At 56.8% G+C, this 56091-nt stretch carries 58 protein-coding genes, 1 tRNA gene and 1 pseudogene (1 of these 60 only partly in view); 21 read left to right on the top strand and 39 right to left on the bottom strand.

All coding sequences use genetic code 11. The features are described 5' to 3' along the window. From ACMWL8_RS13745 to hpaG, 12 genes are all read right to left on the bottom strand, one after another. Window positions 1-258 carry the beginning of a carbon starvation CstA family protein gene (locus tag ACMWL8_RS13745; RefSeq protein ID WP_045259535.1) on the bottom strand. 1896 nt of this gene lie to the left of the window's left edge, so the window shows 258 of its 2154 coding nt (coding positions 1-258); it begins with the start codon at window positions 256-258; the stop codon falls past the left edge of the window. A 191-nt stretch (window positions 259-449) separates the two neighbouring features. Further along, the gene (locus tag ACMWL8_RS13740) at window positions 450-1367 is read right to left on the bottom strand and encodes a helix-turn-helix transcriptional regulator (RefSeq protein ID WP_045259534.1); all 918 of its coding nucleotides are present in this window, start codon (window positions 1365-1367) and stop codon (window positions 450-452) included. A 176-nt stretch (window positions 1368-1543) separates the two neighbouring features. Further along, entirely contained in the window at window positions 1544-2056 is a 513-nt protein-coding gene (locus ACMWL8_RS13735; RefSeq protein ID WP_045259533.1) for a 4-hydroxyphenylacetate 3-monooxygenase reductase subunit, read from the bottom strand. 17 nt (window positions 2057-2073) lie between these two features. Next, window positions 2074-3636 carry a 4-hydroxyphenylacetate 3-monooxygenase, oxygenase component gene (gene hpaB / locus ACMWL8_RS13730; protein WP_045259532.1) on the bottom strand — a complete coding sequence of 521 codons (1563 nt, stop codon included), beginning with the start codon at window positions 3634-3636 and terminating at the stop codon, window positions 2074-2076. A gap of 195 nt (window positions 3637-3831) precedes the next feature. Further along, window positions 3832-4722, bottom strand: a complete 891-nt coding sequence (gene hpaA, locus ACMWL8_RS13725; RefSeq protein ID WP_028015398.1) for a 4-hydroxyphenylacetate catabolism regulatory protein HpaA — start codon at window positions 4720-4722, stop codon at window positions 3832-3834. Continuing rightward, complete coding sequence (gene hpaX / locus ACMWL8_RS13720) at window positions 4694-6037, bottom strand: 4-hydroxyphenylacetate permease (protein WP_045259531.1); 1344 nt, start codon at window positions 6035-6037, stop codon at window positions 4694-4696. The genes hpaA and hpaX overlap by 29 nt, the downstream gene beginning before the upstream one ends. Window positions 6038-6058: 21 nt before the next feature. Then, on the bottom strand, window positions 6059-6853 hold the full coding sequence (gene hpaI, locus ACMWL8_RS13715; RefSeq protein ID WP_045259530.1) for a 4-hydroxy-2-oxoheptanedioate aldolase: 795 nt from the start codon (window positions 6851-6853) through the stop codon (window positions 6059-6061). 10 nt (window positions 6854-6863) lie between these two features. Next, a complete protein-coding gene (gene hpaH, locus ACMWL8_RS13710; RefSeq protein ID WP_045259529.1) occupies window positions 6864-7667 on the bottom strand; it encodes a 2-oxo-hept-4-ene-1,7-dioate hydratase in 804 nt (267 codons plus the stop codon). Between the two features lie 8 nt (window positions 7668-7675). Continuing rightward, a complete protein-coding gene (locus tag ACMWL8_RS13705) occupies window positions 7676-8056 on the bottom strand; it encodes a 5-carboxymethyl-2-hydroxymuconate Delta-isomerase (RefSeq protein WP_045259528.1) in 381 nt (126 codons plus the stop codon). A 9-nt stretch (window positions 8057-8065) separates the two neighbouring features. Further along, complete coding sequence (gene hpaD, locus ACMWL8_RS13700; protein WP_045259527.1) at window positions 8066-8917, bottom strand: 3,4-dihydroxyphenylacetate 2,3-dioxygenase; 852 nt, start codon at window positions 8915-8917, stop codon at window positions 8066-8068. 2 nt (window positions 8918-8919) lie between these two features. Then, window positions 8920-10386 (bottom strand): 5-carboxymethyl-2-hydroxymuconate semialdehyde dehydrogenase, encoded by a 1467-nt coding sequence (gene hpaE / locus ACMWL8_RS13695; RefSeq protein ID WP_045259526.1) that lies wholly within the window; start codon window positions 10384-10386, stop codon window positions 8920-8922. Then, window positions 10383-11660 carry a 4-hydroxyphenylacetate degradation bifunctional isomerase/decarboxylase gene (hpaG, locus tag ACMWL8_RS13690; protein ID WP_045259525.1) on the bottom strand — a complete coding sequence of 426 codons (1278 nt, stop codon included), beginning with the start codon at window positions 11658-11660 and terminating at the stop codon, window positions 10383-10385. Before hpaG ends, hpaE begins: the two co-directional genes overlap by 4 nt. A gap of 271 nt (window positions 11661-11931) precedes the next feature. Here hpaG and hpaR point away from each other — a divergent pair, with 271 nt between their 5' ends. Then, the gene (gene hpaR / locus ACMWL8_RS13685) at window positions 11932-12372 is read left to right on the top strand and encodes a homoprotocatechuate degradation operon regulator HpaR (RefSeq protein WP_023334396.1); all 441 of its coding nucleotides are present in this window, start codon (window positions 11932-11934) and stop codon (window positions 12370-12372) included. Window positions 12373-12455: 83 nt separating this feature from the next. Further along, window positions 12456-14120 carry a methyl-accepting chemotaxis protein gene (gene tsr / locus ACMWL8_RS13680; protein ID WP_045259638.1) on the top strand — a complete coding sequence of 555 codons (1665 nt, stop codon included), beginning with the start codon at window positions 12456-12458 and terminating at the stop codon, window positions 14118-14120. 92 nt (window positions 14121-14212) lie between these two features. On the opposite strand, the gene ACMWL8_RS13675 is transcribed toward tsr, so the two are convergent. The 17 genes from ACMWL8_RS13675 to ACMWL8_RS13595 all read right to left on the bottom strand — a co-directional run bounded on the left by ACMWL8_RS13675 (window position 14213) and on the right by ACMWL8_RS13595 (window position 29024). Continuing rightward, window positions 14213-14719 (bottom strand): GNAT family N-acetyltransferase, encoded by a 507-nt coding sequence (locus tag ACMWL8_RS13675; protein ID WP_045259524.1) that lies wholly within the window; start codon window positions 14717-14719, stop codon window positions 14213-14215. 29 nt (window positions 14720-14748) lie between these two features. Beyond that, window positions 14749-15222, bottom strand: coding sequence for a hypothetical protein (locus tag ACMWL8_RS13670; protein ID WP_041911308.1), 474 nt, complete (start codon window positions 15220-15222; stop codon window positions 14749-14751). A 1-nt stretch (window position 15223) separates the two neighbouring features. Continuing rightward, window positions 15224-15964 (bottom strand): winged helix-turn-helix domain-containing protein, encoded by a 741-nt coding sequence (locus ACMWL8_RS13665; protein ID WP_041911307.1) that lies wholly within the window; start codon window positions 15962-15964, stop codon window positions 15224-15226. A gap of 123 nt (window positions 15965-16087) precedes the next feature. Beyond that, complete coding sequence (locus tag ACMWL8_RS13660; protein ID WP_045259523.1) at window positions 16088-17044, bottom strand: spore coat U domain-containing protein; 957 nt, start codon at window positions 17042-17044, stop codon at window positions 16088-16090. Continuing rightward, window positions 17035-19323: a fimbria/pilus outer membrane usher protein gene (locus tag ACMWL8_RS13655; protein ID WP_235428234.1), complete on the bottom strand. Its 2289-nt coding sequence runs from the start codon at window positions 19321-19323 to the stop codon at window positions 17035-17037. Before ACMWL8_RS13655 ends, ACMWL8_RS13660 begins: the two co-directional genes overlap by 10 nt. Next, window positions 19244-20020: a molecular chaperone gene (locus tag ACMWL8_RS13650; RefSeq protein WP_045259522.1), complete on the bottom strand. Its 777-nt coding sequence runs from the start codon at window positions 20018-20020 to the stop codon at window positions 19244-19246. The genes ACMWL8_RS13655 and ACMWL8_RS13650 overlap by 80 nt, the downstream gene beginning before the upstream one ends. Before the next feature lie 2 nt (window positions 20021-20022). Continuing rightward, complete coding sequence (locus tag ACMWL8_RS13645; RefSeq protein ID WP_028015413.1) at window positions 20023-20517, bottom strand: spore coat U domain-containing protein; 495 nt, start codon at window positions 20515-20517, stop codon at window positions 20023-20025. 177 nt (window positions 20518-20694) lie between these two features. Further along, complete coding sequence (locus tag ACMWL8_RS13640; protein ID WP_028015414.1) at window positions 20695-21333, bottom strand: EAL domain-containing protein; 639 nt, start codon at window positions 21331-21333, stop codon at window positions 20695-20697. Between the two features lie 180 nt (window positions 21334-21513). Next, entirely contained in the window at window positions 21514-23805 is a 2292-nt protein-coding gene (gene opgB, locus ACMWL8_RS13635) for a phosphatidylglycerol--membrane-oligosaccharide glycerophosphotransferase (protein ID WP_045259637.1), read from the bottom strand. A gap of 268 nt (window positions 23806-24073) precedes the next feature. Next, complete coding sequence (locus ACMWL8_RS13630) at window positions 24074-24556, bottom strand: DUF2501 domain-containing protein (protein WP_028015416.1); 483 nt, start codon at window positions 24554-24556, stop codon at window positions 24074-24076. Window positions 24557-24640: 84 nt separating this feature from the next. Next, complete coding sequence (gene dnaC, locus ACMWL8_RS13625; protein ID WP_045259520.1) at window positions 24641-25378, bottom strand: DNA replication protein DnaC; 738 nt, start codon at window positions 25376-25378, stop codon at window positions 24641-24643. Next, the gene (gene dnaT / locus ACMWL8_RS13620) at window positions 25375-25920 is read right to left on the bottom strand and encodes a primosomal protein DnaT (protein WP_045259519.1); all 546 of its coding nucleotides are present in this window, start codon (window positions 25918-25920) and stop codon (window positions 25375-25377) included. The genes dnaC and dnaT overlap by 4 nt, the downstream gene beginning before the upstream one ends. Before the next feature lie 147 nt (window positions 25921-26067). Beyond that, window positions 26068-26496, bottom strand: coding sequence for an organic hydroperoxide resistance protein (locus tag ACMWL8_RS13615; RefSeq protein ID WP_013095463.1), 429 nt, complete (start codon window positions 26494-26496; stop codon window positions 26068-26070). 84 nt (window positions 26497-26580) lie between these two features. Further along, the gene (locus ACMWL8_RS13610; protein ID WP_028015419.1) at window positions 26581-27033 is read right to left on the bottom strand and encodes a MarR family winged helix-turn-helix transcriptional regulator; all 453 of its coding nucleotides are present in this window, start codon (window positions 27031-27033) and stop codon (window positions 26581-26583) included. A 41-nt stretch (window positions 27034-27074) separates the two neighbouring features. Further along, window positions 27075-27716, bottom strand: a complete 642-nt coding sequence (locus ACMWL8_RS13605; RefSeq protein WP_028015420.1) for a TetR family transcriptional regulator — start codon at window positions 27714-27716, stop codon at window positions 27075-27077. Window positions 27717-27783: 67 nt separating this feature from the next. After that, entirely contained in the window at window positions 27784-28257 is a 474-nt protein-coding gene (locus ACMWL8_RS13600) for a threonine/serine exporter (RefSeq protein ID WP_041911301.1), read from the bottom strand. Beyond that, window positions 28248-29024 (bottom strand): threonine/serine ThrE exporter family protein, encoded by a 777-nt coding sequence (locus tag ACMWL8_RS13595; protein ID WP_028015422.1) that lies wholly within the window; start codon window positions 29022-29024, stop codon window positions 28248-28250. The genes ACMWL8_RS13600 and ACMWL8_RS13595 overlap by 10 nt, the downstream gene beginning before the upstream one ends. A gap of 408 nt (window positions 29025-29432) precedes the next feature. On the opposite strand from ACMWL8_RS13595, the gene ACMWL8_RS13590 reads away from it, so the two are divergent. Both ACMWL8_RS13590 and bglJ read left to right on the top strand, forming a co-directional pair. Further along, window positions 29433-30170, top strand: coding sequence for a helix-turn-helix transcriptional regulator (locus tag ACMWL8_RS13590; RefSeq protein ID WP_045259518.1), 738 nt, complete (start codon window positions 29433-29435; stop codon window positions 30168-30170). Next, window positions 30167-30802: a DNA-binding transcriptional activator BglJ gene (bglJ, locus tag ACMWL8_RS13585; protein ID WP_045259517.1), complete on the top strand. Its 636-nt coding sequence runs from the start codon at window positions 30167-30169 to the stop codon at window positions 30800-30802. The genes ACMWL8_RS13590 and bglJ overlap by 4 nt, the downstream gene beginning before the upstream one ends. Window positions 30803-30842: 40 nt before the next feature. On the opposite strand, the gene ACMWL8_RS13580 is transcribed toward bglJ, so the two are convergent. Beyond that, the gene (locus ACMWL8_RS13580) at window positions 30843-31301 is read right to left on the bottom strand and encodes a YbaK/EbsC family protein (protein WP_023331967.1); all 459 of its coding nucleotides are present in this window, start codon (window positions 31299-31301) and stop codon (window positions 30843-30845) included. Between the two features lie 328 nt (window positions 31302-31629). Here ACMWL8_RS13580 and ACMWL8_RS13575 point away from each other — a divergent pair, with 328 nt between their 5' ends. Beyond that, a complete protein-coding gene (locus tag ACMWL8_RS13575) occupies window positions 31630-32976 on the top strand; it encodes a PTS sugar transporter subunit IIC (protein WP_028015425.1) in 1347 nt (448 codons plus the stop codon). A gap of 96 nt (window positions 32977-33072) precedes the next feature. Here ACMWL8_RS13575 and fhuF read toward each other — a convergent pair whose 3' ends face one another. Continuing rightward, entirely contained in the window at window positions 33073-33861 is a 789-nt protein-coding gene (gene fhuF, locus ACMWL8_RS13570) for a siderophore-iron reductase FhuF (RefSeq protein WP_045259516.1), read from the bottom strand. A 94-nt stretch (window positions 33862-33955) separates the two neighbouring features. After that, entirely contained in the window at window positions 33956-35020 is a 1065-nt protein-coding gene (locus ACMWL8_RS13565; RefSeq protein ID WP_045631112.1) for a GGDEF domain-containing protein, read from the bottom strand. A 216-nt stretch (window positions 35021-35236) separates the two neighbouring features. On the opposite strand from ACMWL8_RS13565, the gene ACMWL8_RS13560 reads away from it, so the two are divergent. Next, window positions 35237-35506 (top strand): DUF1435 domain-containing protein, encoded by a 270-nt coding sequence (locus ACMWL8_RS13560; protein WP_032644970.1) that lies wholly within the window; start codon window positions 35237-35239, stop codon window positions 35504-35506. Between the two features lie 41 nt (window positions 35507-35547). Here ACMWL8_RS13560 and ACMWL8_RS13555 read toward each other — a convergent pair. Both ACMWL8_RS13555 and rsmC read right to left on the bottom strand, forming a co-directional pair. Continuing rightward, window positions 35548-35634: transfer RNA gene (locus ACMWL8_RS13555), tRNA-Leu, on the bottom strand. A gap of 174 nt (window positions 35635-35808) precedes the next feature. Further along, a complete protein-coding gene (gene rsmC, locus ACMWL8_RS13550; protein ID WP_414751596.1) occupies window positions 35809-36837 on the bottom strand; it encodes a 16S rRNA (guanine(1207)-N(2))-methyltransferase RsmC in 1029 nt (342 codons plus the stop codon). A gap of 102 nt (window positions 36838-36939) precedes the next feature. On the opposite strand from rsmC, the gene ACMWL8_RS13545 reads away from it, so the two are divergent. The 8 genes from ACMWL8_RS13545 to ACMWL8_RS13510 all read left to right on the top strand — a co-directional run bounded on the left by ACMWL8_RS13545 (window position 36940) and on the right by ACMWL8_RS13510 (window position 43302). Next, the gene (locus ACMWL8_RS13545) at window positions 36940-37353 is read left to right on the top strand and encodes a DNA polymerase III subunit psi (protein ID WP_045259514.1); all 414 of its coding nucleotides are present in this window, start codon (window positions 36940-36942) and stop codon (window positions 37351-37353) included. Further along, window positions 37322-37765 carry a ribosomal protein S18-alanine N-acetyltransferase gene (gene rimI / locus ACMWL8_RS13540; protein ID WP_028015431.1) on the top strand — a complete coding sequence of 148 codons (444 nt, stop codon included), beginning with the start codon at window positions 37322-37324 and terminating at the stop codon, window positions 37763-37765. Before ACMWL8_RS13545 ends, rimI begins: the two co-directional genes overlap by 32 nt. 19 nt (window positions 37766-37784) lie before the next feature. Then, window positions 37785-38462 carry a pyrimidine 5'-nucleotidase gene (yjjG, locus tag ACMWL8_RS13535; RefSeq protein ID WP_045259513.1) on the top strand — a complete coding sequence of 226 codons (678 nt, stop codon included), beginning with the start codon at window positions 37785-37787 and terminating at the stop codon, window positions 38460-38462. A 91-nt stretch (window positions 38463-38553) separates the two neighbouring features. After that, entirely contained in the window at window positions 38554-40143 is a 1590-nt protein-coding gene (gene prfC / locus ACMWL8_RS13530) for a peptide chain release factor 3 (protein WP_028015433.1), read from the top strand. 300 nt (window positions 40144-40443) lie between these two features. After that, window positions 40444-41061 (top strand): molecular chaperone OsmY, encoded by a 618-nt coding sequence (gene osmY, locus ACMWL8_RS13525; protein ID WP_028015434.1) that lies wholly within the window; start codon window positions 40444-40446, stop codon window positions 41059-41061. A gap of 127 nt (window positions 41062-41188) precedes the next feature. After that, window positions 41189-41350: a DUF1328 domain-containing protein gene (locus ACMWL8_RS13520; protein WP_003856556.1), complete on the top strand. Its 162-nt coding sequence runs from the start codon at window positions 41189-41191 to the stop codon at window positions 41348-41350. A 120-nt stretch (window positions 41351-41470) separates the two neighbouring features. Continuing rightward, the gene (locus tag ACMWL8_RS13515; protein WP_032644971.1) at window positions 41471-42523 is read left to right on the top strand and encodes a patatin family protein; all 1053 of its coding nucleotides are present in this window, start codon (window positions 41471-41473) and stop codon (window positions 42521-42523) included. Next, a complete protein-coding gene (locus tag ACMWL8_RS13510; RefSeq protein WP_045259512.1) occupies window positions 42520-43302 on the top strand; it encodes a TatD family hydrolase in 783 nt (260 codons plus the stop codon). The genes ACMWL8_RS13515 and ACMWL8_RS13510 overlap by 4 nt, the downstream gene beginning before the upstream one ends. Here ACMWL8_RS13510 and ACMWL8_RS13505 read toward each other — a convergent pair. Both ACMWL8_RS13505 and ACMWL8_RS13500 read right to left on the bottom strand, forming a co-directional pair. After that, on the bottom strand, window positions 43297-44157 hold the full coding sequence (locus ACMWL8_RS13505; RefSeq protein ID WP_045259511.1) for a YjjW family glycine radical enzyme activase: 861 nt from the start codon (window positions 44155-44157) through the stop codon (window positions 43297-43299). The two genes, ACMWL8_RS13510 and ACMWL8_RS13505, sit on opposite strands and share 6 nt — an antisense overlap. Then, window positions 44132-45667, bottom strand: a complete 1536-nt coding sequence (locus tag ACMWL8_RS13500; RefSeq protein WP_045259510.1) for a YjjI family glycine radical enzyme — start codon at window positions 45665-45667, stop codon at window positions 44132-44134. Before ACMWL8_RS13500 ends, ACMWL8_RS13505 begins: the two co-directional genes overlap by 26 nt. 262 nt (window positions 45668-45929) lie before the next feature. Between ACMWL8_RS13500 and deoC the strand changes: the two genes are divergently transcribed. The 4 genes from deoC (at window position 45930) to deoD (ending at window position 50257) form a co-directional block, all read left to right on the top strand. After that, entirely contained in the window at window positions 45930-46709 is a 780-nt protein-coding gene (deoC, locus tag ACMWL8_RS13495) for a deoxyribose-phosphate aldolase (protein ID WP_032644972.1), read from the top strand. Window positions 46710-46812: 103 nt separating this feature from the next. Further along, window positions 46813-48135 carry a thymidine phosphorylase gene (gene deoA, locus ACMWL8_RS13490; RefSeq protein WP_045259509.1) on the top strand — a complete coding sequence of 441 codons (1323 nt, stop codon included), beginning with the start codon at window positions 46813-46815 and terminating at the stop codon, window positions 48133-48135. Window positions 48136-48188: 53 nt separating this feature from the next. Further along, a complete protein-coding gene (gene deoB / locus ACMWL8_RS13485; protein WP_025912138.1) occupies window positions 48189-49412 on the top strand; it encodes a phosphopentomutase in 1224 nt (407 codons plus the stop codon). A gap of 125 nt (window positions 49413-49537) precedes the next feature. After that, window positions 49538-50257, top strand: a complete 720-nt coding sequence (gene deoD / locus ACMWL8_RS13480) for a purine-nucleoside phosphorylase (protein WP_003856538.1) — start codon at window positions 49538-49540, stop codon at window positions 50255-50257. 85 nt (window positions 50258-50342) lie between these two features. Here deoD and lplA read toward each other — a convergent pair whose 3' ends face one another. Both lplA and ACMWL8_RS13470 read right to left on the bottom strand, forming a co-directional pair. Beyond that, complete coding sequence (gene lplA / locus ACMWL8_RS13475; RefSeq protein WP_045259508.1) at window positions 50343-51359, bottom strand: lipoate--protein ligase LplA; 1017 nt, start codon at window positions 51357-51359, stop codon at window positions 50343-50345. A 39-nt stretch (window positions 51360-51398) separates the two neighbouring features. After that, window positions 51399-52043 carry a YtjB family periplasmic protein gene (locus tag ACMWL8_RS13470; RefSeq protein WP_028015443.1) on the bottom strand — a complete coding sequence of 215 codons (645 nt, stop codon included), beginning with the start codon at window positions 52041-52043 and terminating at the stop codon, window positions 51399-51401. Window positions 52044-52160: 117 nt separating this feature from the next. On the opposite strand from ACMWL8_RS13470, the gene serB reads away from it, so the two are divergent. From serB to nadR, 3 genes are read left to right on the top strand one after another with little or no spacing between them, the layout of a single operon-like run. Then, a complete protein-coding gene (gene serB, locus ACMWL8_RS13465) occupies window positions 52161-53129 on the top strand; it encodes a phosphoserine phosphatase (protein ID WP_028015444.1) in 969 nt (322 codons plus the stop codon). Between the two features lie 11 nt (window positions 53130-53140). Then, window positions 53141-54526, top strand: a complete 1386-nt coding sequence (gene radA / locus ACMWL8_RS13460) for a DNA repair protein RadA (RefSeq protein WP_003856523.1) — start codon at window positions 53141-53143, stop codon at window positions 54524-54526. Between the two features lie 35 nt (window positions 54527-54561). After that, window positions 54562-55794: a multifunctional transcriptional regulator/nicotinamide-nucleotide adenylyltransferase/ribosylnicotinamide kinase NadR gene (nadR, locus tag ACMWL8_RS13455; protein ID WP_045259507.1), complete on the top strand. Its 1233-nt coding sequence runs from the start codon at window positions 54562-54564 to the stop codon at window positions 55792-55794. Between the two features lie 79 nt (window positions 55795-55873). Here nadR and ACMWL8_RS13450 read toward each other — a convergent pair. Beyond that, window positions 55874-56091 (bottom strand): annotated as a pseudogene (locus ACMWL8_RS13450) (IS481 family transposase); the annotation flags it as partial.

The raw sequence follows: 56091 nt of genomic DNA, 5'->3' as shown, positions 1-56091 counted from the left end.
GTTGGTTGGCACGTAGTTCAGACCGTCATTGTTAATGACCGCCGGGGTGGCGCGCGTCGGGTCGAGCTTCATGACCTTCTGCGCGATGTATAAGCTGTAGTAGCGATAGGCCACAAGGTAGACGGAGACCGACGCGACCACGATCCACAGGGCGCTGACGTGTTCGCCCCGGCGCAATGCGACAACCGCCAGACAGAAAGCACCGAGGATCCCGAGTAAGGCCCAGGGCACGTGCTTAAGTAGTTTTTTAGTATCCATAGTAAGACCTGGTTTTTTATGTAAAGAAAAAAGGGTCAGGGTTCGTTGTGAGGAGGTATTGATTAATGCTGGAGCGATCGTGCCAGATCCGCTCGCGCGTAAAGGACGGTAAATGAGTGAGTGGTTGAAAGTGATGGGTGAGCGGTCAAAGGACGCGGCGAGTGGTTCAGGCTCGCCGCTGGTCGGGGAAATTATGTGATTGAGATCACGTGGTTTTCCGGGCTGCGCTCCATCGACAGGTAGCTTTCCAGCGTCCTGATGAGCTTCTCCTTCAGCCAGCTCGGCTCCAGGATCTGAATATTCGGCAGCCAGTAGAACAGCAGCGGCAGGATCTGGTTTTCGTGTGCCGCCTGGCAGCGCAGCGTGACGCCGCCGCGCCGCTCCTCCAGCAGCTCCTGTTCCGGCAGGAGATCGCGGCGCAGGAAGTAATGTGAAATATTATCCTTAATGAATATTTTCACGGTGAAAGTAGTTTCGGACACCCACGGGTCGAGGCTTTTTTCCAGCAGTTCCCGAACATTTTCATCAGGGGTAAAAAAGGTTTTTTGAACATCAAACCAGCTAATCTGGCTTAATGAAAAGGATTTCAACCGGCTATTTTCGGTAGCTTGTAAATACCATATATTTTTTTTGTTAATGAGTTTATAGGGATTAATCAGACGGGTTTTACCCTTATAAACGATCTGACAGACATTATGGTTCTTAATCGATTTCTCGATTTTCGCTAAATGGCGGCGGATATCACGCTGCACCGTGTGCTCTGCGTCATTACCGAGGATAAGAATATGGTTTTCGTCGACGCGCGCCTCCAGCTTTTGCCAGAAGTCCGTATTTCTTTCAGGGAAAAAGTTATCGGCATTCAGGAAGTTAGCCAGAGCATGATGTAATCCCTGCCCGCCGGGAGATTGGGCGGAGTGGATCAGTCGATATAGCCCGTTACCGGTATGTTCAACAATGGGCGAGAGCGCATTTAAATCCCGGTAGACGGTACGCTCGGTAATTTTAAATTTCTCCATTAGCGCACTGCGGTTTACCACCCCGTGTAAATGTAGCTCAAGGAGAATATCGACCAGACGTTCAGCCGAGCGGCTCCGCGTCGTTTTAGCCATAAGGTCTTCCTGTATATTGGGTATGCGCTGAACAATGCAAAAGCACTGACCGGAGATGTCAGTATTCAGGCACAGAAAATTTCTCTTATGGATATATAACGGCGTGATATAGCGGAAACCTTAGCAATTTTTGTAGAAAGCGGCGCTGGCCCGAAAAAAGGCCCGCGCGAGGGGGATCACACGACGGCTTCCATCTCCATCATCACCGGGTGGAAACGGCGCTTAAAGTAGATCAGGCCGTGTCCCGCGTCACTCAGGATGATGTTTTTTACTTCGACAAGATAAACCAGATGCGTGCCGATGGTTTGCACCTGGGTAATCTCGCCTTCCAGGCTCGCCAGCGCGCCTTTCAGCACCGGCTGCCCCAGCGGGCCTTTCTGCCAGCATGAGATGGCAAAGCGCTCCTCCATTGCCATCCCGGTCATCCCGGCGAAGTGGCGGGCCATGATTTCCTGCTCGTGGTTCAGCACGTTGACGCACAGCCTGCCGTTGCCCTGAAAGACCGGGTTCATGGCGCTGTTGGCGTTAATGCAGACCATGACCGACGGCGGGGTATCCGTCACCGAGCAGACGGCGGTGGCGGTAATGCCGCAGCGTCCGGCGTCGCCCTCGGTGGTGACCACATTGACCGCCGCCGACAGGCTGCTCATTGCGTCGCGAAAACGCAGGCGTTGTTCATCTGAATGCATTGTAACCTCCCGCTGCGCTATTTCAGCAGCTTGTCGAGCATGTTGATATCGCTGTTGTTGTGCAGGTGCGGCACGGTCCAGCCGTGCTGGTCGTACTCGGACATGCAGCGGTCGACCATTGCCATCATCTTGTCCATATTCCCGGAGCTTTGCGCCTGACGCAGGCATTGCAGGCGGATCTCATCCTGGCTGCCGGAGTAGTTGATTTCGTACAACTCGTGACGACCCCCAAACTCGCTGCCGATGGCGTCCCACATCAGTTTCAAAATCTTGATGCGTTCGACGTGATCCATTCCGTTGGAGCCGCGCACGTACTTCGCCAGATACTGGTCGATCTGCGGGTTGTTCAGGTCCCGCGCGCTTGACGGCAGATAAATCAGCCCGGAGGTCACGTTACGTTCGATGATGTTCTTGATCTTCGCGTAGGCCATCGGGGCCATCACGCGGTAGGTTTGCAGCGCCGCGTGGTCCGGCAGGTACGCGCCGTTCACCCACGGCGTGGCTTCGGAGCACATGGAGTCGCTCAGCGCCCAGAACATATTGCGCCAGGCCACCACTTCGCCGAGATCCGCCTGCACGCCGCGGAACTCAAGGGTACCGGTGCACTCCAGGGATTTCTTCAGCAGGGCGGTGATGAAGTCGAGCTTCACCGCCAGACGTACGCAGGCCTGCAGCGGGTACATGCGGGCGAAGCCGCCCTCCATCGTCCAGCGACGGCAGCGGTCGAAATCGCGGTAGATCAGCACGTTTTCCCACGGGATCAGCACGTTATCCATCACCAGGATTGCGTCGTTCTCGTCGAAGCGGCTGGAGAGCGGATAGTCATACGGGGATCCGGTTGCGCCTGCCACCATCTCGTACGAGGCGCGGGAGATCAGCTTCACCCCTTCGGCGTCCATCGGCGCGACGAACATCAGCGCGAAGTCCGGGTTTTCGCCCATCACCTGCGCGGAGCCAAAACCGATCATGTTGTAGTGGGTCAACGCCGAGTTGGTTGCGACGACTTTCGCACCGCTGACGATAATCCCGGCATCGGTCTCTTTCTCCAGCTTGATGTAGACGTCCTTCACCTCGTCCGCCGGCTTGTGGCGGTCGATCGGCGGGTTGACGATGGCGTGGTTGAAGTACAGGCCGGTTTCCTGAATGCGGGTGTACCAGCTGCGGGCGTTCTGCTCGAACTGACCGTAGAAGGCAGGGTTAGCGCCGAGGGCGCAGCCGAACGCCGCTTTGTAGTCCGGCGTGCGGCCCATCCAGCCGTAGCTCAGGCGCGACCACTCGGCGATGGCGTCGCGCTGCTGGCGCAGGTCGTCGGCGCTTTTCGCCACGCGGAAAAATTTGTGGGTGTAGCCGCCGCTGCCGGTGTCGGTGCCCCAGCACAGCGTGTCCTGCATGTCCGGCTTGTGCAGCGCATCGTACATCTGGGCGATAGACGCCGCCGCATTGCGAAACGCCGGGTGGGTGGTGACGTCCTTAACGCGCTCGCCGTAGATATAAATCTCACGGCCATCCTGCAGGCTTTTTAAATACTCTTCGCCGGTTAACGGACGTTTGGCATCAGCGCGGAATTCTTCAGGCTTCATAGGGACCTCGTATCGGAAGATGGTTGTTAAATTTATGTTTTGTTTTTGTTGTTTAATTGAAGCGTGAGAGGGGCGGAACGTGAAGGGACGATTGGGACAACGGCGGGTACTTTTCGGGCGGGATTGGGATTTGTGATCTGTGCGGGTTTTTGGCGGGTGGCGCTGCGCTTACCCGCCCTACGAACCGTGATGCGTTCAGGAAACCGGTACTTTCTGCGCCCGATACGCGCTGGGCGAGCAGCCCGTCAGGCGATTGAAAAACCGGGCGAAATAGGCTGGATCTTTAAATCCCAGCTGCCAGGCAATCTCGCTGACCGCGCTGTCGGAAAACAGCAGCAGGCGCCTGGCCTCGCGCAGCTGCCGGTCGAAGATCAGCCGTTTCGGCGAGCGGTTGGCGAAGCGGCGGCAGATGTCCGTCAGGCGGGATTCGGTCAGGTGCAACTCGCTGGCGTATTCCGGTACCGTCCAGTGCTGGTGATAGTGGGTGTCGATCAGCTGGGTAAAGCGCTGGAACAGCTTCAGCTCGCCGCGCATCCCGCTGGCCGCGTGGTCGTCGAGCTTCGCGTTGCGCAGCAGCAGGGTAAATACCGCCTGCGCCAGCAGGACCAGCGTATGCTCACGGCCCGGCAGCTGCGCCGTGGATTCCCGGGCGATGAGCTGCCAGTAGTGCTTCAGCGCCGTCAGCTCGTCCGGCTTGTCGGCAAGCGACAGGCAGATCCCCGGCAGGCCAAACGCTTCCCGCGTGCCGGGGTAGAGCACTTCTAATAGCGGCCAGATGAGATCCTCGCGCACCGTCAGCACGTGCCCGTCGCTGTCGGATTCGGTGATAAACGCGTGCGGCACCGACGGCGGCGTCAGCACAAATAGCGGCGCCTGCACCGAATAGCGGTGGTCGTCGAGCTGGAGTTCAATCTGTCCGGTATCGAGAAAGTGCATCTGAAAGTACTGGTCGTGACGATGCGCCTGCATGTCGCGGCCAAAAAAGGCCGCCATGCGGGCGAACGACTGATAGTGCACGTCGTCGGTGCCCAGACTTTCGTCGTACTCCTTGCTGATATCAATGTTGGCGATAGGGCTCTGGCACATGATCGTTCCTCTGTTGAACCCGCTGCGTCATCGGGATGCGCGTCAGCACCAGCGCGCCGACCACCAGCAGACCCGCCACAAACCACAGCCCGGAGCTGAAGCTGCCGGTCGCGTCGCGCAGGATCCCAATCAGCAGCGGGCTGACTGCGGATCCGACGTTACCGATGGCGTTGATCACCGCCAACGCCACCGCGCGTGACTGCAGGCTAATAACCTGGTCCGGCGTGGTCCAGAATATCGCCATGGCGGTAAACGATCCGGTTGAGGCCATGATGATGCCAAGCAGCTGGATCAGGCTGTGATCGGTCACGGAGGCCAGCATCCATCCCGCCGCGGCAAACAGGTACGGCAGGATGGTGTGCTTTTTTCGCTCTTTCAGCCTGTCGGAGCGGCGACTCCACCAGATCATCCCGAGGATGGTACAAAACTGCGGGATCGCCGCCAGCAGGCCAATCACGATATTGCTGCTGCCGGTGTTGAAGCTTTGCAGGATCTGCGGCGTCCAGATGTTGATCGCGCTCAGCGTATTGGTCAGACAGAAGTAGGCCAGCGTGTAGAGCAGCACGGCGGGCGTAAGCACCTCGCGCAGCGTCGAGCGCGGCGTGACGGATTGGGCGATGGCGACCTCCTGCTCGCGCGCGATCATCGTTTTCAGCGCCTGCTTTTCGTCCTCATCCAGCCAGGTGGCCTGATCCGGCGTGTCGTTGAGGTAAAACCAGGTCACCACGCCGAGCACCACCGACGGCAACCCCTCCAGCAGAAACAGCCACTGCCAGCCCTTCAGGTTCCACAGCCCGTCCATCGCCAGAATATACCCGGAGAGGATCGAGCCAAGCATCATGGTCACCGGCATGGCGATCATAAACAGCGCGTTGGCGCGGGCGCGGTGATAGGCCGGGAACCACCAGGTGAGATAGACCAAAATCCCTGGCAGGAAACCGGCTTCCGCAATGCCTACCAGCATGCGCAGGACGTAAAGCGTTTCGGGGCTGGTAGCGAACATGGTGCAGGTGGAGGCGATGCCCCACACCACCATGATCCCGGCGATCCAGCGGCGCGCGCCGACCTTCGCCAGCATGATATTGCTGGGGATCCCGCACAGCACGTAGGTGACGTAAAACAGCGTCGCGGCCAGGCCAAACATGGTCGACGTGAGGCCCAGATCTTTGCCCATCGTCAGCCCGGCAAAGCCGATGTTGATGCGATCGAGAAACGAGAAAACAAACAGGATAAAGAGAAACACGATCAAACGACGGAACAGCTTATTTATTGCGCGATGTTCTACATCTTTATTATGCAGGGTTGAGGTCGTCATGTTGCGCTCCACATCGTACGTTTAGTAGACGGATTTATTGTTATCGACTGCTGTGGTGACGTCGGTAAAGCGGGCCGCCAGCGCTTCGGCGCTGCGGGCGAGCAGGGTGGTATCCACACCGACCGCCACAAACAATGCGCCGAGGCCGAGATAGCGTTTCGCCAGCTGTTCATTCGCCATCAGGATGCCGGGCGCTTTGCCCGCCGCACGGATCTGCGCGATCGCCTGCTCAATGGCGGCCTGCACCTCCGGATGCTGCGGGTTACCGGCAAAGCCCATGTCGGCGCTCAGATCTGCCGGGCCGATAAACACGCCGTCCACCCCTTCCACGTCCAGGATCTGCGGCAGGTTTTTCAGCGCCTCGCGGGTTTCGATCTGCACCAGCACGCACATGGCGTCGTTAGCCTGATGCAGGTAATCCGGGATGCGGTTCCAGCGCGACGCGCGCGCCAGGGCGCTGCCGACGCCGCGAATGCCCGCAGGCGGGTAGCGGGTGGCGCTTACCGCCAGCCGCGCCTCGTCAGCGTTTTGCACCATCGGCACCAGCAGGGTTTGCGCCCCCACGTCCAGCAGCTGCTTGATCTGCACCGGGTCGTTCCACGACGGGCGCACCACCGGCTGGCTGGGATAAGGGGCGATGGCCTGGAGCTGAGTCAGGACGGTTTGCACGCTGTTCGGCGCGTGCTCGCCGTCGATCAGCAGCCAGTCAAAACCGGCCCCGGCCAGCAGCTCTGCGCTGTAGCTGCTGGTCAGCCCCAGCCATAAACCGATTTGCGGGCGGCCCGCCTTCAGCGCCGCTTTGAATGCGTTTTGCATGGTCGCCTCCTTATACAAAGCGACAGCTGATGGAGCCCATGTTGCCGTAGTCAACATGGAAGGTGTCGCCTCTGCTGGCGGCAACCGGACGGGTAAACGAGCCGCCGAGGATGATTTGTCCGGGCTCAAGCTGCACGTCGTACGGCGCGAGCTTGTTCGCCAGCCACGCCACGCCGTTCGCCGGGTGGTTAAGCACGCCTGCGGCGACGCCGGTCTCTTCGATCACGCCGTTGCGGTAGAGCAGGGCGGAGATCCAGCGCAGATCCAGCGCGTCGGGCTTAATCGGACGACCGCCGAGGATCACCCCGGCGTTGGCGGCGTTGTCGGAGATGGTGTCGAACACCTTGCGCGGGCGCTGGGTCTCCGGGTCAACGTTGTGGCAGCGGGCGTCGATCAGCTCCAGCGCGGGGATGACGTAGTCCGTGGCGTTGTAGACGTCGAAGATCGTGCAGTTCGGGCCGCGCAGCGGTTTTGCCAGCACGAAGGCCAGTTCCACTTCAATGCGCGGGACGATAAAGCGATCGACGGGGATGTCGCTGCCGTCGTGGAAGAACATGTCGTCCAGCAGCGCGCCGTAGTCCGGCTCGCTAATCTGCGAGCTGGCCTGCATCGCTTTCGAGGTGAGGCCAATCTTGTGGCCTTTCAGCACGCGGCCTTCGGCAATTTTCAGGCTCACCCATTCGCGCTGTACGGCGTAGGCGTCTTCGATGGTGATCTCCGGGTACTCCAGCGAGATCGCGCGGATCTGCTCCCGGGACTGTTCCGCCTGATGCAGGCGATGGGCGATCAGGGTATGGGTGTGTTTATCCAGCATAAAAGACCTCAGCGAAAGAGCGCGTGCACGTTGTTTTGTTTGTAATTGAGCGTCGGATGCAGCTCGTCCAGCTCAAACGACAGCGCCAGATAGCGCTCCGCCATCAGCTCCGCGAAGTGGGTTTTGATCAGCGCAAACAACATCTCCCCCACGGCTTCCCGGCTCTCCAGGCTGCGCCCGGCGCCGATCTTCAGCGTCATATGCACAAAGGCGTAATCATGCTTACCGTCCGCCATCTGCCAGGTGTCCAGCCAGAGGGCGCGGCTGCGGATGCCGCCGAGCGGGAAGATCCCCGTGGCGGCCAGCGCCTCGTTCACTTTGGCGAACAGCCCCGGCAGGTCGGCCTGCGCGCGGATGTTGTCGGTACATTCAGCAATAAAGTGCGGCATAACGACTCCTTATGCGGGCAGCGGGAAAACGGCGTTGACCTGGCCGGTGCCGGAGCTGGCGAACAGCTCAGTGAGGAACTCCACCTTGCCGTCATAGCGGTCCCAGCCGAGCATCCCCAATAGCATCACCGTGTCGTGCATGTTGCCCTCGCCGTAGCAGTAGTCGGCGTACTCCGGCAGCATGCTGCAAAACTCTTTAAACTGGCCTTCGCGCCACAGCTTGACCACCCGCTCGTCCATCTGACGGTCGAACTCGCGGGTGTAGCTGTTCATCCCTTCTTCCGCACGCTGGTCGTCGATAAAGCGGTGCGACAGCGAGCCGCTGGCGAGCACCGCCACGGTGCCGTCGTACTTTTCGATGGCGCTGACGATGGCCTCGCCCAGCCTGCGGCTGTCGGCGAAATCGTGAACCGTGCAGAACGCCGAGATGGAGATCACTTTGAAGTGCTTATCCGCGTTCATGTAGCGCATCGGCACCAGCGTGCCGTACTCCAGCTTGAGGCTCGGGATGTTGTGCGCCTTGGCGCGCACGCCGAGCTTCACCGCTTCGTCGGCGATCAGCTGCCCGAGCTCCGGGTTGCCGTCGTAGTCGTAGGTCATGTCGCGGATAAAGTGAGGCAGCTCGTTGCTGGTGTAGACGCCTGAAAAATGATCCGCACAGTTGATGTGGTACGCGCTGTTTACCAGCCAGTGGGTGTCGAACACGATGATGGTGTCCACGCCCAGCTCGCGGCAGCGCTTGCTGATCTCTTTATGCCCGTCGATGGCCGACTGGCGGCAGCCGTGGTTTTTCCCCGGCAGCTCGGAAAGGTACATCGACGGCACGTGGGTGATTTTTGCCGCTAACGCTAGCTTGCCCATTGTCAGATCCCCCATTTTGGAATCGGATGGTCGCCCATGGAGATGCAGACGTTCTTCATCTCCGCGAACACTTCAAAGCTGTACTCGCCGCCCTCGCGCCCGGTGCCGGAGGCCTTCACGCCGCCAAACGGCTGGCGCAGGTCGCGCACGTTCTGGGTGTTGACGAACACCATGCCCGCTTCAATGCTGCGCGCCAGACGGAGCACCTTGCTGACGTCCTGGGTCCAGATGTATGACGCCAGGCCGTACTCCACGTCGTTGGCCAGCCGCAGCCCTTCCGCTTCGTCCTTAAACGGCAGCAGGCAGGCCACCGGCCCGAAGATCTCCTCCTGCGCCACGCGCATGCGGTTGTCGACGTCCGCCAGCACCGTCGGGCGCAGGAAGTTGCCGCCTTTCAGGTGTGCAGGCAGATCGACCGGTTTGTCCGGGCCGCCCGCCAGCAGGGTGGCGCCTTCCTTGATGCCGAGGCGGATATAGCCGGAGACTTTCTCCCAGTGCTGCTGGCTGATGAGCGCGCCAATCTGGGTGTTCGGATCGGTCGGATCGCCCACGCGCAGGCGATTGGCGCGTTCGGCGAAGCGCTTGACGAACTCCGGGTAGATGCTCTGCTGGATGAAGATGCGCGAGCCCGCAGTGCAGCGCTCGCCGTTGATGGAGAAGATGGTGAACAGGGCGGCGTCCAGCGCGCGCTCGATGTCGGCATCCTCAAAAATCAGCACCGGGGATTTGCCGCCCAGCTCCATGGAATATTTCTTCAGCCCGGCGTTTTTCATAATGTTGCGCCCGGTGGCGGTGCCGCCGGTGAAGGAGACGGCGCGCACGTCGTGGTGGCGCACCAGCGCGTCGCCTGCCGTCGCCCCGTAGCCCTGCACCACGTTCAGCACGCCCGCCGGAATGCCCGCCTCCAGCGCCAGCTCGCCCAGACGGTCGGCGGTCAGCGGCGAGAGTTCAGACATCTTCAGCACCGCGGTGTTGCCCAGCGCCAGGCACGGCGCGACCTTCCAGGTGGCGGTCATAAACGGCACGTTCCACGGCGACACCAGCGCGCAGACGCCCACCGGCTGCACCAGGGTGTAGTTGAGCATCTTGTCGTCGACCGGGTAGGTTTTGCCGTTCATCTGCTGGCACACCTCGGCGAAGAACTCGAAGTTGTGCGAGGCGCGCGGGATGAGCACATTTTTGGTCTGGTGGATCGGCAGGCCGGTGTCGGCGGTTTCCATGGCGGCGATCTCGGGCACGTTCCGGTCGATCAAATCCCCCAGGCGACGCATCAGGCGCGCGCGCTCCTTCATCGGCAGGTTGGCCCATTTCGGGAACGCCTCTTTAGCGGCGGCAACGGCCTGATGAATTTCCGCTTCACCGCCGGAGGCGACTTCCGCTAATACCTCGCCGGAGGCCGGGTTAGTGGTATGGAAGTACTCGCTTCCGGCGACGTTTTTACCGTTGATCCAGTGGTTAATCTTTTTCATTTTGCAGTCTCCTCGCTGACAATCCGGTTCACCAGGCGGCCCACGCCTTCCACTTCCACCACCACTTCATCGCCCGGCACCACGTCGGACAGCCCCTTCGGCGTGCCGGTGGCGATCATGTCGCCCGGCTGTAGGGTCATAAAATCGCTCAGATACGCAATCAGGTAAGGAATGCTGAAAATGAGATCGGCGGTGGTGCCTTCCTGACGCAGTTCGCCGTTGACGAAGGTGCGCAGGGTTAAGTTATGCGGATCAGGAATGGCTTCTTTCGGCACGATGTTCGGGCTGATGGGGGTTAATCCGTCGCGGCTTTTGACCCGCAGGTTCGGGCGGTAGTAATTTTCCAGGTAGTCGCGGATGGCGTAGTCGTTGCAGACCGTGTAGCCCGAGACATACTCCATCGCCTCGGCTTCGCTCACCTTACGCGCGGTTTTACCGATGACCACCACCAGCTCCGCCTCGTAGTGCATGTATTCGATATTATTCGGGCGCACCGAGGTCTGGTTGTCGCCATTGAAGGTGTTCGGCGCTTTGATAAACACCAGCGGCTCGGTGGGCGGCTTGAAGTCCAGCTCGCTGGCATGATCGGCGTAGTTAAGACCGAGGGCGAACAGCGTGGCGTGTTCAGGCGTGCGGTGGGAAAGGGCAACGTCGCGCTCGTTCACCACCGGGTTTTCCAGCGGTGGGAAACCTTCCGCCAGAATCCGCACGCGATCGCCCGGGCGGATCTCCACGCGGCTTTGCGGTGTGCCGAGCAGGATCGCATCGCCGGGATTGAGGGTGGCGAATTCGCTCAGGGCGCTCAGCAGTTCGGCGGCGCTGCGCTGCAGATCGGCGGTGTTCCAGTGGTCCGCTTCGCGGCCGTTGATCTCGGTGATGATGGTTAGGTTGTCGACGTTATCAACGGCGGCCAGCTCGCCAAGCGGGCAAAAGCCGTCCCGGCATTTGGCCTTAATGGCCGGGCGGTAGAAGCTCTCTTCCGGCAGGCTCACCTCGTTGGCCAGCGCGTACCCGGCGATGTACGCCGCGGCGTCCTCTACGCGCACCCTGCTGGCGGTTTTACCCACCACCAGCGCCACCGTCGCGCCGCTTAACACCGTTTCCCCCTGCGGGAAAGGAATGGGCTCGCCCGCGCGAATCACCGTGTTGTGCGGTTTGATAAACCACACCGGCGTTTTTGGCGGCATGTTGTAAGGGGCTTTTTCAAACGCCTCAGCCCAGGCTGCTTGCTGACTCTGGTGGTTCAGCGCGACGGCAAATACGGTACCTTTCATTCACCTACTCCTCACCCCGACGGTCCGGGTTATGATTTCATTAATATGTTAATGATCTGGTTTTATGCTTTTGCTGTTTATTTCGCAATCAGAAGTGAAGAATTTGTGATATGAATAACAATAAATTTACATTATGGATTTTAATCCTATGTAAATCAGTTGATTAATAAAAACGAATGGTTTCTGTTAGACTTTCTGGCAGGAAACGTGTTGTTTATAAAAACATCTTTTATGAATCGTTTACTTGTTAATGATGTGAAGGGGAGAGGCTATGCATGATTCATTAACCATCGCGCTTTTGCAGGCGCGGGAAGCGGCGATGTCGTACTTCCGTCCGATTGTGAAGCGGCATAACCTCACCGAGCAGCAGTGGCGCATCGTGCGCGTGCTGGCTGAACATCCGTCGATGGATTTTCACGATCTGGCGTTTCGCACCTGTATTCTGCGCCCGAGCCTGACCGGCATTCTGACGCGCATGGAGCGCGACGGCCTGGTGCTGCGCTTAAAGCCGGTGAACGACCAGCGCAAGCTGTACGTGTCGCTGACCAAAGAGGGAAATGCGCTGTACGAGCACGCCCAGGCGCAGGTGGAAGAGGCGTATCAGCAGATTGAGGCGGAATACACCCCGGAGAAGATGAAGCAGCTGACGGCGCTGCTGGAAGAGTTTATTGAACTCGGGAACCGGCATAACGCAGCGCGGGAAGAAGAGTAAAAACCACAAATTCCAGGATGATTTTCGTAAAGTTTTCCCTTTCCAGGCCGAAAATTCTGTATCTGTCTGAGGAAAGAGAAAACATGTTAAACCGTATCAAGATTGTCACCAGCTTAATGCTGGTTTTAGCGATATTTGGCCTTTTACAACTCACATCCGGTGGTCTTTTCTTTAATGCTCTGAAGAATGACAAAGAGAATTTCACCGTCCTGCAAACCATTCGTCAGCAACAATCCACCCTTAACGGGAGCTGGGTTGCGCTGCTGCAAACCCGTAATACCCTGAACCGCGCGGGCATCCGCTACATGATGGATCAGAACAATATCGGCAGCGGCGCGACCGTTAACGATCTGATGCAGATTGCGTCTGCCTCGCTGAAACAGGCGGAAAAAAACTGGGCTGACTATGAAGCCCTGCCGCGCGACCCGCGTCAGAGCGACGCCGCTGCGCTGGAAATAAAACGTAACTACGATATCTACCACGGTGCGCTGGCTGAGCTAATTCAGCTGCTGGGGGCGGGCAAAATCAACGCCTTCTTCGACCAGCCGACCCAGAGCTACCAGGATGGATTCGAGAAGCAGTACGTGAGCTACCTGCAGCAGAACGACAAGCTGTACCAGATGGCGGTTGAAGACAGCAACAGCTCTTACACTCAGGCTATCTGGGTGCTGATCAGCGTGCTGGTTGCCGTGCTGGTGGTGATTGTGGCCGTCTGGCTGGGTATCAAGCAGGCGCTGATCTCTCCGCTGACGCGTCTCATTGACAATATCCGCCACATCGCCAGCGGCGACCTGGTGAAGCGCATCGACGTGGAAGGCTCTAACGAGATGGGCGAACTGGCCGACTCGTTGCGTCATATGCAGGGCGAACTGGTGCGTACCGTGGGCGACGTGCGTAACGGCGCGAACGCTATCTATAGCGGCGCGAGCGAAATCGCGATGGGCAATAACGACCTCTCTTCCCGTACTGAACAGCAGGCCGCTTCACTGGAAGAGACCGCTGCCAGCATGGAGCAGCTGACGGCGACCGTTAAGCAGAACGCCGAGAACGCCCGTCAGGCGAGCCACCTGGCGCTAAGCGCGTCTGAAACCGCGCAGAAGGGCGGCAAGGTGGTGGACAACGTGGTGCAAACCATGCGTGACATCGCGGGCAGTTCGCAGAAAATTGCCGATATCATCAGCGTGATCGACGGCATTGCCTTCCAGACCAACATCCTGGCGCTGAACGCGGCGGTAGAAGCGGCGCGTGCGGGCGAACAGGGTCGTGGATTTGCGGTGGTGGCAGGGGAAGTGCGTAACCTGGCCCAGCGCAGCGCTCAGGCAGCACGTGAGATCAAGAGCCTGATTGAAGACTCCGTGGGACGCGTGGAAGTGGGGTCAACACTGGTGGAAAGCGCCGGTGAAACCATGGGTGAGATCGTGAACGCGGTGACCCGCGTGACCGATATCATGGGCGAGATTGCCTCTGCGTCCGACGAGCAGAGCCGCGGTATCGACCAGGTGGGCCTGGCGGTGGCAGAGATGGACCGCGTGACCCAGCAGAACGCCTCGCTGGTAGAAGAGTCAGCCGCAGCGGCGGCGGCGCTGGAAGAGCAGGCGAGCCGTCTGACGCAGGCCGTGGCAGTGTTCCGCATTCAGCAGGAGCAGATGAAGGCGCGTGAATTCGCTTCGGCGAAAGCCGTTGCCGCACCGGTAATGACGCGTAAAACCGCTACTGCCGATGCAGGTGATAACTGGGAAACGTTCTAACGCCGTGCGTTGTGCCGGGTGGCGGCTGCGCCTTACCCGGCCCACTGTTCAGTGTTTTGTAGACCCGGTAAGCGCAGCGCCACCGGGCGATATTACAGAGGCAGGCGCATGGCGCAGCGCGTTTCATACGCTAAACCGTGCGCCGTCTCTTCTTCCCTTTTCTGACGCAATTCAGGCGTCAGCCTCGTCATCATTTCAAACCCCAGCCGCGCATAGAACGGCGCATTCCACGGTACGTCCCTGAACGTCGTCAGCGTCAGCGCGGTCAGACCCCTTTTACGGGCGCAATCTGCCACGCAGGCGATGAGCTGTCTGCCAATCCCTTTTCGCTGCCAGTCCAGATCAACCGAGAGTTCGACAATAAACAGTGATGACGGGTGGGCTTCGGCAAGGACAAACCCGACGGGCTGGTCGTTTGCCAGCGCCAGCCAGCTGAGCCCGCGTTCGGCATAGTTGAGGTGTTGCTCAGCGGGAATGACCTCGCCGTCGGCAAGCCAGGCGAGTTCCGGGATGTCGCGGAATCGCCCGGCCGCCGCGCGTTCAATGGCGGACAGGGCGGCAACGTCGCTGAGGGTGGTGGGGCGAATGCGAATAGTCATGGCGGCAAGTATAGCCTGACCCGTCGACATTATTCCGAGCAGATCAGCACCGGCGAATAAAAATTGCTGATCACCAGCGCGTCTTCCGGCGTGCGCTCTATCGTCAGAAGCCTTTTATTGCCCAGCGTCAGGCCGGCAACGTATTTTTCAAAGACCCCGGGCGGCATCGCGTCATGGCTAAAGCGCTCCACTTTTTGAATGACGATCTCATACAGTTCGTCCTCCACGTGACGCCATTTAAACATCTCCTGGCGAGAAACCTCCCAGCTGCGCGGGGCATTCACCACGTTGCCGTTAACCGTGATGTACCCCGTTTTGTCGGGGTGAAAGCGCATAATGACCTCACCGTCAAAGGTGAAATTGTGGCTGTCGCGCTCGTCGGTAAACGTCAGGTTTCCGTCGCAGGTTACCGACAGCGGAGGCGTGTGAAAATACCACGCCAGCGCGGTGCCCAGCAGCAGCAGGTTGAGGATCAGGATTAGCCAAACTTTTTTCTGTCTCATATCACCACTCGTAATAGTAAAGCGTACGACAGGCGCTGGCTTTACCCCGCGTGAGGGAGCATTGGGAGAGCACCAGCCGCCCTTCGTGGCCGTAGAAAAGCGTTCTCTGAATGTGCATGTAGAAAATCGAATTTTTCAGACACGGAAGGTGACCGTCCTTTTGAAGCGTTTGCGCGAGCGTAATCGCCTTCCCGTGAAACACGTCCGCCAGCGGCGTAAAGGTGTAAACCGGACAGGTGCCGATATGCGTCAGCAGATGGATCTCCCGCTGCGGGGCGTCTGGCTTGATGAGCACGATCCAGATGCTTAGCGCAACGACGACCAGCGTGAGCGCGCCGCAGAACAGCCATTCCGGGCGAACGCGCCATGCAGGTTTCACCGTTTTGGCGATCGGGGGGGCCTCCTCCAGCGGAGTGACGGTGACGTCTGCGCTGAGCATAAAGCCCGTTTTCGGTACGGTAACGATAAACAGCGCGTCGGGAAGCAGGGTCGCCAGCATCTTGCGCAGAATGCTGATGTACTGGTTTAAGGAGTTGTTAGATCCCTGGAGCCCTCGCCGATCCCAGACTTCCTGGAGAAAGGTTTCCCGTTCGACCACGTTCCCATGATGCTGAACCAGCAGCCTCATGATGGTATTGGCTGTGCAGGTGAGGAGCTGCGCATCCTCATCCGGCGCATTGATAAGAGAAACAGAGCCGTCCTCGTCGTTATAGACGATGGCGTCAGCAAGCAGGTATTTCATAAGTTGTTGTAATAAAAACAGAGATAATGAATGAAAAAAGGCTTACGCCCTCAAGGCTGCATTGCTGGCTATTTTAACGCCACTGTTACCGATAACATTGATCCAGACAGGTTTTTGGGTGATTTAATAAGTCAGCGTGATAATCACGTCATCAATAAACTCCCCGGTACCGGTTAGCGGCTGTGCCGGGACCTCGCCGTAAACGGTGTAGTTCTGGGTGCCGCCTGCAGGGTTGGTGACCTGCAGCGCATCGCCGCTGCTTTGATCTCCCCAGCGTTGCGTGGCCGCCTCATCCTGCCAGAGACCGTAGCGCAGGCAATGACCCTCGCTGTTGCAGAGCTGCCGCTGGTTACCGCTGGCATGGTTGCCTTTTCCCATGGCAAGGGTGAACGCGGTTCCGGCCGGACAGCGCGTGGTGAGGGTGGCGGAGGATCGCGTCGGGCTCAGGGTAGCGGTGCTGGTCAGCGTGCCGAAGTTAAGCGGCGTCACGCGCTCGATGTAGCACCCCTGGCTGATTTCGGCCTGAGCGCTGGTGCCGCCCTGCACCTGCTCCCCCTCTGCGGAACCGTCCGAGCAGTTTTGCAGCGCGTCCTGGCGCAGGGCGCTGTGCCAGGCGATGCGCAGATTCATGTTGTAGTTGTAATAGTGGTAGGCCGGAAGCTGGCTTTGCCCTGGCGGAATGGTAGCGATAAGCGGAAAGGTACCGCTGACGTTGGCATTGCTTTCCGCGGCGAGGGTCTGCTGAATCAGGTTCCCGTTGCTGGCAGGCCCCAGCTCCTGAGAGCGCGCTGCGCCGTTAAGCAGGCGGAAGAGGAGGGTGTACTGTTTCCCCTCCTGATCTCCCTGGGAGATCATCTCAAAGGGCGGGGCGTCTACGCTGCTCAGGCAGACGTTAATATATTCCGTCCTGCCCTCGTTGTCGGCCTGGCAGCTAAATTTGACCTCGGTGTTGACGGAGGTGGTATTGCCCGCCACGACGTTGCCAAAGTTAATGGCGGGCATGGAGGTTATCCAGCAGGCTGCCGCCATCGCCTTCACGGACAGGACGAGCAGCAATAATAACGGCGCTCTTAATGACACAGTTGTTCTCCGATATTCTGTATAGATGATGCGGTACGGGGCGCCGGAAGCGTGACCCGGCACTCTCCCTCACCGGTCTTCACCACCAGTTCGCCCGGCAGGGGCGGATCTTCAAGCCAGATAAAGCCGTCGCGTCCTACGATGGTGGCACCCTGCGGCGTTGACACGATGCTGCCCAGCGGGAGCGGCCTGCGGCGGCTGTCGACCAGCCGGGCCTGAACCGTGACGGCGTGATGGACGTTAAACTCGACTTTCACCGCGCTGCTGTTGCCCGGTCTGGCATGCATGTCGGTAACAGGGGCGATCACATCGGCGGGCAGATCGAGCGGGTTAATGCTGACTTTGCTGTTGTGGTAGCGCGGCAGGTCGGTTAGCAGGAGATAACCGTCTTCATCCGTTTCACCGGCCGGGCGGTTTTCCAGCATTACCGGTACGTGCCCAATGCCGTGGGTGGACACCAGCGCCATGCCCTGCTGGATGTAGCGCAGCGGGTACAGGCTGCCGTCCAGCAGCGTCAGGCTGCCTTCGGCGGAGGCGTACTGGTTGCCCTGGTTGGCACCTTGCTGCAGCCCAACGTGCCATTCGCCCGCTCGGCCCAGGTAGCCGAGGTCCGCATATCTTTCACGTCGTTCGCCGAAGCCCTGGCCCAGCTCCCATGACCAGCCGCCGGCCTCATCGTCCGGCTGGTGGCGGTAATCCATGCGCGGCGTATCCCGGCTGACCTGAGCGGAGAGCGTGTCCTCGCGACCCAATGGGACGGAAAGCAGCAACTGAACGTGGCTCGACGCGTCCGTAAACGAGCGGGTGTAGCTCAGCGTGGTGGAGATGTGTGCCGGCAGCGATACCGACCAGGAGGCGTTGAGGTAACGCTCTGTGCTGCCCTGAATGTTCTGCTGTACCCAGCCCGCGCCCACGGTACCGAAGTGGGGGATGGACTGGCTTACCCAAACGCTGTCGCTGCGTCTGACGGGCGCGGCACCGCTCATGCGGGCGTTGTCGGCGAAATCCGCCTCGGTACGGACGGTGCTGGCAGAAATGCTCGTTCCCCTGCCGTTCCACTGCCAGCCAAGGCCCCACTGAACGCCCTGACCGTAAGGGCTGTCGCTCACGGCAACGTGCTTGCTGACCACCCCCACGGCGGGAGAGACCAGCCAGTCAGTGCCCATACCCACGTTGCGCAGCCTGCGCTGCTGTTCCGTATGCAGCGCCAGCGTCAGGCTATTATTCACCCCATAGCGCCAGCCCGCGTCCAGCAGCGGCGAGGCGGCATAGTCGTCGGAGCGCAGGGCGTAGTTTTCGCGCATCCAGCCGATGTCCAGCGAACCGCTGCTGAACCCTTCCGCCAGCATGCCCGGCGCGCCGTAGAGATCGAGCTGTACGGTGCGACGCTGGCCGTTGATATCGGTAATGACCACCTCCGCCTGTCCGCTTCCGGTGAAGGAGGGCAGGGTATCCAGTAGAAAGTCTCCCGGCGTGACGCGCTGGCTGCTCTGCTTAAGGCCGTCGATATACAAATCGACCGTGGAAGGCAGCACGGCCGTGTCGCTGTAGCGGCTGCGCGGTTCGGTATTGAGCTGGGGATTGAGCTCAAAGTTACGTGCCCAGTGCAGCCCGCCAAAGCGTACCTGTCGGCTCCAGCCGGTGCCGGTGGTGACGCTGTCGCCCAGCGCCAGCGTGGTCAGCGAGTCGGTGTTGTCCCACTGCCAGCGGGTTTCGAGACGCGTATGGGTCGGTCGACCGGCGCTGTTTTCCTCCCCGACATGGCTTGAAAAACTGCTGCTGAACGTTCCAGGTAGCCCACCGGACGCGGTCAGCATGGTCTGGGCGTTAAGCTGGCGCTTCCCTTGCACGTCGCTGGCGTAGAGCGCATATCCGAGCGTATAGGCGTTGACGGGCTGCGCATCAGGATAGCGGTACATCGGCGTGGGCCTTGAGACGGTCAGATGCTGCTGGCCCTCGAGCGCGTCTGCCTCTGCGGTAATCGACACCTGCTGGGACAGCACGTCGAGATTGACGTTCAGGCCCGGCAGGGAGGTCAGCTCAACCCACTCTGCGCGATCGTCCGGGGCGTGAAGCCCCAGCTTTTTCATGTCGCTGCGGCTTATCCATAGCGCATTATCCACCACCCGGCAGGCCCATAGCTCGCCTCGCGGGGCGTGGTTCACGGTAATGGCCAGCCATTGCACGGTGTCGGCGGGCTCAGTCCGGGCTGACAGCATGAGCGGTAGCCAAAACAGGAGCGCGAGAAGCGAGCGGGCGCAGGGGTATCTGGCTGGCATGATGGTCATCATTAAGATAGACGCGCAGCGAGCTGAGCGCGTGACGTGTGGGCTGCTTGAGCGATAAAAGGGCGGTTTGTCCCGGGAGCACATAGCCCGCCAGGCCTTTAATCGACCCGACAACCTTCCCATCGGCCGTCAGGGCCTCAAGGTGGCTCAGGCGGATGTGGCGGTTTCCGGCGTTAAAGCAGCGGAGAGTGGCCGGTATGTCTGCCTGCTCACAGCTCAGGGCATCGTGGCTGACGGGCGCGCTCTGGCTCCCGGCAATAAACACCGGAATCGAGTAGCGCAGCAGGAAGTGTACCGCGGAGGGGTTGGCGGCACGGGACGCGGCGTCCGGCAGTTCGTCAATAACCAGCCGGTAACTTTGCTCCTGCGCACGGATGCCGGGCTGCAAAACGATAATGCGCACCAGCTGCTGCTGGCCCGGCGCCAGTGAAGTCATCGCCGGGCTGGTGACCACCTCCCCGGTGGACACCAGCACATCTTTACCGTTTTTTTGCGTCCATTCGTATACCCGAATCTGCGCATTGATGGCCGCTTTCCCACTGTTTGTGAGATAGACCGCCGCTGCCCGCTGGTCGCTCTGCAGATCGAGTGTTACCGGGGCCACCTGAAGCGTGGCGGCCAGCGCGTAGCGCGACAGCAGCGCCAGCATCATGAGCCACAGAATGAAGCAGGGAAGGTAGCGACGCACGATCAGTACTCCAGTTTTAACGTGATATCGTCGCTGTAGTTCCCTGCCTGGGCGGTTGTCAGCGCCCCGGCGTCAATGACGCCATACAGCGTTTCTTCCTGTTCCGCACCGTTGCCGGTATCGTCCAGACCAGTCGTCTCGTTGATTTGCTTCTGTTTGCCTTCGTCAGCAAAGAGTTTCCACGCAATCTTCTGCGCCCCGGTTTCGCCGTTTTCCGGCTTCAGCCAGAAGGTGCCGCTTTCGCCGTCGGGGCTGGTGGCGGTGAGGGTGAACGGCGTGCCGTTGGTACAAACGATATCGACCTGCGTTTTGGCCAGGATTTCGCTCGACTCATCGGAGCCGTGACGCGAGAAGTTGAGGTCGTTGGCTTTGAGGGTGCACGACTTCACGACCTCAAGTGATACATGCATCGTCGCGCTTGCGGTACTGTCTGCGGCGATCGCAGCAGCAGGAAGCAGGAGAGCGGAACAACATACAGCGGTGGGAATAATTTTCATGATCTTATTTCCTGACGTGAGTAACAGTGCAATTACAAAGCGAATGACTGAGCGTCCAGCAGGCAGCGTTTTTGATGGCATTCTGCCAGGGTATGGCAGCAAAAGGTGGGGCAAGGCCATAAGCAGGCTTGCCGCGCAGAACGATGACCCGATCGCCAGCATTCAAAATGAAAGGGGTCATTTTCTCCCCCACAGATAGCCCTGGCCGTAATCGGCCGCGCTCGCGCAGGCCAGCGCGAAATCACCCGCGGTTTCGATGCCTTCGATCAGCACCTTGCTGGCGACGCGCTTGCACTCGCGGGTGAGATGCAGAAACTTCGCCTGCTCGGTCCGTCCGTTCCAGAAGGTATGTTTGTCAATTTTGATGCCGCAGAAGCGGATCTGGCTGGTCAGCAGGTCGGGAAGTAGGTCTTCGCAGACATCGTCTGCCCACACTTCTATCCCCCACTGATGGAGCGTCGCGATGCATTTCCTCAGCGCCTGGCTTTGCGTATCGTCGAGTTGGACCATCGTATGGAGATCGGTGATCTCGATAGCAAGTTTCTCCGGGCACGGGGTTTCTTCTTTTAGCCTGTCGAGGAAGTCCGTTTCCAGCAGTAAATCCGATGTTGCATTGAGGTAATACTTGTCGCCATCCTTGCAAAACATGGCGTGACGAAGCTGCGCAAAGAAGTGCGCTTTACGCTGCGTCGCCGACAGCGAGCCAAAGTAATCTTCAAGATTGACGTTGGGCTTTGCCGTGGACAATACCTCCCAGGCAATCACATTTTCACTGCGCAGTGCCCGGATGGATTCGAACTTATAGCCGGTTAGCATGATAAACGTGCGTAACGCTCCGTGGTGATTTCAGGAGCTTGGAATTTTACGGATCTGGATTTTGGCGGGATATTTATAGATAAAAATGGCTTATATAAAGTGTTTTAATCTAATTTATAAGAATATTATAGGATTATTTATTTTCATAAGCGCCCGGCAGAACGCCGGGCGCGACGCGTCTTAACCCGCCTTGCTGACGATTTTGATTTCGACCATGCCGATTCCAAGCTCGCGGGGTGAGTGCCCAAGGATATTCCCTTCATTCGTGGACTGCGGGTCCGGCGGTACGATCACCAGGGTATTACTGCGCGAAGGATTCTCAAAGTGCAGCGTGTGCGTGCTCACGTCGTTTCCAAGCGTTAACGTCTGCTCCTGATCTCCCACGCGAACGGGGACGGGCTTGTTGGCATTGGGTCCATAAGCCCTGGCGGTGATCACCAGGTCGAACTGTTCCGGCAGCGGATGGGTGTACTCAATTTTCACCTCATTGCCCAGCTGCGCGTTTGACCAGCGTCCCCACGACTCCGGACGGGAGATGCCGCTAAACTGCTTCACCTCTTCGGGCGCGCCGGCCACGTTAAAGATAAAGCTGTCCGCTTTATAGCGGATGTCGTTGTCGACGATTTTCAGCATGTCGATGTTGTGCTGATAGCGAGCCGTATCAATCACCGTATCTTTAAAGGCGGTTTTGCCTTTCCACTGGGCTTTGTCGACATGCTGCACGGTTTGCTCCCCGCCAAGCTGGCCCTGAGAGACGCACCAGTCCGTAGAGAGCGCCAGCGGCTGCGACCAGAGCTGACCCATTTTGTAACACCGGTCAATCCAGACGAAGTTATCGCGAGGGGCGAAATCGGCCAGCTGGAAGCGCAGCGGCGCGGAATACTCGCTTTCCGGCAGCGGTTCGACGCGACTATCCGACACGCGCACCAGCAGCGGCAGGCGGAAATTGCTGCCGGAGAAGGCAACGGTGTTTTTATCCCGATCGACGGTGAAGTCTTTCATCTCTTTCGGGAAATTCCACAGGCGGATGATGTCGGGCTTCCAGGCGAGGATTTTTTCCTTCATGTTGAGGAACACTTCCGACAGGGATTGCCCCGACAGCGTGCTGCGCCCGAGGCCAATAAAGTTGTCGCCCCCCAGAATGTCCAGCACGGTTGCGCCGTTATCCATGGAGTTGCGTTTGGTGGCGATTAACTCCTGCTGCGGCTGGTCGCCGCGCAGCACGAAGAACAGGTTGCTGCGATCCTGCTTGCTGAGCTGGTCCCACGCGCTGTTTTTCATTGCCAGATGGTCAGACGATACGACGATGACGGTGTTTTTAAACCAGGGTGAGGCTTTGATTTTCTCGACCAGCGCGGCGATGTGCTCCTGGCTACAGGTCACCGCACTGAAAGACTTGTTATTTTTGCCGTCCACGTCATAGCTTTTTCGCTTACAGGTGCGCGAGACGAACCCGTCCGGATGGTGCGTATCTACCGTCAGCGCAAAGAGAGAAAAACGCTTCCCGGCGCGGGAAAGTTCCTCGAATTTCTTCCAGGTTTCGTCCAGCACCGTATCGTCATAGAAGCCCCAGTCGTTGCGGTAGGTGGGATCGGCAACCGTCGTTTTTAACTCTTCTGAGCCATACAGGTGGTCAAAACCGTGGGATTTCAGGAACACATCTTTTCCGGCAAAGCGCAGGTTTGCTCCCTGCATAAAGTAGTTTTCATAGCCGGAGTTTTTCAGTATATCGCCCAGGCAAATATTCTGCGGGAAGAACGTCGACATCGAGGCGGAGGCGTTGCCTTCAAAAGGTGCGAACAGCGGGATACCGCACTGGGAGGCCACCATCCCGGCGATAGTGTAATCCGTGCCGGGTAACTGCATGGTGTGGCTGAAATCGAGGCCTTCGTTTTTCAGCGCGCCCAGTTCCGGCGTGAGGTTCGGAAACGCATCGTTATCAAAGTAGGTGCGCTCCAGGCTTTCACCGTAGATGTAGACCAGGTTGAGCTTCGGGTTGGCGATCGTTTTCGACGGCTCTTTATAGTAGGCCACGAAGTCCGGATCGCCGTCGCGCGACTGGGATTTTACAAGCTCGGTGATCTGATGAAACGCGGGGCTGGCGTCGACGGAGGCCAGCGCCAGGAAAAGCGCCAGCAGGCTGTAGCCATGATGGTGAGGAAGATGGCGACGGCGGCGCAGCACCCAGGCGAGCGCGCCGAAAATCGTCACCAGCGCCACGATCAGTCCCAGCCCCGGAAGGATGTATTTACCTACTCCCGCGCCCGTCAGGCTGTTCGTCAGGGTGTAGAGCACAGCATCGTTAATGCCGTCGCCGGTGAAGTAATCGCTGGCGTATAAGGTAATGTTTAAAACGATAAAAATGCCGAGCACCACCAGCGTGGCGATAAACCACCAGGTGTTACGGCCGGCTTTCCAGGCATAAACGCCGACGGAAGCCAGAAAAAGGATAAGAGAGATGAATTCTGACAACAGCATATCCTCATGACGCCAGGTGCTTCGCTGGCTAACTGTTTATTTTTGGTAAGACAATGTAATGGCGATGTCGTTTAGCTGCAATTTTAGTGTCACGAAAGTGTGCTGTTGTTAGGATTTGGTTTATAAAATCGTTTTTATGAGGATGGTCGCATCCTGACAAACGGACGCTGAGACGATGGCAGGTAGGAAAAACGCTCATTTAACGCCGCGATGCAAGCCTATCGCATTAAACGCGGCGTGTTGTGGCAGAAAATGGGGCGGATCAGGAGATGAAATTAACGCCTTGTTTCAGCACCAGATCGCAGGCTTTGGTTTTCACCTGTTTTGCCAGGGCGGAGTTGCCAAGGGTGCTTAGGTTAAGCTGTTGGCCGTTTTGCGCGTTAAGCAGGCCCTGAATGCCGTCCATATAGCTGGTATCCGCTTTTTGCTCCTGCGTGTCGAGACCCAGTTTACCCAGCACCTGGTTTTTCACGTTTTGCGCGTCGGTCACCGAGGCCAGCTTTTGCTTAGCGCAATATTCCAGAATCCCCGCCGCGTTGTTCATCGTGCCCGCGCTCAGGCTCTGGGAACTGTTGCTCAGGAGGCTGGTGAGAGAAGAGGCCGAGAGCCCGCCCTGGGCGCTGCTGCTCTCTTTGGTCAGCTCATTCGCGGCGCTTGACAGGGACTCCTGCCACGAAGCCGCTTGTGCTGCGCCGGTAATCAGCAGCGCGCCTAAAAAGGTGCTGATAAGAATCTGTTTTTTCATAATGGCTTTCTCAAAAAGGTCCGTTTTGGGCCGGAAGGGGTTCCAGTATATACCTGCGCCCTGCTGGCGATTCCTGGAACTGTCTTAATACTCTTTGCCGGTGACGCGGCTGCGGTAACTGTCCCAGTCGAAGATGACATACAGACTGTTGCCAAGCTTCATGCGGTCCATGACGCGTTCGCCCAGTAAGCGGGTCATCTCGTCAATGTTGTGGTTCGTCAGCATGCCGGTGGGACGTTTGGACGAAGAGCGGCGATCGACTATCTGGTTGATGATGACCTTTTCATAACGGGATTCCGTCTGCACGCCAATCTCGTCGATGACCAGTAGATCGACATTGCTCAGATCGTTAAGCAGCTGCTCTTCGCTGGTTTCACGGTTGCTGAAGGTGTCTTTCATGGCGGACATAATATCGGCCACGGTGATGATGAGGACCGATTTGCCGCGCAGAAGCAGTTCGTTGCAGATGGCGGCAGCAAGATGGTTTTTGCCGGTGCCCGGCTTGCCGCTAAAAATGAAGCTGGCGATATTGCCGTCAAATTCATCCACGTACTGACGCGCGGCGGCGAGCGCGTTCATCTGCCCGGTGGTCTCAACTTTATAATTATCGAACGAGCAGTTCTGGTGCAGGGGGCGAATACCGGAGCGGTTAAAGGTGCGCTGCATTTTCATCGCCCGGTTTTCGCGGGCGAGCGCGGCGGCACGAATTTTACCTTGCTCCTTTTGCCACGCCAGCAGCTCTTCACCCGTGGTGAAGGCGGGCTTCACGTTGGCTGGCATCATTTTTTGCAGACGTTTCATCAGGTCGCCGACGTTCTTCATTTCGCACCTCGGAATCCACTCGGGATCTGTTTATCCGGTTCTGAAAACGTGTTGATATCGCGCTTAGGCTGGCCATTGTTACTGGCGCGGGTAATTTGAAGATGACGCGCGAGCTTTTGCTGCCACTGAATGTGGGTGAACACTTTGCCTTCCGCCTGCCACCAGGCGATAAACGCGGCGAGCTCTTCCGCGGTGGCTGGCTGAGTTAACGCAATGCCCCACAATGCTGCCTGCCGCTGAAAATCTGCGTCAGGCTGCCAGCCCGCGTACAGGACAAATTTGCCCATCGGAACGGTTAGCGGGGTATTAACCGGTTCTTCAAAAAACTGGTTATCCAGCGTGACGTCGCTTGCCGGACGTGACATCTGCGCTTCGATCTCCAGAAGCTGCGCCAGACGTTCCGGCGTGATTGCGTAAAACGCCGGCGTGTTGTCGGCAAAAACCGCAACCGTGCCGCCTTCGGCGTGGGTCAACACACCGCGTGGGTCGCGCATAAAGGCATCAATGCCAGCAATGCTGGTGGTCAGAATTCTGGAGGACATAACGCTTACTCAACTGATTACTACGGGCGTGATATGGGCTTATGGTAGCACAGAGAGGGGAGGGGATGGAGGGGATTCGCCCGGTGGCGCTGCGCTTACCGGGGCTACAGTCGTAGGCCTGAAAAGCGCAGCGCCATCAGGCAGTTATCACGCAATGATATTCAGCGTCACGTCGATGTTGCCGCGGGTCGCGTTAGAGTACGGGCAAACGATATGCGCCGCATCGACCAGCTTTTTGGCTTCCGCAGGATCCATACCTTCAACGTGGATATTCAGTTTTGCTTCGATACCAAAACCGGTCGGCAGCGGGCCGATACCCACTTCGCCTTCAATAAACGCCTCTTTTGGCAGGGTAAATTTGTCGCGAGCCGCCACAAACTTCATCGCGCCCAGGAAGCAGGCAGAGTAACCCGCAGCAAACAGCTGCTCAGGGTTCGTGACTTCTCCACCCATACCGCCCATCTCTTTGGGCACGCCCAGTTTAACGTCCAGAACGCCATCGGAAGAGGTCGCGCGGCCGTCACGGCCCCCGGTTGCTTTTGCTTTGGCGGTATAAACAACTTTTTCTAAAGACATGGCAGGTTCCTCATCTTACTTTTGTATGTGCTATTAAATAGCGTGCGATGTATGTAGGTAAATAAAAACGCGTAAAGTATAGCCTTACGCGCGTTGAATCTGTTGTCGCAAAAGTTCCAGCTGCTGCTTGAGCGCCAGCATGGTGTCGGTATCACACTGTGCGGCGCACCCCACCGCGTGTGGGATACCCAGTGCCTGCTGCTGAAGTTCACGTCCGGCTTCAGTCAGCGTGACGGCGACCTGACGTTCATCTTTACGCGAGCGGTGGCGGTTGATTAGCCCTGCGCTTTCCAGACGCTTCAGAAGCGGCGTCAGCGTTGCGGAGTCAAGGAACAGCCGTTCACCGATGTCCGACACCGTCACGTCATCCTGCTCCCACAGCACCAGCATCACCAGATATTGCGGGTAAGTCAGGTTTAGCGGCGCCAGCAGTTGCCGGTACAGCTTATTAAGCGCCAGATTTGCCGAATAGAGGGCAAAACAGAGCTGGTTATCCAGCAGGAGCGCAGCGGTCGTGTCGTTCGTTTTTGCGTTCATGAAATGAATATAGATTGTGCGCGATTTAATTGCAAGCAATTTTAGGGGCAGGTATAACGCAGCGCCACCTGAACGGCCATTTTACGGTAGTGCTGGCGCTGGGCCTGCTCGTCTGCACCCTCTTCAAACAGCAGGGTGAAGGTGTAGCTGTTGGCAACGTAGTGAAAGCTGAAGCTGCTGATCAGACGGTGAAGGTCGCGGGCGTCAACCGTCTGGCTGAAAAGCTGTTTTTCTTTGCCCCGGCGCAGGATGCCTTCCAGCAGGTCGAGCGCGCTGCGGTTGACCTGCCGCAGATAGTTTGACTGCTGCATAAAACGGCCGCGCTGCATGTTTTCCATGCAGATAATACGGATGTAATCCGGGTGGTCGGCATGATAGTCAAAGGTGGCTTCAACCAGATGGACCAGCGCTTCGACGGGAGGCATATCCGCCAGGCTAAGCGCCTTTTCACTGGCGCGAATTTGGGTGTAAACGTACTCCAGGACGAGCAGGTAGAGATTTTCTTTGTTTTTAAAATGGTAAACGACCATGCGTTTGGTGGTACCTGCTTTCTCCGCGATCTGCTCCATGCGGGCGCCATTCAGTCCAAATTCGGCAAACAGCGCGATAGCGCTCTGAAAAATTTTCTCTTTCAGGCTCGATTCTTCACTGTGATCGGGGTGTTCGCTGCCAGAGTTAGCCACATCCTTTCCTTATTTTTACCAAACGGACCAGAAAGATTATCTCCACGGCAGCGAAATAACACAAATATCAAACGCGCGGGCGTTTGCGGTAGAGCCATAGCCCGGGTATCGACAGCCCGATAGAGAGCGCACCGACGATGGAGGACGCCTTAAGAAAGTTGCTAAGGAGAAGAATCATCTGCGGCTCGGTGTAGCCAAAATGGCTGATTTTCACCGCGGAAATCATCGCCGTATAGGCAGATATGCCAGGGAACATCGGGATAACGGCGGCGACGGTGAACACTTTCGGATGCGCCAGATACCAGCGCGACCACTGAATACCGATGCTGCCGACCAGCATAGAGGCGATAAACGTCGACCATTCGATGTTAAAGCCCGCCGTCATCATCACCATTCGCGAGCCGTGGCCAATTGCGCCCAGCAGCGCACACCACGGCAGAGCGCGTTGCGGAACGTTAAATACCATCGCAAAGCCGACGGCAGGAATGGCCGCCAGGGCCATGTCCTGTGCCAGCGCCAGCAGAAAATCTATTACGCCCATCCTCGTAACCCCCACAGCGTCATCGCCATCACCACGCCGATGCAGGTCGCCAGCGTCAGCAGGCTGGCGATAGCCCAGCGTGCCAGCCCGGTATTGATGTGCCCTTTAAACATGTCGGCAACGGCGTTAATCAGCGGGAAGCCCGGCACCAGCAGAAGCACGCTGGCGGCCATCGCAATCGTCGGGGTAGCGGCAAACTGCGGCAGGCGCAGCAGCAGGCCAGACACCGTAGTGGCAACAAACGCGGTAATGCAGAAGTTAATTTGTGGGTGCAGCTGCCGGTGCGTCAGCAGCTGGCGCACGTACATGGCGATGCTGCTGGCGAAAAAGGTGACGATCGCGCCGTCCCAGCCGCCTTTATTGAGCTTACAAAAACAGGCGCATGACAGCCCCACCATGAGCACGACCAGCCAGCGTGGATAACGTAATGGCTTGATTTGGTTAAAACGTTTTTCAATCTCCTTGAGATCGAGAAGCTTATGCTCAGCCAGGATGACGATGTGCTGGACCTCGGTTACAACGTGCATATTAATGCCGCGGTCGTGATTTTTACGGGTGGACGTAAGACACTGCCCGTCTTTAATGGTGGTCAGCACAATGGCGTTGGACGAGATAGCGCTCTCAACGCTGTCCATCCCCAGCGCCAGCCCCAGCCGGGTTGAGAGCTCCTCGACCAGCGCGCTTTCCGCGCCGTGCTGGAGCAGAAAAAGACCGCACTGAATACAGAGCCGCGTGATAGCACGCTGCGTTGACCGATCTGCCTGCATGTATTATCCCGAAGATAAGGTGAATAGTTGCCGGTTGGCCCGTAATGCCTACTTTTAGCACAAAGTGCAGTGGCTCTTGCTGTGGGTCAGATCAAGGTTTATGCAAACAGTTACCCCCCTCGTCACGACGACTTACAGGATTAATTTATTAATACGATGAATTAGTAATTTGAAATAATAAAATATTTGTATTTAGAAATTCTAATTTTATTTTGTTGTTATTTTAATGTCTGCACAATTAAATTGATTTGCGCTTTGTGAGATATTAGCGCTGTTTTAGGCATTTCCTAAACTAAGAACATATCTCATCTTCTGCTTGTATTAATCTTTTTATACTCAGGGAAGAAAATATTTATACCTTGGTGTGTTTTACATGACGCACCGAAGGAAAATGGACACGGAGGGTCTATGTTGTCGTTGCCTGGTAAGCATGGCGTTGTCATTAGCCGGATACCCGTCATGCAGAATGGGTTAGGGGACGTGATGGCACGTCATTTCCCCGATTTTGAATTGACCTACTGCCGCTCACTGCAGGAGTTAACCCTGCTTCAGTTGCGCCGCGCAGATGTGATTATCGCCGACGTTTCAGGCGAATACAGGAACCCACGGGGTACGCTCGAAGAGTATTACCGCTTACTGAACCAGTACCGGGAAATCCACTGGATCTTTTTGGTCTCCCGGCCGTTTTACCCTATTGCCGTTGAGCTGCTTATGCGGCCGGAAAGCACGCTGCTTTCTGATATGGAACCTATCGAAGGTGTCGTTAACGCTATCCGGGCAGGGAGTGAACGCGCAGAACGGATAAGCCAGACGTTATTAACCCCAGAACCTGAGGAAAGTGAGGATGACGAAGAACACTTTATTGCGCTCACGCACTCAGAACGTAAGGTGCTTCGCCTGTTAGGCAAAGGGTGGGGGATTAACCAAATCGCTACGTTGCTTAAAAAGAGCAATAAAACGATCAGTGCGCAGAAAAACAGTGCGATGCGAAGGCTCTCATTGCGGAGTAATGCCGATATGTACGCCTGGATCAACAGTACACAGGGAATGAGAGAGCTGAGTTTAATGTCAGCCTATGGAGAGTTCGAGGAATGGAAAAAACCGATTCAACAAGACATATCGCCATCATCGAAAATTGCTCGATGAGTGCGGTCGGGCTGCAGAATCTTTTTACGCAGCCTGAACTCAGCCAATATCAACTGCACCTGTTTAATGATTTTGATGGCTTTAAGAAAGTACTGCAACACGTGAATTTTTTCTCGCTGATCTATTCGCTTTCCGATGCGCGAGAAGAACGACGTAACTGCCTGGCGCATCTGCGGGATCTCGCGTTTACGCATAGCCATATTCAGCGCATTATCCTGGTCTCGGATGAGATGGAGGCGAGGTTGATTAGCCATCTTTCGCCTTCACGTCTTCACGGTGTGGTCAGTAAATCGGTGACCCTTGAACACCTGCTGAAGGAGTTAGTGGTATTGTTGAGCGAAACGCTGCGCATTAATGACAATATGCTTAACCACTGGTACTGCAGTCAGAACCGGATGTTAAGCCCAACGGAAAGAGCAATTTTACGTTATATGTCATGCGGATATTCCATTCCCGAAATCGCGGCGCAGCTTGAACGCAATATCAAGACTATTCGCGCGCATAAGTTTAATGCGATGGTGAAGCTAGGGGTGAATTCTGACGTAGGATTGCTTGATGCAGCGGATATTCTTACCCATCTTCCGGTTAGAGAACCGAGAACTGTGGGGCTAAGCAAACCGACATTTTTGTAACCTGTGCCTTTTGCGCGCCAGATGTGCCCTGGCGCGTCATTCAGATGCACACATCAACCCACTTTGCTGAAGTCAGCTCTGCCATTCTGTCCGGAGAAATACGTACGGCACTATGGATAGCGCCAGCGGCGGGGAGCACTTCAGCGTATTGTTTTAAAGAGATATCGCAGTAAACCGCAAGTGGGTTTTCAAGCCCAAACGGGCAGACGCCACCAACGGGATGACCCGTCACGGTAACCACTTCATCACTGCTGAGCATGCGTGCTTTCGCGCCAAACGTGTCTTTCAGTTTTTTGTTATCCAGACGCGCATCACCCTTCGCCACCACCAGAATCACCTCATTTTTAACCTTCAGCGATAGGGTTTTGGCGATTTGTCCCGGCTCTACACGGTGGGCGGCAGCAGCCAGCGCAACGGTAGCCGTACTCTGGCTAAGTTCTATTACCTCTATTTCCGGCGCGTTGTCGGCAAAAAACTGCTGTACGGACTGCAAACTCATTGTTTCCTCCTGACAAATATCCTGCGTAATCTGTCATAAGAATTTATGCTCTGTAAATATCTCTTAAGTAACAAATATCCAGGATGGCTGATTTCTGGATCCTCTTCACAATCACAGAAACCGGTTACAGTAACCGGTTGCAGAGCGTGATGCGTAGATTAATACTGAGTATGTAACGTCCCCTGTATCCAATAATAAGAGCCAATTATGAAACCATTTCGTCTGAGCAGTACCGCTGGTACGCAAGCCAGCAAGGTTGTGAAGCTGATTTATGGAACAACGTGCGGCGCGAGCGCGCCTGTAATAAACGTCTGACAGGAGATCAATCATGTCTGCCAACCATGCTGCGTTTAATCTGATATTCCGTTTCGTTGAAAATTACGTGAGCCCGATTGCCGGGCGGATCTCGTCCCAGCGTCATGTCATGGCTATCCGTGATGGGTTCATCTCTGCGATGCCGTTCATGATTGTGGGTTCATTTTTATTAGTGTTTGCTTACCCGCCGTTTTCGCCTGATACCACCTGGGGTTTCGCGCGCGCCTGGCTGGATATGGCGAAGCAGTTTGAAGGCCAGATCCTGACGCCGTTTGATATGACGATGGGCATTATGTCCATTTATATCTGCGCGGCCATCGCCTATAACCTTGGCAAACATTATGTCAAAACGCACCAGTTGGATCCGTTCATGTGCGCCATGCTGTCGCTGATGGCGTTTCTGCTGGTTGCCGCCCCGAAAACCAAAGGCACGCTTCCCGTCGACAGCCTGGGTGGAACGGGTATTTTTACCGCCATTCTGGTGGCGATTTACTGCGTTGAAATGATGCGTTTCCTGAAGGCGCATAACATCGGTATTCGCCTGCCGGACCAGGTGCCGCCGATGATCAAAAATTCCTTTGACCTGCTGATTCCGGTGCTGGTGGTGGTGTTAACGCTTTATCCGCTGAGCCTGGTGATTCAGTCTCAGTTTGACATGCTGATCCCGCAGGCAATTATGTCCATCTTCAAGCCTCTGGTTTCCGCGGCGGATTCACTGCCCGCGATCCTGCTGGCGGTGTTGATTGGTCATTTGCTGTGGTTCGCCGGGATCCACGGGGCGGCTATTGTCTCCGGGATGCTGCAGATGTTCTGGCTGACTAACCTCGGAGCGAACCAGACCGCGCTGGCTGCCGGCCATCCTCTGCCACATATTTTTATGGAAGCCTTCTGGACGTTCTTCATCGTGATTGGCGGGTCGGGTGCGACGATGGGTCTGGTGATTTGCTATCTGCGCAGCCGTTCAGCGCATTTACGCTCTATTGGCCGATTGAGCGTGGTGCCCAGCTTCTTCAACATCAATGAACCCGTTATCTTCGGTACGCCGATTGTAATGAACCCGGTGTTCTTTATTCCGTTCCTGCTAGCCCCGATGGTTAACGCCGTGCTGGCCTGGGCGGCGATGACGTTTGATCTGATTGGTCGTGTTATTTCAGTTGTTCCCTGGACGGCACCGGCACCGATAGGCGCAGCATGGGCCCTGGGCTGGGATTTCCGCGCGGCTATCCTGGTTGTGGTTCTCGCCTGCGTGTCGGCAATCATCTACTACCCGTTCTTCAAAGTGTACGAGAAGCAGCTGCTGGAGCAGGAAGCGGAAGAAGCACAGCGTAATGGGGAAGAGGACAATCAGCAGGTGGCTTAAAGACGTTGTGCCGGGTGGTGGCTGCGCCTTACCCGGCCTACGAGTCGAGGTTTTTGTAGGCCCGGTAAGCGAAGCGTCACCGGGCAATTCACTGCACTACTTTAGCGCGCAATCCCCGCACTGCTTAACGTCCGGCAGGCGATAGCGCTGGCAGCAGGTACGACGCACCAGAAGCCCGTCACGGAGCACAACGGTACGGAATAACGGATTATCGCGACCATCGGAAAGCTGTTTGGCAAAGAAGCAGGACTGGCGCAGGGCCTCCACTTTCTCATCGCCAAGCAGCGGCTTCATTTCTGTTAAATACCAGTGAATTAAATACCCGGTATTACTCCAGATAAGCTTCCCGTTGATCTCGCCCGTTGCTTCAAGTGCCTCTACCACTGGGATCAGGGCCTGGATGACAAGCTGTTCCAGACGTTCCTGAGCAGAGAACTGCTCTGCGCCGCGATCTTCGTGCAGATCAATCCAGAAGCAGGCTGCTCGGCCAGTTTCGTGGAACTCGACGTGAAAATGATCCGGGGAGAGCGCCAGCATGCTCTTTTGGGTTAATACCGCCAGCATGAGCGGGGGAACCATCAGCCCGATATACCACTGTGCCCACAGGGAAAGCAGAGGTTTATTTTCCCGCGTTAGGCTCGGCTGATTGCGATAGATATGGTCGGAATAGGTTGCAAGCAGCGACTGCAGCGTAGAGGGCTGCTGCCACTCAGCGAGCGTCATGGCGTGGTGCGGGGGCGCTTCATCAAGCCTGATAAAGTCCAGCAAGTGGGCGCGCGTCTTAGCAATCTTGTCCCGTATGGCATCCGCAAGCGACGCATTCCCGCTGGTGAGGGGCGCTCGCCAGAGGAGTGGTTCAACGATGTGTGCGGTATGCGTAGCCATAGTTGAGATAGAAATCTAAATGATAATGATTGCCAATCCTAACTATTGCTCATACCAATGGCAAGACTTTTGTCCTGATTAACCGAAGACGCGTTTAAGCGGTTTGTAGCTCTTCACTCAGCAGAATGTTATTGCGACCTAAATGCTTTGCTTCATAGAGGGCTCTGTCCGCTCTCTCCAGAGCGCTTTCCACGTCCTCGTTTTCGAAAATGGCAATACCGATGCTGATGGTGACATTGGTGGCGACGCTTTCGTTGAACAGATGGGGGATTTTCAAATCATAGACTTTCTGACGGATCCGCTCTGCCGTATGGCGGGCGTGTTCAAGTGAAATATTCGTCAGCAGCACCATGAACTCTTCCCCACCGAAACGCGCCACAATATCGCGCGAACGGACGGCATCACGAATTGCCGCCGAGACGCGCTTCAGCGCCTGGTCACCCATCATATGGCCATAATGGTCGTTATAGGCTTTGAAGTGGTCGATATCCATCAAAAGAACAAAATGTTCGCCGTTTTCTACCGCCGGCAGGTTCTCCAGACGGCTCTGCAGGCCGCGACGATTATAGAGCCCGGTTAGCGGGTCCATCATACTGAGATCGGTCAGAGTTTCCCGTTCTTCCAGCAGGCGAGAGAGCAGCTCCTGGGCGAAGCGATCGTTGCGCCGTTGCAAAATGTTATGAATAGCAATAGCCACCACAGGAAGTGCGAAAGAATAGGACATTCTTAGCCATATATCCTGGTCACTTAACCACAGGCAGACAATAAAGGCGGGGAGCGAGTGCAGCGTAAATGCTTTGATATTACTGGCGAAGGCCAGTGTTCCGATAAAAAGCACCGTGAGTAAAGCTATTATCAAATACATCGCCTGGTCATGGGTAATTAGCGAAAATTTCGAATCTATTTGCCAGGCCCACAAAATACCAAAGATTGCTGAAACGGCAGGAATATTTATCTTCCGCGCGCGCTTTTTCCAGTGCCAGACGAACAGGCCAGTACTGATCGCGAAAATAGCAATCAGAGGGGCAGAAAACACGCGTACAGAATAGAGCGGGTTTGTTACCGAGAACACGGCTGACGTTGCGTTCAGAAATAAAAATAAACGTAACGATAATTGATATTTTCTTTGAACCAAAGACCGCCAGGATTGTGATGTCATAGTCGTGCGTTTTTATTAAAACTTAATTAAAACAGATGAATAGGTGTGGTTTCGCACTTAATTATGCAAAAAACTCAAAGCGTAATTATAAGAAAAAGTTTATGTGTAGTTAACAGGTGAGCAATTTATCACCTTAGGAAATTTCTGTCATTCTACATAAGGAGAAAGGGCGATTTTTTTTGCTTCACTGCGCTGACAAATGATAATTTTTATCATATGATATTGTTTATCATTATCGTTATGAAAGGGCGATGTATGTTGAACAGGGCGCTGGGAAGTGCATGGGGAGTATTACTGCCGGGCGTAATCCTTGGCGGTTTGATGTTTGCCGATCTCTCCATCGAAAGCTGGAAGGCTATCATTGTGTCAGGGCTGCTGATGACGTCAGGCATGATCTGGCACAAGCACCTACGCCATTATGTGTTACTGCCATCATGCGTCGCATTAGTCAGCGCAATTCTGGTGATAATGATGAGTTTGAAATAACAGGGAAAATAAGAGGTATTACAGAAGGGAGATAAGATAATTGGTGCGAGGGGGGGGACTCGAACCCCCACATCCGTAAGGACACTAACACCTGAAGCTAGCGCGTCTACCAATTCCGCCACCTTCGCATACCATCGATACTGTAAAAGTATCGTAACCACGGAGGCGCATTCTAGATGTTTTCAGCTTTACGTCAACAGAAAAGTGCGCGCCTTTTATTGATTGCTGCAAAAATGGACGGAATTGCGACGCCTGCTTGCCGGATGGCGCTGGCGCTTATCCGGCCTGCATTGTATGGCGAATTATTTTTTTGCCTGACGCGTCATCACGGTGCGGTAGACCTTAAAGCGGCCCGTCTGGGCGATCACTTCGTTGAAGCCGAAGGTTTCGTCCAGCACTTTCGGGTACGCCAGGAAGGCGTTCGCCACGATGCGCAGCTCGCCGCCGCTGTTGAGGTGACGAGTCGCGCCACGGATCAGGGTTTGCGCAGCTTCGAGGCTGGTTTCCATCCCGTCGTGGAACGGCGGGTTAGAGATGATCATGTCAAAGCGGCCGGTGACGTCAGAGAAGACGTTGCTGGCAATCACGTCGCCTTCAATGCCGTTGGCCGCAAGCGTTGCGCGGCTGGCTTCTACCGCCGGGGCGCTCACGTCACACAGGGTTAAACGCACTTTTGGTGAATGGCTGGCAAGCACCGTTGAAAGCACGCCCGCGCCGCAGCCCACGTCCAGCACTTTGCCTTTGGTGTGCGGTGTCAGGGTGGAGAGCAGCAGCTTGCTGCCCGTATCCAGCGCGTCACGGCTGAAGACACCCGGCAGGGTTTTGATGGTCAGGCCGTCAAGCTGGTACTCGTCCCAGTATGCCTGCGCATCAAACGTTGTCTGTTTTTCCAGACGGCCATGATACAGACCGCAGCGACGCGCGCTGTCGACTTTGGTCAGCGGCGCGTAGGCTTCCAGCATCTGCTCGGCGCTACGGACACCGCTGCGGTTTTCACCGACCACGAAAATATCGCAGCCAACCGGCAGCAGGGAGAGCAGGTTCATCAGCTGGAACTGGGCTTCCGGCTTGTTCTTCGGCCAGTAGTAGATCAGCGTATCGCAGTCGGCAATATCGCTCTGCTCCGCCACCAGGCTGAAGCGTGCGCGCTCGCCCATCTGGCGGCTCAGCACCTGCCAGTGGTGGTAGTATTGGGTGTGGGCACGGCTTTCATCACAGTCGAAACGCGCGGGCAGGTCATCCTGCATATCTCCGGCAAACAGAATACGGCTTTCTTCGAAATCATCACTGTGACGCAGCAAGACTTCACTTGCCGGGGTAAATGCAGACATGAATTGTTCCTCAATAAACTCAGGCGGGGATTATAGTAGGTAGATGGCGCACTTTCGACACATTTGCTATATTTGCGCGCCTGAGAGACAGGAGTTATCCCTATGACATCCCGACGAGACTGGCAGTTGCAGCAACTGGGCATCACCCAGTGGGCTTTGCGTCGCCCGACGGCGTTGCAGGGCGAAATCGCCATCTCCATCCCCGCGCACGTTCGGCTGGTGATGGTGGCGGAAGAACTGCCTGCCCTGAATGAGCCCCTGATCGGTGATGTCCTTCGCAGCCTGAAGCTAACGCCCGACCAGGTCTTACAGCTGACGCCGGAACGGGTTGCCATGCTTCCTCCTGATAGCCGCTGTAACAGCTGGCGCATCGGAGAGACAAACGACATCTCTCTTCAGGGGAGCCAAATCAGCTCACCAGCGCTGGACGAGCTGATAGCCAATCCAAAGGCGCGCAGCGCGCTATGGCAACAAATCTGCGAATATGAACACGATTTCTTCCCTCACGACGCCTGACCTGACTGCAGCGTTCGCGATTGAAACACGCGCCCACGCCTTTCCGTGGAGCGAAAAAACGTTTGCCAGCAATCAGGGCGAGCGCTATCTGAACTACCGTCTGGACGTTGACGGCACCCTGGCCGCGTTTGCCATCACGCAGGTGGTTCTTGACGAGGCGACGCTGTTTAACATCGCCGTCGACCCGGCGTTTCAGCGCCGTGGGCTGGGCAGAGAACTGCTTGAGCATCTCATTCGTGAGCTCGAAACCCGCGACGTTTTCACCCTGTGGCTGGAGGTGCGCGCGTCGAATGTCGCCGCCATCGCGCTCTATGAAAGCTTAGGCTTTAACGAGGCGACAGTCCGACGTAACTACTACCCCACCGCAGAGGGACGTGAAGACGCCATTATCATGGCTCTGCCAATTGGATAACGAATATAAGGTTGTAACGATGAAATGGGACTGGATTTTCTTTGATGCCGACGAAACGCTGTTTACGTTTGACTCGTTCGGCGGCCTACAGCGGATGTTTCTCGACTATAGCGTGACCTTCACCGCCGAAGATTTTCAGGACTATCAGGCGGTGAACAAGCCGCTGTGGGTGGATTACCAGAACGGTGCCATCACTGCGTTACAACTTCAGCACCAGCGATTTGACGTCTGGGCGGAGCGCTTAAAGGTCAGTCCGGGGACGCTGAACGAGGCTTTCCTTAACGCCATGGCCGATATCTGTGCGCCCCTGCCGGGCGCGGTTTCCCTGCTGAATGCGTTGAAAGGCAAGGTAAAACTGGGGATCATCACCAACGGTTTTACCGCCCTGCAGCAGATCCGCCTTGAGCGCACCGGCCTGCGCGATCATTTCGATGCGCTGGTGATCTCCGAAGAGGTTGGGGTGCCGAAACCGGATCCGCGAATTTTCGATTATGCGCTGGGGCAGGCCGGTAATCCCGACCGCGATCGCGTGCTGATGGTGGGTGATACCGCAGAGTCTGATATTCTTGGCGGTATGAAGTCAGGTTTGTCGACCGTCTGGCTGAATGCGCATGGCCGCGTGAAGCCTGAAGGCATCAAGCCAACCTGGACCGTCACGTCATTGACCGAACTGGAGCAACTCCTGTGTAAACAATGATTGCCTGCCCCCCGTTGATGGGTAAAATAGCCGCAATTTTGTATTCCATGATGCGTGGCGTGCTGCCACGCTTATAAAAGAAGATTTAATTATGACGTTGTCTCCTTATCTGCAAGAGGTGGCCAAGCGCCGTACTTTTGCCATTATCTCGCACCCGGATGCCGGTAAAACGACCATCACCGAGAAGGTGTTGCTGTTCGGACAGGCGATCCAGACTGCGGGTACCGTTAAAGGCCGTGGCTCCAGCCAGCATGCAAAATCTGACTGGATGGAGATGGAAAAGCAGCGTGGTATTTCGATTACCACCTCCGTGATGCAGTTCCCGTATCACGACTGCCTGGTGAACCTGCTGGACACCCCGGGGCACGAAGACTTCTCCGAAGATACCTACCGTACCCTGACGGCGGTGGACTGCTGTCTGATGGTGATCGACGCCGCGAAGGGTGTAGAAGATCGTACCCGCAAGCTGATGGAAGTTACCCGTCTGCGCGATACGCCGATCCTCACCTTTATGAACAAACTCGACCGTGACATCCGTGACCCGATGGAGCTGATGGATGAAGTGGAAAACGAGCTGAAGATCGCCTGTGCGCCAATCACCTGGCCAATTGGCTGCGGTAAGCTGTTCAAAGGGGTTTATCACCTCTATAAAGACGAAACTTACCTGTATCAGACCGGTAAAGGCCACACCATTCAGGAAGTGCGCATTGTGAAAGGTCTGGACAACCCGGATCTCGATGCCGCCGTTGGCGAAGAGCTGGCCGCGCAGCTGCGCGACGAGCTGGAGCTGGTGAAGGGTGCGTCTCACGAGTTCGACAAAGAACTGTTCCTGAGCGGCGAAATTACCCCGGTCTTCTTCGGTACCGCGCTGGGTAACTTCGGCGTTGACCACATGCTGGACGGTCTGGTGGAGTGGGCACCTCAGCCGATGCCGCGTAAAACCGACACCCGCGAAGTGGAAGCGAAGGAAGAGAAGTTCACCGGCTTCGTCTTTAAAATTCAGGCCAACATGGACCCGAAACACCGCGACCGCGTGGCCTTCATGCGCGTGGTGTCCGGTAAGTATGAGAAGGGCATGAAGCTGCGCCAGGTGCGCATCGGTAAAGATGTCGTGATTTCCGACGCGCTGACCTTTATGGCGGGCGACCGTTCGCACGTTGAAGAGGCATATCCGGGCGACATCATCGGTCTGCACAACCACGGTACGATCCAGATCGGCGATACCTTCACCCAAGGCGAGATGATGAAGTTCACGGGTATTCCGAACTTCGCACCGGAGCTGTTCCGTCGCATTCGTCTGCGCGATCCGCTGAAGCAGAAACAGCTGCTGAAAGGCCTTGTTCAGCTCTCTGAAGAGGGTGCCGTCCAGGTGTTCCGTCCAATCGCCAACAACGATCTGATTGTCGGCGCGGTCGGTGTGCTGCAGTTCGACGTGGTGGTTGCGCGCCTGAAGAGCGAGTACAACGTGGAAGCGATTTACGAATCGGTCAACGTGGCGACCGCGCGCTGGGTTGAGTGTTCTGACGTGAAGAAATTCGAAGAATTTAAGCGTAAGAACGAAATTCAGCTGGCGCTCGATGGCGGCGACAACCTGACCTATATCGCGCCAACGATGGTCAACCTGAACCTGACGCAGGAACGTTATCCAGACGTTCAGTTCCGCAAAACGCGCGAACACTAATCCCCTCCCGGAGCACGGCAATCGCCGTGCTTTTCTTTTATTCCTGTCTTATTAGTCCCTTGCGGAATGTTCTTAATTCACCGCAATTTCACGCTATTCGCGCGTTTTTTACTCAATTCTGAAAGCGGCATTGTGAGAGTGATCTATATTTAACTCAGTGTTTAGCACCGGGCATGGATGAATTAACTGTTCAATGCATGTCGATTGGTTCTCCATTTCACCCGTGTGTTTATTCGCGATATATAAAACTACTAAGGAAGTATTTAGCCCGAATAACGGGTAAAACACAGGAATACATCGATGAATATGACAAGACTGAAGATTTCTAAAACTCTGCTGGCTGTAACACTGGGTAGCGTTCTGGTTAGCGGTTCCGCCCTGGCGGAAAGCAGCACCATGGATAAAGCACAGTCCACGGCCGACACCGCAGGGCAAAAAATCGATAGCTCTATGAATAAAGTCGGTAATTTCATGGACGACAGCTCTATCACAGCAAAAGTGAAAGCCGCACTGGTGGATGATGAAGCCATCAAGAGCACCGATATTTCCGTTAAGACCGACAAAAAGGTCGTTACCCTGAGTGGCTTTGTTGAAAGCCAGGCCCAGGCCGAACAGGCTGTGAAGGTGGCGAAGGGTGTCGAAGGTGTCGCATCCGTGAGCGATAAACTGCACGTTCGCGACGGTAAAAACGCCTCGGTGAAAGGTTATGCCGGTGATGCCGCTACTACCAGCGAAATCAAAGCTAAACTGTTAGCAGATGACATCGTGCCGTCTCGTAAGGTGAAAGTGGAAACCACCGATGGCGTGGTTCAGCTTTCCGGTACGGTTGATTCACAGGCGCAAAGTGAACGCGCCGAGTCAATTGCGAAAGCCATTGATGGTGTTAAAAGCGTTAAAAACGATCTGAAAACGAAGTAATTCTGGACCATTCGCCCGTAAGGTTTAACCCTGCGGGCGAAATAAGAACGACTCTGGAAAAACGCCGGTGAGTGACCTGAGCGCTCACGTTTAGCGGCCGACATTAACTATGGTAAAGGAGAAGCTTATGTTTCGTTGGGGCATTATATTTCTGGTTATCGCGTTAATTGCCGCCGCATTGGGCTTTGGTGGTCTGGCAGGTACAGCGGCATGGGCAGCTAAAATTGTCTTCGTCGTCGGTATTATTCTGTTCCTGGTCAGCCTGTTTACGGGTCGTAGACGTCCGTAGCAAACGCAATATTCCTTCAACAAAATAAAGCCAGTCACTGCGACTGGCTTTTTCTTATTTGCGTTACAGGTCGGGTGCGTTACTGTGGAGTGATAAAATAATCAAAACAGGAAAGCAGAGGTGGGGCAACGAATTCCCGTTACGCTCGGCAATATTGCGCCGCTGACGTTAAAACCGTTTAGTGCGGGTCAACTCGCACTGGTCTGCGAGGGGGGAGGACAGCGCGGCATTTTCACCGCCGGCGTGCTGGATGAATTTATGCGCGCGCAGTTCAACCCGTTTGACCTCTACTTCGGCACGTCCGCCGGGGCGCAGAATCTCTCTGCCTATGTCTGTAACCAGCCCGGCTACGCGCGAAAAGTGATCATGCGCTTCACCACGGCGAAAGAATTTTTTAACCCGGTGCGCTTCGTGCGCGGCGGCAACCTGATCGATCTCGACTGGCTGCTGGAGTCGACCTCCAGCCAGATGCCGCTGGCCATGGATACCGCTGCCCGCCTGTTTGATAGCGGCAAAGAATTCTGGATGTGCGCCAGCCGGGGGGATGACTATTCGCCGGGCTATTTCTCACCGCAGAAGGAGAACTGGCTCGACATCATCCGCGCCTCCAGCGCCATTCCCGGTTTTTATCGTACCGGCGCGCTGCTGGATGGCATCAGCTATCTGGACGGCGGCATCAGTGACGCGGTGCCGGTGCAGGAAGCCGCGCGACGCGGGGCGAAAACTATCGTGGTGATCCGTACCGTTCCGTCGCAAATGTATTACACCCCCCAGTGGTTTAAGCGGATGGAGCGCTGGCTGGGCGACAGCAGCCTGCAGCCGCTGGTGAACATCGCGAAGCAGCATGAAACCACCTACGGCGCGATGCAGCGCTTTATTGAAAAACCCCCGGGCAAGCTGCGCATCTTTGAAATTTATCCGCCTAAGCCGCTGCTGAGTATGGCGTTGGGCAGCCGGCTGCCTGCGTTGCGTATGGATTACAAAACGGGGCGGCTGTGCGGGCGTTACTTCCTGGCGACCGTCGGGAAAATGCTGGCCGAGCAACCGCCTCTGCATCGCCATAAACGCATTATTACGCCACCTGCAATTGTCGCCAATGACGCCCTGACCATGCCGCTGGTGGACATTCCGCAGGCGAATGACGCTTTACTGGATAACGAGGATCTGGCGTGACGCACCGCTTTGTTGATACCCACTGCCATTTTGATTTCCCGCCGTTTACGGGGAATGAAGCGCAAAGCATTGTGAAAGCTGCCGAAGCCGGCGTGCAGGCCATCATTGTGCCGTCGGTTGAAGCGGCCTATTTTACCCGCGTGCTGGATCTTTCCGCGCGATACTCCGCGCTTTATGCCGCGCTCGGCCTGCATCCGATTGTGATTGAGCGCCATCGTGATGAGCATCTTGAAGAGCTGGATCGGGTGCTGCAACGTGCAGGAGAGAAACTTGTCGCCATCGGCGAGATCGGCCTCGATCTCTATCGCGAAGATCCGCAGTTTGAACGCCAGCAGACGATCCTCGACGCGCAGCTTCGGCTGGCAAAACGTCACGATCTGCCGGTGATCCTCCACTCCCGACGCACTCATGACAAACTGGCGATGCACCTGAAGCGCATCGACCTGCCGCGAAGAGGCGTAGTGCATGGTTTTTCCGGCAGCCTGCAGCAGGCGCAGCGTTTTATTGAACTGGGCTATAAAATTGGCGTCGGTGGCACCATCACCTATCCGCGCGCCAGTAAAACCCGTGACGTAATGGCGCAGCTGCCTCTCTCTGCGCTGTTACTGGAAACGGATGCCCCCGATATGCCGCTGAATGGTTTTCAGGGGCAGCCGAATCGCCCGGAACAGGCGGCGCGGGTATTTGACGTGCTGTGCGAATTGCGTCAGGAACCTGAAGAGGTCATTGCCAGCGCGCTGCTCGAAAATACCCGTTCGGTTTTTGGCATCACGCTATAGATAAAGCGCTGGACGAATCACCGTTATCTTCTGTTTTTCCAGCGCCCGCGCCAGCGGTTCAATATCCTCCTGCGTGGCGCTGCGCCATGACGCCGCCTCGCCGTAGACCCCGTGTGCATGAAACGCGTTAATACGCACCGGAACATTCCCCAGCTCGAGGATGAACGCGATCAACGGTTTGATATGTTCCAGATAATCACACTGTTCCGGGATGACCAGCAAGCGGAGCTCCGTCAAACGGTGACGGTCTGCCAGCCAGCGAATACTCTCCTTAATCTGCGGGTTTACGCGTCCGGTCAGGGAGCGGTGATGTTGATTCCCCCACGCTTTGAGATCCAGCATTGCGCCATCCAGCACCGGCAGCAGTTTTTGCCAGCCGGTTTCGCTTAGCAGACCGTTGCTGTCTACCAGGCAGGTTAAATGATGTAGCTCAGGATCGGTTTTGATCGCGGTAAACAGGGCGATCAAAAACGGCAGTTGGGTTGTGGCTTCGCCGCCGCTCACGGTGATCCCTTCGATAAAGGGCGCGGATTTACGGACCTGAACGAGGATCTCGTCGACGCTCAGGCGGTGCGCCATGGGCGTGGCCTGCTGCTGGCACAGGCGCAGGCAGGTGTCGCACTGGTGGCAGTGACTCTCCTGCCACCAGACGCGTCCGGCCTGAATGGTCAGCGCGTCGTGCGGGCAGTGGGGCACGCAGTCCCCGCAGTCGTTGCAGCGCCCGATGGTCCACGGGTTGTGGCAGGTTTTGCAGCGCAGGTTGCAGCCCTGCAGGAACAGCGCCAGGCGGCTGCCCGGCCCGTCCACGCAGGAGAAGGGGATGACCTGACTAACTAAAGCGCATCTGCTGTTCATGGCTTATCACGCGCGGCTGACGTTCCAGAATACGGGTATTGCGTGCGGCCTCTTCCCCCAGCCACGTGGTGTTCGTTCTTGAACCCGCTTCCCGGTATTTCTCCAGATCCGACAAGCGAACCATATAGCCGGTCACGCGTACCAGATCGTTACCGGCCACATTCGCGGTGAACTCACGCATACCGGCCCTGAACGCACCCAGGCAAAGCTGAACCACCGCCTGCGGATTGCGTTTTACCGTCTCATCCAGCGTTAAAATATCGCTGATCCCGGAATGATAGTGTTTATGGTGCGGCGCTACGGCCAGCAGATGACTGACAGGATCCGGCTCGTCACCGTACGGCAGACGCGCCCCCGGCGTGGTGCCCGAATCGGAGCTGATGCCTGACTGGGCGTGCAGCATCGCGCGATGCTTCCAGCCGTGCTTCACCGGCGTATTTTCAACAAACGCCGCAAGCTGTTCGCTGATGCGATAACCCAGCGCGTTGGCCTGCTCGTCTTTCCCGTAACGCCCCGCCATGCCTGCTTTCTCACACAGTACGTTCACCGCTTCGGCAAGACCGTACATGCCAAACATCGGCACAAACCGATCGGCATCAATCAGCCCCTCTTTCACCAGGAAGCTATTCTCAAAGAAGCCGGATTGCCCGTACAGAAAATCGCAGCGCGCATCGATGATGGCGATTTGCTGCTGGCAGTAGTGCGGTAGCGTGCGGGTGAAGAAGTCGTCAATGGATGTGCTGTGTTCGGCGATTATCTTGAGGTTAAGGCGCACCAGGGTGCTGCCACCGCCCGCCAGCGGCAGAGAGTTGTAACAGCTCACCACGCCAAAACGGCCTTTTGTGAAAATGTTATCATTCACCGGGCCGTTTGAAATATGCGGTTTGCTGCATTCACAAATGTTTTTTGCCACCTCAAGCAGTAAATCGTCTGGGGTGATCTCAGGATCGTAGATAAAGGTCAGATTGGGCGCAACCTGCTTCAGTTCAGCATCTGCACGCAGAATGGCATGGGTGACAGGGCCGTCGGCGGGCCCGATGTTGACGTGCATAAACGCATCGGGCAGCGTTCTGTCGAGATAGCGCCAGAAACGTTTTATTCGGCTATCGATTTCTTCTTGTGTTAGAATTCTAACATACGGGTTCAGTAGTGCATCAAGCTGCCCCAGATAGACCGGCATTGATGTCACTGAAGGAACATGGTGATAGAGAATAGTTAACAGAGAGAGGGCGTCATCAAGATCTTTCGCGCCTTCCAGCTCCAGCCATTCCGAACCGTTAGCCAGGAATTTTTCATAATCCGGCAGCACGTAACGCGGTTTGTAGGGGGCATGACCTTCGTACATGTCGCAGATAAACCCCTCGTCCAGCGCGGCGCGGGCGGCCGGAGATAGCGTCGGGTAGGGCAGGTAATTTTCCGCTTCCAGCGCCAGAAAATGACGTTTTTGCTCCGGGGTTAACACCGGGCTTGTCACAATGTGCTGGCAACGTTGTTGCAGGGCGTCGGGCATGTTCGCTTCCTTGAATGTTCTGCGGATGATGAACGGATTGTAGGAAGCCAGCCTGCCGGCGCTTTTGATCCAACAAGGGGTATCGCTGCTTTAGTCAGCAATTTGCACGCTAAAGTTTGAACAAGATCTCATTACAGTAATGCAAATTTGTACGCAGTTTTCATTAACTGTGATGAATGTCGAAGTGTGGATGCGGGTGAATGTTAGAATACTCACAGACCCGCAAGGTAAAATTTATACGGCACTGCCGTTGGAGAATGTTATGACCGATTTAACTGCAAGCAGCCTGCGCGCGTTGAAGCTGATGGACCTGACCACCCTGAACGATGACGACACCAATGAAAAAGTCATCGCCCTGTGCCATCAGGCAAAAACGCCAGTGGGTAACACCGCCGCCGTCTGTATCTACCCGCGCTTTATCCCGATTGCCCGCAAAACTCTGAAAGAGCAGGGCACGCCGGACGTGCGCATTGCAACCGTGACTAACTTCCCGCACGGCAATGACGACATTGAGATTGCGCTGGCGGAAACCCGCGCGGCAATTGCCTACGGCGCAGACGAAGTTGACGTGGTGTTCCCGTACCGCGCGCTGATTGCCGGCAACGAGCAGGTCGGTTTTGACCTGGTGAAAGCCTGTAAAGACGCGTGTGCGGCGGCAAACGTGCTGCTGAAAGTGATCATCGAAACCGGCGAGCTGAAAGAAGAGGCGCTGATTCGTAAGGCGTCAGAAATCTCCATCAAAGCCGGTGCGGATTTCATTAAAACCTCTACCGGTAAGGTGCCGGTCAACGCCACGCCGGAAAGCGCGCGCATCATGATGGAAGTTATCCGCGATATGGGTGTGTCCAAAACCGTTGGCTTCAAGCCTGCGGGCGGCGTACGTACCGCGGAAGACGCGCAGCAGTTCCTGGCGATTGCCGACGAACTGTTTGGTGCAGAGTGGGCTGACTCCCGCCACTACCGCTTCGGCGCGTCCAGCCTGCTGGCCAGCCTGCTGAAGGCGCTGGGTCACGGCGACGGTAAGAGCGCAAGCAGCTACTGATTGCCAGACAATGCCGGATGACGCTTCGCTTATCCGGCCTACAGGATCGCAGGGCGGGTAAGCGTACCCGCCGCCATTCACCCGATTCCGCATGGGGGTTACCGTGTTTCTCGCACAAGAAATTATTCGTAAAAAACGTGATGGTCTTGCTTTAAGCGACGAAGAAATTCGCTTCTTCATCAACGGCATTCGTGACAACACCGTCTCAGAAGGGCAGATTGCGGCTCTGGCGATGACCATTTTCTTCCACGATATGTCGATGCCTGAGCGCGTGTCGCTGACCATGGCGATGCGAGATTCAGGAACCGTTCTGGACTGGAAAAGCCTCAACCTCAACGGCCCGATTGTGGACAAACACTCCACCGGCGGCGTGGGCGATGTGACCTCCCTGATGCTTGGCCCAATGGTGGCAGCCTGTGGGGGTTACATCCCGATGATCTCCGGGCGCGGCCTGGGCCACACCGGCGGTACGCTCGACAAACTGGAAGCCATTCCGGGCTTCGATATCTTCCCGGATGACAATCGCTTCCGCGACATTATTAAAGACGTTGGCGTGGCGATTATCGGCCAGACCAGCTCTCTTGCTCCGGCAGACAAGCGTTTTTACGCGACGCGTGATATTACCGCCACCGTAGACTCCATCCCACTGATCACCGCCTCTATCCTCGCCAAAAAACTGGCGGAAGGGCTGGACGCGCTGGTGATGGACGTGAAGGTGGGCAGCGGCGCGTTTATGCCGACCTATGAACTCTCTGCTCAGCTTGCCGAAGCGATCGTTGGCGTCTCCAACGGCGCGGGCGTGCGCACCACCGCGCTGCTGACCGACATGAACCAGGTGCTGGCCTCCAGCGCCGGTAACGCGGTTGAAGTCCGCGAAGCCGTGCAGTTCCTCACAGGCGAATACCGTAACCCGCGCCTGTTCGATGTCACCATGGCGCTGTGCGTTGAGATGCTCATCTCCGGCAAGCTGGCCAAAGACGACGCGGAAGCCCGCGCGAAGCTTCAGGCGGTGTTGGACAACGGCAAAGCGGCGGAGATCTTTGGCCGCATGGTGGCGGCGCAAAAAGGCCCGACCGATTTCGTCGAAAACTACGCGAAATACCTGCCAACCGCGATGCTCAGCAAAGCTGTTTATGCGGATGGCGAAGGTTTTGTCTCCGCCATGGACACCCGCGCGCTTGGCATGGCTGTTGTATCTATGGGCGGCGGTCGTCGTCAGGCATCGGACACCATTGATTACAGCGTCGGCTTTACCGACATGGCCCGTCTGGGCGACAGCGTCGACGGCCAACGTCCGCTGGCGGTGATCCACGCGAAAGACGAAGCCAGCTGGCAGGACGCGGCGAAAGCGGTGAAAGCGGCAATATCTCTTGACGATAAAGCACCGGAAACCACACCGACGGTCTATCGTCGTATCACTGAATAGCGGTATACTGATCTGATCGCATTTTTATGAAGCACTAAGTACGGAGAACAATTATGAAACGTGCATTTATTATGGTGCTGGACTCATTCGGCATCGGCGCAACCGAAGATGCAGAACGTTTTGGTGACGTGGGTTCCGATACCATGGGTCACATCGCGGAAGCCTGTGCAAAAGGCGAAGCGGACAACGGTCGTAAAGGCCCTCTGACTCTACCTAACCTGACCCGCCTCGGGCTGGTAAAAGCACATGAAGGCTCTACCGGTAAAATCGCAGCCGGTATGGACGGCAACGCGGAAGTGGTGGGCGCCTACGCCTGGGCGCACGAGCTCTCTTCCGGGAAAGATACCCCGTCCGGTCACTGGGAAATCGCCGGTGTGCCGGTGCTGTTCGACTGGGGCTACTTCTCCGATCACGAAAACAGCTTCCCGCAGGAGCTGCTCGATAAGCTGGTGAAGCGTGCCAACCTGCCGGGCTACCTCGGTAACTGCCACTCTTCCGGCACCGTGATTCTGGATCAGCTCGGCGAAGAGCACATGAAAACCGGCAAGCCGATTTTCTACACCTCTGCTGACTCCGTGTTCCAGATTGCCTGCCACGAAGAGACGTTTGGCCTGGATAAACTCTACGAGCTGTGCGAAATCGCCCGTGAAGAGCTGACCGAAGGCGGCTACAACATTGGCCGCGTAATCGCGCGTCCGTTTATCGGCGACAAAGCGGGTAACTTCCAGCGTACCGGTAACCGTCATGACCTGGCCGTTGAGCCACCGGCGCCAACCGTGCTGCAGAAGCTGGTCGACGAGAAGGGCGGTCACGTGGTGTCCGTGGGCAAAATAGCGGATATCTACGCCAACTGCGGTATCACCAAAAAAGTGAAAGCGACCGGTCTGGATGCGCTGTTCGATGCCACTATCAAAGAGATGAAAGAAGCAGGCGATAAGACCATTGTCTTCACCAACTTCGTGGACTTCGACTCCTCCTGGGGTCACCGCCGCGATGTAGCCGGTTATGCTGCGGGCCTGGAGCTGTTTGACCGCCGTCTGCCGGAGCTGATGGAGCTGGTGGGTGAAGATGACATTCTGATCCTGACTGCGGACCACGGCTGCGACCCAACCTGGACCGGTACCGACCACACCCGTGAGCACATTCCGGTGCTGGTGTACGGCCCGAAAGTGAAGCCGGGCTCGCTCGGTCACCGTGAAACCTTCGCGGACATCGGCCAGACCCTGGCGAAATACTTTGGTACGTCTGACATGGAATATGGCAAGGCCATGTTCTAAACGGATTGGGTGCGGCCTGATGCCCTCACCCCGGCCCTCTCCCACAGGGAGAGGGAGAACAGAATGTAAGCCGGGTAAGGCGTAGCCGCCACCCGGCAAAAACAACAATGTAAAAGGAACTGAAGATGGCAACTCCTCACATTAATGCAGAAATGGGTGATTTCGCTGACGTCGTATTGATGCCGGGCGACCCGCTGCGCGCGAAGCACATTGCAGAAACCTTCCTCGAAGACGTGCGTGAAGTGAACAACGTTCGCGGCATGCTGGGCTTCACCGGTACCTATAAAGGCCGCAAAATCTCCGTTATGGGCCACGGCATGGGTATCCCGTCCTGCTCCATCTACACCAAAGAGCTGATCACCGATTTCGGCGTGAAGAAAATCATCCGCGTAGGCTCCTGCGGTGCGGTGCGTATGGACGTTAAGCTGCGTGACGTGGTGATCGGCATGGGCGCATGTACCGACTCTAAAGTTAACCGCATCCGCTTTAAGGATCATGACTTTGCGGCAATCGCTGACTTTGACATGGTGCGTAACGCGGTTGACGCGGCAAAAGCGCTGGGCGTTGACGCGCGCGTGGGCAACCTGTTCTCTGCCGATCTGTTCTACTCGCCAGAAGGCGACATGTTCGACGTGATGGAAAAATACGGCATCCTGGGCGTGGAAATGGAAGCGGCCGGTATCTACGGCGTGGCGGCTGAGTTTGGTGCGAAAGCGCTGACCATCTGCACCGTGTCTGACCACATCCGCACCCACGAGCAGACCACCGCTGCCGAGCGTCAGACCACCTTCAACGACATGATCAAAATCGCGCTGGAATCCGTTCTGCTGGGCGATAAAGAGTAAGAGCTGTTGTGCCGGGTGGCGGCTTCGCCTGACCCGGCCTACGGTTTTCCAGGCCCGCTAAGCGCAGCGCCAGCGGGCTTTTTTACTAGCGTACGGCCTGCGCAATCCATGCCGATAAGTCCCGCAACTCTTGTTCCTGCTCCGGGAAATCCCCCATTAACGCGTCGCACTCCTGCTGCAGCATATCCGCCCGATACAAACAGCCCTGCAAGCGGGCCGCCAGCGCTTCCAGCGGTGCCGGGTTGAGGCTGTCCGTAAACACCTGCGTACGGGTAATGTGGCCTTTCTCCACGTCAAAGTGCAGCTCCACGCCGCCCCAGGTAAAACGTTCGTCCAGCAGGTGTGAAAACGCCGGGGCCTGGCCGAAGTTCCATTCCCAGCTGCTCTGGCGTGCAAAGGTTTCGGCGAAGTTGGGCAGATCCGGGGTCTTATCCGGCGAAATCACTTCCGCATCCACGCGCTCGCCGTAATGTTCAAAGAACGCTTCACGGATCGCGTCGCAAATCTGCTCGTGCGTAATCCCCGGCAGCAGCTCCACCAGATTCGCCACGCGTCCGCGCACGGAGGTAATGCCCTTAGCCTGGAGCTTTTTCTTATCAGGATTAAGGTAGTTCGCCAGACGGCTCAGGTCGGCGTTCAGCAGCAGGGTGCCGTGGTGGAACCCGCGATCCATCGTTTCGCGGTAGGCGGAGCCGGAGATCTTGCGGTCGCCCTCGGGCGTTTTGACCACGAGATCGTTCCGCCCCGAGGCTTCAGCCGTCACGCCGAGCGCATTAAGCGCGTTGAGCACAATAGACGTAGAGATAGATTTGTCGTATTCCGGTTTTCCCGCCATAAAGGTAAAGCAGGTATTGCCCAGATCGTGAAACACCGCGCCGCCGCCGCTGCTCCTGCGTGCGAGACGGACGTTGTCCTCTTCCATACGCCGGGTGTTGCACTCTTTCCACGGGTTTTGCGCGCGGCCGATGACCACCGTATCGGCGTTACGCCAGAGAAACAGGACGCGCTGGGTGGCGGGCATCTGGCGGAAGATGCACTCTTCAACCGCGAGATTAAACCAGGGATCGTGAGAGTCAGAGATAAGCAGGCGTAACGTCGTCATGGCAGAGTTCCTTTTCCATATCTTTCGCCTACTTTATCACTATTCTTTCTTCTCGCTCTCTTCGTCTTCGGGAACCGACCTGCTGGCGGTCAGCAGGAACGGCGACTGCTGCCAGCGGGTACGCTTGCCCTGAAGCAACGTGCGCGCCAGCACGACGCCAATCGCCAGCGAGAGTAACAGCATCAGGCGCAGAATATTGGTGGTGTTATCCACCTGCTTAGCTTCTGTTGGCAGGGTGTGGGTATCCAGCGTCAGGCGCAGATACCCCAGCGGGCCATTTTTACCCTGAACGGGTTCGACAATCTGCTGGTTGAAATAGCCTCCGGCTTTTTTGCCGTCCAGCGCCAGCCTGTCGCGCACGTCGACGTGCTCACCGGCGCGGGCAATCAGGTCGCCTTTTTCATCGTACACGCCCGCATCCAGAATGCGGCTGTTTTCCGTGAGCTGACGCAAGACCTGGCCTATCCGCTTATCGTCCGGCGTTTCATTGCGCATCAGGGGCGCAACGTTGAGCGTCACCTGACGCGCCAGGGTACGGGCCAGCTCTTCAAACTGCGGGTTGCGCTGCCGCTGATGATTCTGGCTAAACCACGATGCCCCTTGCATCAATGCGACTAACAGTGCGAGACAGATCAGGACAATCACGGCGCGATGAAGCCGGAATTTCAGTTTTGCGCGAGCCATATTCCACCTGCTGAAAATTTAGGGCTTAATGTTGCCAGAAGTGATGGTTACAGGGTAGCCTCATGCGTTATTTTCCCTCTGGAACCTTCCGGCGCGAACAAAATTACAGGAGCTTTAATGCCGAACATTACCTGGTGTGACCTGCCAACGGATGTCTCTTTATGGCCAGGATTGCCGCTCTCGTTAAGTGGCGATGAGGTGATGCCTCTGGATTACCACGCTGGCCGTAGCGGCTGGCTCCTCTATGGACGCGGTCTGGATAAGCAACGCCTGACCCAGTATCAAACCAAACTGGGCGCGGCGATGGTCATTGTTGCCGCCTGGTGCGTGGAAGATTACCAGGTCATTCGCCTCGCGGGTTCCCTGACGCAGCGCGCCACGCGTCTGGCGCATGACGCCGGGCTGGACGTCGCGCCTCTCGGCAAAATTCCGCACCTGAAAACGCCGGGTCTGCTGGTGATGGACATGGACTCCACCGCTATTCAGATCGAATGTATTGACGAGATTGCTAAACTGGCAGGCAGCGGCGAGCTGGTGGCGGAAGTCACCGAGCGTGCGATGCGCGGCGAGCTGGACTTCACCGCCAGCCTGCGCCAGCGCGTGGCGACCCTGAAAGGGGCCGATGCTAACATCCTGCGCCAGGTGCGCGACGTGCTGCCGCTGATGCCGGGGCTGACGCAGCTGGTGCTGAAGCTCCAGTCCCTCGGCTGGAAAGTGGCGATCGCTTCCGGTGGCTTTACCTTCTTTGCGGATTATCTACGCGAGAAACTGCATCTGACCACGGTGGTCGCTAACGAGCTGGAAATCATGGACGGCAAGCTGACCGGCCAGGTGATCGGCGATATCGTGGATGCCCAGTACAAAGCCAATACCCTGACGCGCCTGGCGGAAAAGTATGAGATTCCGGTCGAGCAGACCGTCGGCATTGGCGACGGCGCGAACGATCTGCCAATGATCAAAGTGGCTGGCCTTGGCATTGCCTACCATGCCAAACCAAAAGTGAATGAAAAGACGGAAGTCACTATCCGTCACGCTGACCTGATGGGGGTGTTCTGCATTCTCTCCGGCAGCCTTAATCAGAAATAACGAGGTAAACCGTGGCGAAAGCTCCAAAACGCGCATTTGTCTGTAATGAATGTGGTGCGGATTATCCGCGCTGGCAGGGGCAATGCAGCGCCTGTCATGCCTGGAACACCATCACCGAAGTGCGTGGTGTGGCGGCTTCGCCGAGCGTGGCCCGCAATGAGCGCCTGAGCGGCTATGCGGGCAATGCAGGCGTGTCGAAGGTGCAAAAGCTTTCTGATATCAGCCTGGAAGCGCTGCCGCGCTTTTCCACCGGCTTCAAAGAGTTTGACCGCGTGCTCGGCGGCGGCGTGGTGCCGGGCAGCGCGATTCTGATCGGCGGTAACCCGGGGGCGGGGAAATCGACCCTGCTGCTGCAAACGCTCTGCAAGCTCGCCGAACAGATGAAAACCCTGTACGTGACGGGTGAAGAATCCCTCCAGCAGGTGGCGATGCGCGCTCACCGTCTCGGCCTGCCGACCGGTAACCTGAACATGCTGTCGGAAACCAGCATCGAGCAGATCTGCATGATCGCCGAAGAAGAGCAGCCGAAGCTGATGGTAATCGACTCCATCCAGGTAATGCACATGGCGGACATTCAGTCCTCGCCGGGCAGCGTGGCGCAGGTGCGTGAGACAGCCGCTTACCTGACGCGCTTTGCCAAAACGCGCGGCGTGGCGATTGTGATGGTCGGCCATGTGACCAAAGATGGCTCTCTGGCGGGTCCGAAGGTGCTCGAACACTGTATTGACTGCTCGGTGATGCTCGACGGCGACGCGGATTCCCGCTTCCGCACCCTGCGCAGCCACAAAAACCGCTTTGGCGCGGTGAACGAACTGGGCGTGTTTGCTATGACCGAGCAGGGGCTGCGCGAGGTCAGCAACCCGTCGGCCATCTTCCTGAGCCGCGGCGATGAGATCACCTCCGGCAGTTCGGTAATGGTGCTGTGGGAAGGGACGCGCCCGCTGCTGGTTGAAATTCAGGCGCTGGTGGATCACTCAATGATGGGTAACCCGCGGCGCGTGGCGGTCGGTCTGGAGCAGAACCGCCTGGCGATCCTGCTGGCGGTGCTGCACCGTCACGGCGGGCTGCAGATGGCGGATCAGGATGTGTTCGTCAACGTGGTTGGCGGGGTGAAAGTCACTGAGACCAGCGCAGACCTGGCGTTGCTGCTGGCGATGGTCTCCAGCCTGCGCGACAGACCGCTGCCGCAGGATCTGGTCGTCTTCGGTGAAGTGGGTCTGGCCGGGGAAATCCGTCCGGTGCCCAGCGGCCAGGAGCGTATCTCCGAGGCGGCAAAGCACGGCTTCCGTCGGGCGATCGTTCCCGCCGCCAACGTACCGAAAAAAATCCCGGAAGGGATGCAGGTCTTTGGCGTTAAGAAACTCGCAGATGCGTTAAATGTCTTTGACGACTTATAATTACGTATTCGATTTTGCAGGAGGCACCGTAATTTATGTCATCATTTGACTACATCAAGACCGCGATCCGCCAGAAGGGCTGCACGCTGCAGCAGGTGGCGGACGCCAGCGGCATGACCAAAGGCTACCTGAGCCAGTTGCTGAACGCCAAAATCAAAAGCCCCAGCGCGCAGAAGCTTGAAGCGCTGCACCGCTTTCTGGGGCTGGAGTTCCCGCGAATGCAAAAGAACATCGGCGTGGTGTTCGGCAAGTTTTATCCGCTGCATACCGGGCATATCTATCTGATCCAGCGCGCCTGTAGCCAGGTGGACGAGCTGCACATCATCATGGGCTACGACGAAACGCGCGATCGCCAGCTCTTTGAAGACAGCGCCATGTCGCAGCAGCCCACCGTGCCTGACCGTCTGCGCTGGCTGCTTCAGACCTTTAAGTACCAGAAAAACATTCGCATTCATGCCTTTAATGAAGAGGGCATGGAGCCGTACCCGCACGGCTGGGACGTGTGGAGCAACGGCATCAAAGCGTTTATGGAAGAGAAGGGCATTACACCTAACTGGATCTACACTTCTGAAGAGTCCGACGCGCCGCAGTTCCGCGAGCATCTGGGCATTGAGACGGTGCTGATCGACCCGAAACGCACCTTTATGAACATCAGCGGGGCGCAGATCCGCGAGAACCCGTTCCGCTACTGGGATTATATTCCGACCGAAGTGAAGCCGTTCTTCGTGCGTACGGTGGCTATTCTGGGCGGCGAGTCGAGCGGTAAATCAACGCTGGTCAACAAGCTGGCGAACATCTTCAACACCACCAGCGCGTGGGAGTATGGACGCGATTACGTCTTCTCTCACCTCGGCGGCGACGAGATGGCACTGCAGTATTCCGACTACGATAAAATCGCGCTCGGGCACGCCCAGTACATTGATTTCGCGGTGAAATACGCTAACAAAGTGGCGTTTATTGATACCGATTTCGTCACCACGCAGGCGTTCTGTAAAAAGTACGAGGGGCGCGAGCACCCGTTCGTGCAGGCGCTGATTGACGAATACCGCTTTGACCTGGTGATCCTGCTGGAAAACAACACCCCGTGGGTGGCCGACGGCATGCGCAGCCTGGGCAGCTCGGTGGACAGGCGCGAGTTCCAGACCATGCTGGTGGAGATGCTCAACGAGAACAACGTTGAGTTTGTGCATGTGGAAGAGTCGGATTATGACACCCGCTTCCTGCGCTGCGTCGAGCTGGTGAAGGAGATGATGGGGGAGCAGGGGTAATAACTTCCCCCTCGCCCTTTTGGGGGTGTACAGTCCGGGGACATGGTAGACAGGTATTCGGGGACATGGTGAACACTTTTTAACATCCTTTACCCATGGTGATCGACTTTTTCTTCAGGTCGATCACCCCCACTTTCGTGCTGTACCACCACACTTCATAGCAGCCGTCATCCTGTGTCTCCCTCAGCCCGACCCGTTCTCCCCTGAACGCCTTGCCTGCGCTCAGACTGACACCCTGTATGCTCAGCTTTCCGCTGACATCCACTTTCCTGACCTTCACCCCTTCATCGTACTCAG

Origin of the sequence: Enterobacter sp. 04-C-12-SI-ECC, assembly GCF_047530715.1 — a bacterium.
Lineage (GTDB): Bacteria > Pseudomonadota > Gammaproteobacteria > Enterobacterales > Enterobacteriaceae > Enterobacter > Enterobacter bugandensis.
This window is presented reverse-complemented; position numbering and strand designations above follow the sequence as displayed.

Coding starts and splice junctions, on each gene's coding strand:
- ACMWL8_RS13740 (WP_045259534.1), bottom strand. CDS start 1,367: ATGGCTAAAACGACGCGGAGCCGCTCGGCTGAACGTCTGGTCGATATT.
- ACMWL8_RS13735 (WP_045259533.1), bottom strand. CDS start 2,056: ATGCATTCAGATGAACAACGCCTGCGTTTTCGCGACGCAATGAGCAGC.
- hpaB (WP_045259532.1), bottom strand. CDS start 3,636: ATGAAGCCTGAAGAATTCCGCGCTGATGCCAAACGTCCGTTAACCGGC.
- hpaA (WP_028015398.1), bottom strand. CDS start 4,722: ATGTGCCAGAGCCCTATCGCCAACATTGATATCAGCAAGGAGTACGAC.
- hpaX (WP_045259531.1), bottom strand. CDS start 6,037: ATGACGACCTCAACCCTGCATAATAAAGATGTAGAACATCGCGCAATA.
- hpaI (WP_045259530.1), bottom strand. CDS start 6,853: ATGCAAAACGCATTCAAAGCGGCGCTGAAGGCGGGCCGCCCGCAAATC.
- hpaH (WP_045259529.1), bottom strand. CDS start 7,667: ATGCTGGATAAACACACCCATACCCTGATCGCCCATCGCCTGCATCAG.
- ACMWL8_RS13705 (WP_045259528.1), bottom strand. CDS start 8,056: ATGCCGCACTTTATTGCTGAATGTACCGACAACATCCGCGCGCAGGCC.
- hpaD (WP_045259527.1), bottom strand. CDS start 8,917: ATGGGCAAGCTAGCGTTAGCGGCAAAAATCACCCACGTGCCGTCGATG.
- hpaE (WP_045259526.1), bottom strand. CDS start 10,386: ATGAAAAAGATTAACCACTGGATCAACGGTAAAAACGTCGCCGGAAGC.
- hpaG (WP_045259525.1), bottom strand. CDS start 11,660: ATGAAAGGTACCGTATTTGCCGTCGCGCTGAACCACCAGAGTCAGCAA.
- hpaR (WP_023334396.1), top strand. CDS start 11,932: ATGCATGATTCATTAACCATCGCGCTTTTGCAGGCGCGGGAAGCGGCG.
- tsr (WP_045259638.1), top strand. CDS start 12,456: ATGTTAAACCGTATCAAGATTGTCACCAGCTTAATGCTGGTTTTAGCG.
- ACMWL8_RS13675 (WP_045259524.1), bottom strand. CDS start 14,719: ATGACTATTCGCATTCGCCCCACCACCCTCAGCGACGTTGCCGCCCTG.
- ACMWL8_RS13670 (WP_041911308.1), bottom strand. CDS start 15,222: ATGAGACAGAAAAAAGTTTGGCTAATCCTGATCCTCAACCTGCTGCTG.
- ACMWL8_RS13665 (WP_041911307.1), bottom strand. CDS start 15,964: ATGAAATACCTGCTTGCTGACGCCATCGTCTATAACGACGAGGACGGC.
- ACMWL8_RS13655 (WP_235428234.1), bottom strand. CDS start 19,323: ATGCCAGCCAGATACCCCTGCGCCCGCTCGCTTCTCGCGCTCCTGTTT.
- ACMWL8_RS13645 (WP_028015413.1), bottom strand. CDS start 20,517: ATGAAAATTATTCCCACCGCTGTATGTTGTTCCGCTCTCCTGCTTCCT.
- ACMWL8_RS13640 (WP_028015414.1), bottom strand. CDS start 21,333: ATGCTAACCGGCTATAAGTTCGAATCCATCCGGGCACTGCGCAGTGAA.
- ACMWL8_RS13630 (WP_028015416.1), bottom strand. CDS start 24,556: ATGAAAAAACAGATTCTTATCAGCACCTTTTTAGGCGCGCTGCTGATT.
- dnaC (WP_045259520.1), bottom strand. CDS start 25,378: ATGAAGAACGTCGGCGACCTGATGAAACGTCTGCAAAAAATGATGCCA.
- dnaT (WP_045259519.1), bottom strand. CDS start 25,920: ATGTCCTCCAGAATTCTGACCACCAGCATTGCTGGCATTGATGCCTTT.
- ACMWL8_RS13615 (WP_013095463.1), bottom strand. CDS start 26,496: ATGTCTTTAGAAAAAGTTGTTTATACCGCCAAAGCAAAAGCAACCGGG.
- ACMWL8_RS13610 (WP_028015419.1), bottom strand. CDS start 27,033: ATGAACGCAAAAACGAACGACACGACCGCTGCGCTCCTGCTGGATAAC.
- ACMWL8_RS13600 (WP_041911301.1), bottom strand. CDS start 28,257: ATGGGCGTAATAGATTTTCTGCTGGCGCTGGCACAGGACATGGCCCTG.
- ACMWL8_RS13595 (WP_028015422.1), bottom strand. CDS start 29,024: ATGCAGGCAGATCGGTCAACGCAGCGTGCTATCACGCGGCTCTGTATT.
- ACMWL8_RS13590 (WP_045259518.1), top strand. CDS start 29,433: ATGTTGTCGTTGCCTGGTAAGCATGGCGTTGTCATTAGCCGGATACCC.
- bglJ (WP_045259517.1), top strand. CDS start 30,167: ATGAGTGCGGTCGGGCTGCAGAATCTTTTTACGCAGCCTGAACTCAGC.
- ACMWL8_RS13580 (WP_023331967.1), bottom strand. CDS start 31,301: ATGAGTTTGCAGTCCGTACAGCAGTTTTTTGCCGACAACGCGCCGGAA.
- ACMWL8_RS13575 (WP_028015425.1), top strand. CDS start 31,630: ATGTCTGCCAACCATGCTGCGTTTAATCTGATATTCCGTTTCGTTGAA.
- fhuF (WP_045259516.1), bottom strand. CDS start 33,861: ATGGCTACGCATACCGCACACATCGTTGAACCACTCCTCTGGCGAGCG.
- ACMWL8_RS13565 (WP_045631112.1), bottom strand. CDS start 35,020: ATGACATCACAATCCTGGCGGTCTTTGGTTCAAAGAAAATATCAATTA.
- ACMWL8_RS13560 (WP_032644970.1), top strand. CDS start 35,237: ATGATATTGTTTATCATTATCGTTATGAAAGGGCGATGTATGTTGAAC.
- rsmC (WP_414751596.1), bottom strand. CDS start 36,837: ATGTCTGCATTTACCCCGGCAAGTGAAGTCTTGCTGCGTCACAGTGAT.
- ACMWL8_RS13545 (WP_045259514.1), top strand. CDS start 36,940: ATGACATCCCGACGAGACTGGCAGTTGCAGCAACTGGGCATCACCCAG.
- rimI (WP_028015431.1), top strand. CDS start 37,322: ATGAACACGATTTCTTCCCTCACGACGCCTGACCTGACTGCAGCGTTC.
- yjjG (WP_045259513.1), top strand. CDS start 37,785: ATGAAATGGGACTGGATTTTCTTTGATGCCGACGAAACGCTGTTTACG.
- prfC (WP_028015433.1), top strand. CDS start 38,554: ATGACGTTGTCTCCTTATCTGCAAGAGGTGGCCAAGCGCCGTACTTTT.
- osmY (WP_028015434.1), top strand. CDS start 40,444: ATGAATATGACAAGACTGAAGATTTCTAAAACTCTGCTGGCTGTAACA.
- ACMWL8_RS13520 (WP_003856556.1), top strand. CDS start 41,189: ATGTTTCGTTGGGGCATTATATTTCTGGTTATCGCGTTAATTGCCGCC.
- ACMWL8_RS13505 (WP_045259511.1), bottom strand. CDS start 44,157: ATGAACAGCAGATGCGCTTTAGTTAGTCAGGTCATCCCCTTCTCCTGC.
- ACMWL8_RS13500 (WP_045259510.1), bottom strand. CDS start 45,667: ATGCCCGACGCCCTGCAACAACGTTGCCAGCACATTGTGACAAGCCCG.
- deoC (WP_032644972.1), top strand. CDS start 45,930: ATGACCGATTTAACTGCAAGCAGCCTGCGCGCGTTGAAGCTGATGGAC.
- deoB (WP_025912138.1), top strand. CDS start 48,189: ATGAAACGTGCATTTATTATGGTGCTGGACTCATTCGGCATCGGCGCA.
- deoD (WP_003856538.1), top strand. CDS start 49,538: ATGGCAACTCCTCACATTAATGCAGAAATGGGTGATTTCGCTGACGTC.
- lplA (WP_045259508.1), bottom strand. CDS start 51,359: ATGACGACGTTACGCCTGCTTATCTCTGACTCTCACGATCCCTGGTTT.
- ACMWL8_RS13470 (WP_028015443.1), bottom strand. CDS start 52,043: ATGGCTCGCGCAAAACTGAAATTCCGGCTTCATCGCGCCGTGATTGTC.
- serB (WP_028015444.1), top strand. CDS start 52,161: ATGCCGAACATTACCTGGTGTGACCTGCCAACGGATGTCTCTTTATGG.
- nadR (WP_045259507.1), top strand. CDS start 54,562: ATGTCATCATTTGACTACATCAAGACCGCGATCCGCCAGAAGGGCTGC.